This window comes from Xenophilus sp. Marseille-Q4582 (assembly GCF_916700565.1).
Taxonomy (GTDB): Bacteria; Pseudomonadota; Gammaproteobacteria; order Burkholderiales; family Burkholderiaceae_C; genus Xenophilus.
The window spans coordinates 677,590-734,243 of record NZ_CAKAKO010000002.1 but is presented as its reverse complement, the minus strand read 5'-3'; the positions used below and the strand labels follow the sequence as shown (position 1 = coordinate 734,243).

At 67.1% G+C, this 56,654-nt stretch carries 50 protein-coding genes, 5 tRNA genes and 1 pseudogene (2 of these 56 only partly in view); 19 read left to right on the top strand and 37 right to left on the bottom strand.

Annotated features, from left to right (window positions below; all coding sequences use genetic code 11):
• From LG388_RS08565 to LG388_RS08555, 3 genes are all read left to right on the top strand, one after another.
• A protein-coding gene (locus LG388_RS08565) for a Tn3-like element IS1071 family transposase (RefSeq protein WP_225782432.1) crosses the window boundary here: on the top strand, positions 1–1,636 show its 3' portion. It extends 1,280 nt beyond the left edge of the window; 1,636 of the gene's 2,916 nt are visible here — the last part of the coding sequence; its start codon lies beyond the left edge, outside the window; the stop codon is at positions 1,634–1,636.
• A 151-nt stretch (positions 1,637–1,787) separates the two neighbouring features.
• Positions 1,788–2,084, top strand: a complete 297-nt coding sequence (locus tag LG388_RS08560) for a diguanylate cyclase domain-containing protein (protein ID WP_225782431.1) — start codon at positions 1,788–1,790, stop codon at positions 2,082–2,084.
• Positions 2,085–2,186: 102 nt separating this feature from the next.
• Complete coding sequence (locus LG388_RS08555) at positions 2,187–3,833, top strand: acyl-CoA synthetase (protein WP_225782430.1); 1,647 nt, start codon at positions 2,187–2,189, stop codon at positions 3,831–3,833.
• Between the two features lie 166 nt (positions 3,834–3,999).
• Here the strand turns inward: LG388_RS08555 and LG388_RS08550 are convergent, their stop codons facing one another.
• Complete coding sequence (locus LG388_RS08550; protein WP_225782429.1) at positions 4,000–4,893, bottom strand: AraC family transcriptional regulator; 894 nt, start codon at positions 4,891–4,893, stop codon at positions 4,000–4,002.
• A gap of 151 nt (positions 4,894–5,044) precedes the next feature.
• On the opposite strand from LG388_RS08550, the gene LG388_RS08545 reads away from it, so the two are divergent.
• The 5 genes from LG388_RS08545 to LG388_RS08525 all read left to right on the top strand — a co-directional run bounded on the left by LG388_RS08545 (position 5,045) and on the right by LG388_RS08525 (position 11,638).
• Positions 5,045–5,590 carry a carboxymuconolactone decarboxylase family protein gene (locus LG388_RS08545; RefSeq protein ID WP_225782761.1) on the top strand — a complete coding sequence of 182 codons (546 nt, stop codon included), beginning with the start codon at positions 5,045–5,047 and terminating at the stop codon, positions 5,588–5,590.
• Positions 5,591–5,809: 219 nt separating this feature from the next.
• Entirely contained in the window at positions 5,810–6,439 is a 630-nt protein-coding gene (locus LG388_RS08540; protein WP_225782428.1) for a pyridoxamine 5'-phosphate oxidase family protein, read from the top strand.
• A gap of 176 nt (positions 6,440–6,615) precedes the next feature.
• Entirely contained in the window at positions 6,616–7,371 is a 756-nt protein-coding gene (locus LG388_RS08535) for a sulfite exporter TauE/SafE family protein (protein WP_225782427.1), read from the top strand.
• An 86-nt stretch (positions 7,372–7,457) separates the two neighbouring features.
• Positions 7,458–8,624 carry a cache domain-containing protein gene (locus LG388_RS08530; protein ID WP_225782426.1) on the top strand — a complete coding sequence of 389 codons (1,167 nt, stop codon included), beginning with the start codon at positions 7,458–7,460 and terminating at the stop codon, positions 8,622–8,624.
• Positions 8,625–8,722: 98 nt separating this feature from the next.
• Positions 8,723–11,638, top strand: a complete 2,916-nt coding sequence (locus tag LG388_RS08525) for a Tn3-like element IS1071 family transposase (protein ID WP_003049965.1) — start codon at positions 8,723–8,725, stop codon at positions 11,636–11,638.
• 139 nt (positions 11,639–11,777) lie between these two features.
• Here the strand turns inward: LG388_RS08525 and LG388_RS08520 are convergent.
• Positions 11,778–12,677, bottom strand: a pseudogene (locus LG388_RS08520) (IS5 family transposase); the annotation flags it as partial.
• A gap of 303 nt (positions 12,678–12,980) precedes the next feature.
• Between LG388_RS08520 and LG388_RS08515 the strand changes: the two are divergent.
• Positions 12,981–13,337, top strand: coding sequence for a hypothetical protein (locus LG388_RS08515; protein WP_225782425.1), 357 nt, complete (start codon positions 12,981–12,983; stop codon positions 13,335–13,337).
• Positions 13,338–13,511: 174 nt separating this feature from the next.
• Here LG388_RS08515 and LG388_RS08510 read toward each other — a convergent pair whose 3' ends face one another.
• The 4 genes from LG388_RS08510 to LG388_RS08495 all read right to left on the bottom strand — a co-directional run bounded on the left by LG388_RS08510 (position 13,512) and on the right by LG388_RS08495 (position 16,579).
• Positions 13,512–14,045, bottom strand: coding sequence for a GntR family transcriptional regulator (locus LG388_RS08510; protein ID WP_225782424.1), 534 nt, complete (start codon positions 14,043–14,045; stop codon positions 13,512–13,514).
• Positions 14,046–14,074: 29 nt separating this feature from the next.
• Entirely contained in the window at positions 14,075–14,224 is a 150-nt protein-coding gene (locus LG388_RS08505) for a hypothetical protein (protein ID WP_225782423.1), read from the bottom strand.
• A 729-nt stretch (positions 14,225–14,953) separates the two neighbouring features.
• Positions 14,954–16,042: an IS5 family transposase gene (locus LG388_RS08500; RefSeq protein WP_225782422.1), complete on the bottom strand. Its 1,089-nt coding sequence runs from the start codon at positions 16,040–16,042 to the stop codon at positions 14,954–14,956.
• Between the two features lie 30 nt (positions 16,043–16,072).
• Positions 16,073–16,579 (bottom strand): hypothetical protein, encoded by a 507-nt coding sequence (locus LG388_RS08495; RefSeq protein WP_225782421.1) that lies wholly within the window; start codon positions 16,577–16,579, stop codon positions 16,073–16,075.
• 44 nt (positions 16,580–16,623) lie between these two features.
• On the opposite strand from LG388_RS08495, the gene LG388_RS26790 reads away from it, so the two are divergent.
• Positions 16,624–16,971: a helix-turn-helix transcriptional regulator gene (locus LG388_RS26790; protein WP_225782420.1), complete on the top strand. Its 348-nt coding sequence runs from the start codon at positions 16,624–16,626 to the stop codon at positions 16,969–16,971.
• A gap of 413 nt (positions 16,972–17,384) precedes the next feature.
• Here LG388_RS26790 and LG388_RS08485 read toward each other — a convergent pair.
• From LG388_RS08485 to trpE, 26 genes are all read right to left on the bottom strand, one after another.
• Positions 17,385–17,460: transfer RNA gene (locus LG388_RS08485), tRNA-Phe, on the bottom strand.
• A 41-nt stretch (positions 17,461–17,501) separates the two neighbouring features.
• Positions 17,502–18,197, bottom strand: a complete 696-nt coding sequence (locus tag LG388_RS08480; RefSeq protein ID WP_225782419.1) for a response regulator — start codon at positions 18,195–18,197, stop codon at positions 17,502–17,504.
• A 65-nt stretch (positions 18,198–18,262) separates the two neighbouring features.
• Entirely contained in the window at positions 18,263–20,566 is a 2,304-nt protein-coding gene (locus LG388_RS08475) for an ATP-binding protein (protein ID WP_225782418.1), read from the bottom strand.
• A 58-nt stretch (positions 20,567–20,624) separates the two neighbouring features.
• Complete coding sequence (locus LG388_RS08470; protein ID WP_370630122.1) at positions 20,625–21,299, bottom strand: DUF4390 domain-containing protein; 675 nt, start codon at positions 21,297–21,299, stop codon at positions 20,625–20,627.
• On the bottom strand, positions 21,241–22,566 hold the full coding sequence (gene rsmB, locus LG388_RS08465) for a 16S rRNA (cytosine(967)-C(5))-methyltransferase RsmB (RefSeq protein WP_225782760.1): 1,326 nt from the start codon (positions 22,564–22,566) through the stop codon (positions 21,241–21,243). The genes LG388_RS08470 and rsmB overlap by 59 nt, the downstream gene beginning before the upstream one ends.
• Positions 22,567–22,720: 154 nt before the next feature.
• On the bottom strand, positions 22,721–23,341 hold the full coding sequence (locus tag LG388_RS08460; protein WP_225782416.1) for a LemA family protein: 621 nt from the start codon (positions 23,339–23,341) through the stop codon (positions 22,721–22,723).
• 255 nt (positions 23,342–23,596) lie between these two features.
• Positions 23,597–27,835 (bottom strand): DNA-directed RNA polymerase subunit beta', encoded by a 4,239-nt coding sequence (rpoC, locus tag LG388_RS08455; protein ID WP_225782415.1) that lies wholly within the window; start codon positions 27,833–27,835, stop codon positions 23,597–23,599.
• A 24-nt stretch (positions 27,836–27,859) separates the two neighbouring features.
• Positions 27,860–31,984: a DNA-directed RNA polymerase subunit beta gene (gene rpoB / locus LG388_RS08450; RefSeq protein ID WP_225782414.1), complete on the bottom strand. Its 4,125-nt coding sequence runs from the start codon at positions 31,982–31,984 to the stop codon at positions 27,860–27,862.
• A 265-nt stretch (positions 31,985–32,249) separates the two neighbouring features.
• On the bottom strand, positions 32,250–32,624 hold the full coding sequence (rplL, locus tag LG388_RS08445; RefSeq protein ID WP_225782413.1) for a 50S ribosomal protein L7/L12: 375 nt from the start codon (positions 32,622–32,624) through the stop codon (positions 32,250–32,252).
• 46 nt (positions 32,625–32,670) lie between these two features.
• Positions 32,671–33,198 carry a 50S ribosomal protein L10 gene (gene rplJ, locus LG388_RS08440; RefSeq protein WP_225782412.1) on the bottom strand — a complete coding sequence of 176 codons (528 nt, stop codon included), beginning with the start codon at positions 33,196–33,198 and terminating at the stop codon, positions 32,671–32,673.
• Between the two features lie 263 nt (positions 33,199–33,461).
• On the bottom strand, positions 33,462–34,160 hold the full coding sequence (rplA, locus tag LG388_RS08435; protein WP_225782411.1) for a 50S ribosomal protein L1: 699 nt from the start codon (positions 34,158–34,160) through the stop codon (positions 33,462–33,464).
• A 1-nt stretch (position 34,161) separates the two neighbouring features.
• Positions 34,162–34,593 carry a 50S ribosomal protein L11 gene (gene rplK / locus LG388_RS08430; protein WP_225782410.1) on the bottom strand — a complete coding sequence of 144 codons (432 nt, stop codon included), beginning with the start codon at positions 34,591–34,593 and terminating at the stop codon, positions 34,162–34,164.
• 135 nt (positions 34,594–34,728) lie between these two features.
• Entirely contained in the window at positions 34,729–35,313 is a 585-nt protein-coding gene (nusG, locus tag LG388_RS08425; protein WP_225782409.1) for a transcription termination/antitermination protein NusG, read from the bottom strand.
• On the bottom strand, positions 35,313–35,696 hold the full coding sequence (gene secE / locus LG388_RS08420) for a preprotein translocase subunit SecE (RefSeq protein WP_225782408.1): 384 nt from the start codon (positions 35,694–35,696) through the stop codon (positions 35,313–35,315). Before secE ends, nusG begins: the two co-directional genes overlap by 1 nt.
• Before the next feature lie 110 nt (positions 35,697–35,806).
• Positions 35,807–35,882 (bottom strand) — tRNA-Trp (locus LG388_RS08415).
• A 59-nt stretch (positions 35,883–35,941) separates the two neighbouring features.
• Complete coding sequence (gene tuf, locus LG388_RS08410) at positions 35,942–37,132, bottom strand: elongation factor Tu (protein ID WP_225782407.1); 1,191 nt, start codon at positions 37,130–37,132, stop codon at positions 35,942–35,944.
• A gap of 72 nt (positions 37,133–37,204) precedes the next feature.
• Positions 37,205–37,279 (bottom strand) — tRNA-Thr (locus LG388_RS08405).
• Between the two features lie 33 nt (positions 37,280–37,312).
• A tRNA-Gly gene (locus tag LG388_RS08400) sits at positions 37,313–37,386 on the bottom strand.
• Positions 37,387–37,449: 63 nt separating this feature from the next.
• Positions 37,450–37,535, bottom strand: a tRNA-Tyr gene (locus tag LG388_RS08395).
• Positions 37,536–37,681: 146 nt separating this feature from the next.
• Positions 37,682–38,398: a uracil-DNA glycosylase gene (locus LG388_RS08390; protein WP_225782406.1), complete on the bottom strand. Its 717-nt coding sequence runs from the start codon at positions 38,396–38,398 to the stop codon at positions 37,682–37,684.
• 11 nt (positions 38,399–38,409) lie between these two features.
• Complete coding sequence (trpC, locus tag LG388_RS08385; RefSeq protein WP_225782405.1) at positions 38,410–39,213, bottom strand: indole-3-glycerol phosphate synthase TrpC; 804 nt, start codon at positions 39,211–39,213, stop codon at positions 38,410–38,412.
• A gap of 21 nt (positions 39,214–39,234) precedes the next feature.
• Positions 39,235–40,272 carry an anthranilate phosphoribosyltransferase gene (trpD, locus tag LG388_RS08380; RefSeq protein WP_225782404.1) on the bottom strand — a complete coding sequence of 346 codons (1,038 nt, stop codon included), beginning with the start codon at positions 40,270–40,272 and terminating at the stop codon, positions 39,235–39,237.
• A 20-nt stretch (positions 40,273–40,292) separates the two neighbouring features.
• Entirely contained in the window at positions 40,293–40,973 is a 681-nt protein-coding gene (locus LG388_RS08375; RefSeq protein WP_225782403.1) for a LysE family translocator, read from the bottom strand.
• 28 nt (positions 40,974–41,001) lie between these two features.
• On the bottom strand, positions 41,002–42,063 hold the full coding sequence (gene ltaE, locus LG388_RS08370) for a low-specificity L-threonine aldolase (RefSeq protein WP_225782402.1): 1,062 nt from the start codon (positions 42,061–42,063) through the stop codon (positions 41,002–41,004).
• A 15-nt stretch (positions 42,064–42,078) separates the two neighbouring features.
• Positions 42,079–42,663 carry an aminodeoxychorismate/anthranilate synthase component II gene (locus LG388_RS08365; protein WP_225782401.1) on the bottom strand — a complete coding sequence of 195 codons (585 nt, stop codon included), beginning with the start codon at positions 42,661–42,663 and terminating at the stop codon, positions 42,079–42,081.
• Positions 42,664–42,763: 100 nt separating this feature from the next.
• Complete coding sequence (gene trpE / locus LG388_RS08360; protein ID WP_225782400.1) at positions 42,764–44,275, bottom strand: anthranilate synthase component I; 1,512 nt, start codon at positions 44,273–44,275, stop codon at positions 42,764–42,766.
• Positions 44,276–44,642: 367 nt separating this feature from the next.
• Here trpE and LG388_RS08355 point away from each other — a divergent pair, with 367 nt between their 5' ends.
• On the top strand, positions 44,643–45,242 hold the full coding sequence (locus LG388_RS08355; protein WP_225782399.1) for a chalcone isomerase family protein: 600 nt from the start codon (positions 44,643–44,645) through the stop codon (positions 45,240–45,242).
• A 109-nt stretch (positions 45,243–45,351) separates the two neighbouring features.
• On the opposite strand, the gene gph is transcribed toward LG388_RS08355, so the two are convergent.
• Together gph and LG388_RS08345 are read right to left on the bottom strand one after the other, a co-directional pair.
• The gene (gene gph / locus LG388_RS08350) at positions 45,352–46,014 is read right to left on the bottom strand and encodes a phosphoglycolate phosphatase (protein WP_225782398.1); all 663 of its coding nucleotides are present in this window, start codon (positions 46,012–46,014) and stop codon (positions 45,352–45,354) included.
• A gap of 110 nt (positions 46,015–46,124) precedes the next feature.
• Entirely contained in the window at positions 46,125–46,802 is a 678-nt protein-coding gene (locus LG388_RS08345) for a response regulator transcription factor (RefSeq protein ID WP_225782397.1), read from the bottom strand.
• 216 nt (positions 46,803–47,018) lie between these two features.
• Here LG388_RS08345 and LG388_RS08340 point away from each other — a divergent pair, with 216 nt between their 5' ends.
• Both LG388_RS08340 and LG388_RS08335 read left to right on the top strand, forming a co-directional pair.
• Positions 47,019–48,371 carry a DotU family type IV/VI secretion system protein gene (locus tag LG388_RS08340; protein WP_225782396.1) on the top strand — a complete coding sequence of 451 codons (1,353 nt, stop codon included), beginning with the start codon at positions 47,019–47,021 and terminating at the stop codon, positions 48,369–48,371.
• Positions 48,372–48,383: 12 nt separating this feature from the next.
• Positions 48,384–49,418 carry a type VI secretion system protein gene (locus LG388_RS08335; protein ID WP_225782395.1) on the top strand — a complete coding sequence of 345 codons (1,035 nt, stop codon included), beginning with the start codon at positions 48,384–48,386 and terminating at the stop codon, positions 49,416–49,418.
• 21 nt (positions 49,419–49,439) lie between these two features.
• Here the strand turns inward: LG388_RS08335 and tssJ are convergent, their stop codons facing one another.
• Positions 49,440–49,946 carry a type VI secretion system lipoprotein TssJ gene (tssJ, locus tag LG388_RS08330; RefSeq protein WP_225782394.1) on the bottom strand — a complete coding sequence of 169 codons (507 nt, stop codon included), beginning with the start codon at positions 49,944–49,946 and terminating at the stop codon, positions 49,440–49,442.
• Between the two features lie 71 nt (positions 49,947–50,017).
• On the opposite strand from tssJ, the gene tssA reads away from it, so the two are divergent.
• The 5 genes from tssA to LG388_RS08305 all read left to right on the top strand — a co-directional run bounded on the left by tssA (position 50,018) and on the right by LG388_RS08305 (position 54,343).
• On the top strand, positions 50,018–51,049 hold the full coding sequence (gene tssA / locus LG388_RS08325) for a type VI secretion system protein TssA (RefSeq protein WP_225782393.1): 1,032 nt from the start codon (positions 50,018–50,020) through the stop codon (positions 51,047–51,049).
• 48 nt (positions 51,050–51,097) lie between these two features.
• Positions 51,098–51,610, top strand: a complete 513-nt coding sequence (gene tssB / locus LG388_RS08320; protein ID WP_225782392.1) for a type VI secretion system contractile sheath small subunit — start codon at positions 51,098–51,100, stop codon at positions 51,608–51,610.
• 34 nt (positions 51,611–51,644) lie between these two features.
• On the top strand, positions 51,645–53,138 hold the full coding sequence (tssC, locus tag LG388_RS08315; RefSeq protein WP_225782391.1) for a type VI secretion system contractile sheath large subunit: 1,494 nt from the start codon (positions 51,645–51,647) through the stop codon (positions 53,136–53,138).
• A gap of 143 nt (positions 53,139–53,281) precedes the next feature.
• Positions 53,282–53,761 (top strand): type VI secretion system tube protein Hcp, encoded by a 480-nt coding sequence (locus LG388_RS08310; RefSeq protein ID WP_225782390.1) that lies wholly within the window; start codon positions 53,282–53,284, stop codon positions 53,759–53,761.
• A gap of 60 nt (positions 53,762–53,821) precedes the next feature.
• Positions 53,822–54,343 (top strand): peptidoglycan-binding protein, encoded by a 522-nt coding sequence (locus tag LG388_RS08305; protein WP_225782389.1) that lies wholly within the window; start codon positions 53,822–53,824, stop codon positions 54,341–54,343.
• A gap of 18 nt (positions 54,344–54,361) precedes the next feature.
• Here the strand turns inward: LG388_RS08305 and LG388_RS08300 are convergent, their stop codons facing one another.
• Positions 54,362–55,228, bottom strand: a complete 867-nt coding sequence (locus LG388_RS08300) for a HAMP domain-containing sensor histidine kinase (protein WP_225782388.1) — start codon at positions 55,226–55,228, stop codon at positions 54,362–54,364.
• A gap of 170 nt (positions 55,229–55,398) precedes the next feature.
• Here LG388_RS08300 and LG388_RS08295 point away from each other — a divergent pair, with 170 nt between their 5' ends.
• Complete coding sequence (locus LG388_RS08295; RefSeq protein WP_225782387.1) at positions 55,399–56,355, top strand: PfkB family carbohydrate kinase; 957 nt, start codon at positions 55,399–55,401, stop codon at positions 56,353–56,355.
• On the opposite strand, the gene LG388_RS08290 is transcribed toward LG388_RS08295, so the two are convergent.
• Positions 56,339–56,654: the 3' end of a GntR family transcriptional regulator gene (locus LG388_RS08290; protein ID WP_225782386.1), read on the bottom strand. 485 nt of this gene lie beyond the right edge of the window; 316 of the gene's 801 nt are visible here — the last part of the coding sequence; the start codon falls outside the window, past its right edge; its stop codon occupies positions 56,339–56,341. The genes LG388_RS08295 and LG388_RS08290 overlap by 17 nt on opposite strands.

Genomic DNA, 56,654 nt, shown 5'->3' with positions numbered 1-56,654 from the left:
CTGGCAGGTTTCGATCTCCAGCCCAGACCGGGAACGGGCGTTTCAGGCGTTGGAGGTGGCCACCCTGTTTGCCCTGCGCCGCGCGGTGCGCAATGGCTCGGTCTGGATTGAGCACAGCCTGAGCTTTCGGGGTCGTGCGCGCTTGTTCTTCACGGACGAGCGTTGGCAGGCAGAGTCCAAGAAACACTATGCCCGTCTATCGTTACCCAGCAAGGCTGCCACTTTCTTGAAGCCTTTGCTGGCCAGAGTAACTGCCGGTGTCGATGCGGTGGCCGCTGCAGCCCGCAGTGGCGTACTGCGCGTGGATGATGAACTCCATTTGTCGCCATTGCCCGCAGAGGACGAAGACCCAGAAGTGACCAAGCTGCGCGCGGCTTTGGATCACCGCATCGGTGAGGTTCAATTGCCGGAAGTGATTCTGGCCGTTGACGCCCAGGTGCGCTTTAGCTGGATCATGCTCGGACGTGAGCCGCGCTCTACCGACGAGCTGCTGATGGTCTATGCCGGCATCATGGCCCACGGCACCAGTCTGACTGCGGTCGAATGCGCGCGCATGATTCCGCAATTGTCTGCCACCAGCATTCGCCAGGCCATGCGCTGGGCGCGGGACGAACGGCGTCTGAGCCAGGCCTGCCAGGCTGTGCTGGAATTCATGCAGCGACACCCGATTGCCGCCACCTGGGGGCGGTCCGATTTGGCATCTTCTGACATGATGAGCATGGAGACCACCAAACGGGTGTGGCAAGCCCGGCTTGATCCTCGGCGCAACACACCTTCCATTGGAATCTACTCCCATGTAAAAGACCGGTGGGGCATCTTCCATGCGCAGCCCTTTGTGCTCAATGAGCGCCAGGCGGGCGTGGCCATTGAAGGTGTCATCCGCCAAGAAAAGCTGGAGACCAGCCAGCTTGCTGTGGATACCCATGGCTACACCGACTTTGCCATGTCACATGCCCGTTTGCTTGGTTTTGATCTTTGCCCGCGGTTGAAGGAACTCAAACAGCGCCACCTCTTTGTGCCACGCGGCACCAAAGTGCCCGCAGAAATCGCTGCGGTGTGCGAAGCCAATGTCGACGTCGCTTTGATCGAAAAGCATTGGGATAGTCTGGTGCACCTGGCAGCCTCGGTCATGAGCGGACATGCCAGTGCGGTGGCAGCTCTTGCGCGGTTCGGTTCTGCCGCCCAGGGCGATCCAATCTATGAGGCTGGCGTGCAATTGGGGCGGTTGCTGCGTACGGCGTTTTTGGCTGACTACTTTGTCAAGGACGCTTTCAGGAACGAGTTGCGCCGGGTGCTCAATCGGGGCGAGGCTGTTAACGCCCTCAAGCGCGCCATTTATACCGGCCGGATCAGCCCGGCGCAGGCCAAACGTGTCGATGAAATGCAGGCTGTGGCCGATGCGTTGAGCCTGATGGCCAACATCGTGATGGCGTGGAATACCTCACAGATGCAGGCGGTCCTGGATCGCTGGTCGAACCGCCGCCAGGTCATTCCACCGGAACTGATCGGGAAGATTGCGCCCACCAGGCTGGAGAGCATCAACTTGCGGGGTGTGTTTCGCTTCCCGGTTGACCGCTATGCTGACCAAATCCTGCCTTCGCGGCCAAATGCATCGATAACTGGCACCAATGGATGAAACCGACCACGGTTTGACGCCACGAATCGCAGATTTGAAAGTGAACAGGAAAGTCAATGAAATCAACGATCTACCAACACCACCTCCGCGCCAGTGCTAGCTTTTCGTACCGTCACTTATTGCACTGAAAACGAGGAGACCCCTGCAGGCCGTGGCCCGCACCATCGTCGGCGCTGTGCGGCAGGTGGACACCGTCGCCCGACTGGCCGGAGACGAGTTCACAGTGCTGTGCGAAAACGTGGATTCCGAAGAGGCCGCGCTGCAGATCGTGACCAAGCTGCAGCATGCGTTCGAGCCGCCGCTGGACATTGACGGCGAGCCGCTGGCCGTGCGCGCCAGCATCGGCCTGAGCCTGTTTCCCCGCGACGCGCAGGATGCGCGTACACTCATGGCAAGCGCCGACGCGGCCATGTACCGCATCAAGCAAGGCCACAAGCGCAGGTTGTGAGACTGCGCGCTGCCGCGAACCTTGCCCATGCGCCGGCCCGTGTTGCTTTCGTGTCAGCCTGCGGCGCTAGGCTGTGTGTCGTTCACCTTCTTGCACTGACCCATGACCTCCATCTTTGACCAGCACCTGCCCCGCAACGAAGCCAACTTTGCCGCCCTGTCGCCCCTGTCGTTCATCGAACGCACGGCCGAGGTCTACCCCGACCGCCTGGCCATCGTCCATGGCGAGCTGCGCCAGACCTGGGCCCAGACCTATGCGCGCTGCCGCCAGCTGGCCAGCGCGCTGACGAACGCGGGCATCGGCAAGAACGACACCGTGGCGGTGATGCTGCCCAACACGCCCCCGATGGTGGAGGCGCACTTTGGCGTGCCCATGGCCGGCGCCGTGCTCAACACCCTCAACACCCGGCTGGACCCCGAAGCCATCGCCTTCATGCTGGACCACGGCGAGGCCAAGGCCGTGATCGTGGACCCGGAATTCAGCGGCACCATGGCCAAGGCGCTGGCCCTGCGCACCGCCGCCACGCCCCTCCCCGTGATCGAGGTGCAGGACGCCCTCTACGGCCCCGCCGTGCAAAGCCTGGGCGGCACCGACTACGACGCCTTTGTGGCCAGCGGCGACGCGGCCTTTGCCTGGAGCCTGCCCGCTGACGAGTGGGATGCGATTGCGCTCAACTACACATCCGGCACCACCGGCAACCCCAAGGGCGTGGTCTACCACCACCGGGGCGCCGCCACCAACGCCATCAGCAACGTGCTGGAGTGGGACATGCCCAAGCACGCGGTGTACCTGTGGACCTTGCCGATGTTCCACTGCAACGGCTGGTGCTTTCCGTGGACCATTGCAGCGCGTGCGGGCGTCAACGTGTGCCTGCGCCGCGTGGACGCGCAGGCCATCTTCGACGCCATCCGCCATCACGGCGTCACGCACTACTGCGGCGCGCCCATCGTGCATGGGCTGCTGGTGAACGCTCCCGAGGCCATGAAGGCGGGCGTGCCCGCAGGCGTCAAGGCCATGGTGGCAGGCGCTGCGCCACCGGCCTCAATGATCGAGGGCATGGAAAAGATGGGGTTCGATTTGACCCATGTGTACGGCCTGACCGAGGTGTACGGCCCCGCCACTGTCTGTGCCAAACACGAGGCCTGGGATGCGCTCGACATCGGCGAGCGCGCCCGCCTCAACGCTCGCCAGGGCGTGCGCTACCACCTGGAGCGCGACGTGCGCGTGCTGGACCCCGAGACGATGAAACCCGTGCCGCAAGACGGCGAAACCATGGGCGAGATCATGTTCAAGGGCAACATCGCCATGAAGGGCTACCTCAAGAACCCCAAAGCCACTGACGAAGCCTTTGCGGGCGGCTGGTTCCACAGCGGCGACCTTGCGGTGCAGTACCCCGACGGCTACATCAAGATCAAGGACCGCAGCAAGGACATCATCATCTCGGGTGGCGAGAACATCTCGTCCATCGAGGTGGAAGACGTGCTCTACCGCCACCCCGATGTGCTGGCCGCCGCCGTGGTGGCCAAGCCCGACCCCAAGTGGGGCGAGACGCCCTGCGCGTTTGTGGAGCTGAAGGCCGGTGCGCAGACCACGCCCGAAGACATCGTGGCGCACTGCAAGAAGCACTTGGCGGGCTTCAAGGTGCCGCGCGCCGTGGTGTTTGGCGAGCTGCCCAAGACCAGCACCGGCAAGATCCAGAAGTTCGAGCTGCGCAAGCAGGCCGGGTCGGCAGCGGCCATCAACGTCTGAGAGGCGCGAGGCTCCTTTCAGGAAGAGACCGCGTGCAGTGGGTTATCAAAATGCTATTTAATTGATAGCTGGTAGCGCATATTCCACTAGCGCATCCACCGCTTTTGGTTTGAAAACCAGTGCCAGGGGCTCCTGGGCGACCCGGCGGCGCTGCCAGGGCTGCGTGTCAACGTCCTTCGTCCACCGCCTCGCGCCAGTCCCGCGCTGACATCCCCAGCTTTTGCGCAAACACGCGCGACAGCGCTGAGGGGTTGGCATAGCCCAGTTCGTGGGCGATGGACTTGAGCGACCGGCCCGCGCGCAGGTGGGCCTGCGCCAGTGTCAGCCGCCAGTGCGCCAGGTAGTCGGCGGGGGTGTCCCCCACCACGGCCTTGAAGCGGGCGGCAAACGCGCTGCGCGACATGGCCGCCTGCTGGGCCATCTGCGCCAGGCTCCACGGCTCGCCGGGCGCCTCGTGCAGGGCCGTGAGGGTGCGCGAGAGTTGCGGGTCGGCCAGGCCCGTCAGCAGGCCCGGCGGCATCTGCGCCTGCTGCGGGTGGTCCAGCAGCCAGCGCAGCAACTGCAGCAGCACTACTTCAAACAGCCGGTCGGCCAGCACGCGGTGGCCGCAGCGCAGGCGGTCGGTTTCGACAAACAGCAAGTCCAGCGACTGCTGCAGCCCGTCCACCGCGCCCAGCGGCAGCACCACCAGCGGGGGCAGGGCGCGGGCCAGCGGGTGGCTGGCGCCGCCGTCAAAGTCCAGTGCGGCGCAGGTGAAGTCTGAGCCCTCGGTGGGCGCGTTGTGAAAGAAGTGCTCCAGCGGCCGGGCATAGAACAACAGGCTGGGCTCGCACACCTGAAGCCGTTCGGGCGGGCCCGCCTGGGGCTGGTGCGTCACCACCATCTCGCCCCGGCGCAGCACATGCAAAAAGCCCCGGCCCGGCGCCGCCGCAAAGTGCGTCACACCACACAGCGGCCCGTTGTGGAACAGGTGCGCCCGCACCCGAAACCGCTCCAGCAGCGGCGACAACCGGTCGAGCGGGGTGGAGGCCTGCGCAGGTGTGGTGATGGGTGTTGGCATGGTTTTGGATGATTTGGTATGAATTTTGGATTTTATGTGCCAAATGGTACGAGCTGACACTGGAAACTGCAGGGGTGCCGAGAACAGGCACAAGTTCTCAATCACCTTCATGACCTTCAAGGAACACACCATGTCCGCTACTTCTTCCTCCATCGCCCGCGTCCCCCTCGTTGACCGTACCGCCGCCACCGGCACTGTGCGCGCCGTGCTCGACCAGGTCCACGGTGCCTTTGGCGCCACGCCCAACATGTTCCGCGCCGTGGCCAATTCGCCCGCCGCGCTGCAAAGCATGTGGGGCGCGTTTGGTGCGCTGGGCGGGGGCGTGATCGGCGCCGCCCTGGGTGAGCAGATCGCCGTGGCCGTGGCCAACCGCAATGCCTGCGACTACTGCCTGGCCGCCCACACGGCCCTCGGCCGCAAGGCGGGCGTGAGTGGCGAGGCCCTGGCCGCCGCGCAGACGGGCGAATCGGCCGACCCGCGCACTGCCGCCGTGCTGCGCTTTGTGCTGCAACTGGTCAACGAACGTGGCCAGGTTGATGCGGCCGATGTGCAGGCTCTGCGCGACCAGGGCGTGAACGACGAGCAGATCGTCGAGATCGTGGCTCACGTGGCGCTCAACCTGTTCACCAACTATGTCAATGTGGCACTGGGCGTGCCGGTGGATTTCCCCGGCGTCAAGCTGCGCCCGGCTCGTTAAAGGGCGTAGCGGCGCGTGTCTGGCCCGTAGGCCGGATGCGCGCCGCTTCTGGTGCCGCTGCTCGCTCGGTCCTGCGGCGGCGCAATCGCAGTCAGTTATGCGCGACGACGATGCGTGCGTTTTCCGCACGCATCACCGGCGGCAAAGTCGTTTGTCAGCGCGGCAGGCCTGCTGCACCATGGCCGCTCCCTTGCCACCCCACCCGAAGGAAGTCGCCCCATGACCCCCGACCGCGACGCGCACGCCATCGACACCCTGCCACGCCTGGAGGCCCTGCTGGGCCCGCTGAGCGATGCCTCCGTCCACAAAGAGCTGCCGTATGTGCACCCTGCCTACCGCGCCATGATCGCGGCGTCGCCCTTTGCCGTGCTGGCCACCACCGGCCCCGGCGGGCTGGATGCCTCGCCGCGCGGCGACCCCGCCGGCTTTGTGCAACTGCTGGACGACAAGACCCTGCTGCTGCCCGAGCGCCGTGGCAATAACCGCGCCGACAGCCTGCGCAACATCGTGGCCGACCCGCGCGTGGCACTGCTGTTCCTCATCCCCGGCGTGGGCGAAACGCTGCGCGTCAACGGCCACGCCCGCATCAGCGTCGCGCCCGACCTGCTGGCGCGGTTTGTGGTCAACGGCCAGCCCCCCAAATGTGTGATCGTGGTCGATGTGCAGGCGGTGTACTTCCAGTGCGCGCGCGCCATCCAGCGCTCGCGCCTGTGGGATGCCGTGCCGCCCGGCACCCCGCGCCCCGTGCCTACCCCGGGCGCCATCCTGGCGTCCATCACGCAAGGCGCGTTTGACGGCGCCGCCTACGACCGCGAGCTGCCAGCGCGCCAGCAAGCCACGTTGTATTGAACTGGCACCGTGATCCACCGCCACAGTGCTGCCCCCGCCGCCAGCGCACACAATGGCGGTTGGGTGCGCAGGGCTTGCGCTTCATGGACTCACCGGCCGAGCACGCAGATGTGTTGAGGCTCTGTGGGGCGTGCAGTGAGCCCCCCGCGCACGTTCACACCCAGTGAGGGGGAGACATGGATTCCGTGCTGTTGATCGTGGCCCTGGGCGCAGTGGCCGCCGGGTTTGTGCAGGGCCTGTCGGGCTTTGGTTTTGGCATGGTAGCCATGTCGTTCTGGGCCTGGACGCTGGAGCCCCGCCTGGCCGCGCTGCTGGCCGTGTGCGGCGCGCTCACCGGCCAGCTGGTGGCAGCGGCCACCGTGCGCCGGGGTTTTGACCGGGTGCGCCTGCTGCCCTTTGTGCTGGGTGGTCTGGTGGGCATCCCCATCGGCGTGGCCGTGCTGCCCCGTCTGGACATGGACGCGTTCAAGGTCATCCTGGGCACGCTGCTGGTGCTGTGGTGCCCGGCGATGCTGATGGCCAAGAATCTGCCCCGCATCACCCGTGGCGGCCGCGTGGCCGACGCGCTGGTGGGCATGGCGGGCGGCGTGATGGGCGGGCTGGGCGGCTTCACCGGCGTGCTGCCCACCCTGTGGTGCACCCTGCGCGGGCTGGACAAGGACGTGCAGCGCGCCATCATCCAGAACTTCAACCTCGCCATGCTGCTGGTGACCTTCATCACCTACCTGGCCACCGGCCTGGTCACCCGCGAGGCGCTGCCGCTGCTGGCCATCGTGGTGCCCGCCATGCTGGTGCCGGTGCTGCTGGGCGCGCGGCTGTACCACGGCATCAGCGACGCACGGTTCCGGCAGATCGTGCTGGGCATGTTGACCCTGTCGGGTGTGGCGATGCTGGTGGCCAGCCTGCCCAAAGTGCTGGCGCGGCTGGGCTAGGTTCTCTCGATCAATTTGCAGGAGCGCCCGTCGGTGGCCATCCTGTTGTCGACTTGTCGCACATGCCCCGCTACATTGGGAGGGGCATGCACCAAAAAGATGACACCACGCGGCCACCGGACGCGGACGACCGTCTTGGGGCCGGGGCCTCGCGGCGCCGCTATCGCCTGGCCACGCCGCTGAGCCTGGCGATAGCGCTGGGCTGCATGGTGGCCATTGCGGGCTTCTGGCTGGTCACACTGCAGCGCGTGGCGTTCGAGCGCGAGCAGGCCGCTGCATCGGCCATGCAGTCCAACGCCAACCTGGCGATTGCCTTCGAACAGCAGGTGTTCCGCACCCTCAAGGCGGCCGAGCAGGTGGCGGCCTTTGTGCGCGAGCAATACCTGCAGCAGGGCACCGACATCGACCTGCGCGACTGGGTGGCGCGGGGGGTGATCCGCGAGCCCATGTTCACCATCATCAGTGTGGTCAACGAGCAGGGCGACATCGTCAGCAGCAGCCAGGAGACGGGCGCCGTCAACTACAGCGACCGCGCCTTTTTCAAGGCGCTGCGTGCCAGCGATCGCGATGACCTGTTTGTGAGCGAGCCTGTGCTGGGCCGTGTGTCGGGGCAGTGGCGCATACCGATGGCGCTGCGCATCGTGAGCGAGGGTGGCCGCTTTGGGGGCGTGGTGGTGATGTCGGTGGACCCCACGAACTTCACCGACTTTTACCGCCAGGCCGACCTGGGCGCCCAGGGGCTGTTGGAGCTGGCGGGGCTGGACGGCGTGGTGCGCGGCCGCAAGGCGGGGGGGCAAATCAGCTTTGGCGCTGATGCGCGGGGCCTGCCCTGGTTTCAGCAACGCGCGCAGGACCCCGAAGGCGAACTGATCGATGACACCGGCGCGGTGGACGGTGTGCCGCGCATTCTCAGCTACCGCAGCATGGCGGGCTACCCGTTGATGGTGACGGTGGGTTCGGCCTCCGACGAGGTGCTGGCGCCGGTGATGCAGCGGCGTATTGAATATCTGGCCCTGGCGGCGGGTGCCAGTGTGGCGCTGCTGTGTTTTGGCGCGTTGCTCATCGTGGTGCTGGCGCGTCAGCGGGCCGTGGCCGATGCGCTCGCGTCCAGCGAAGGGCTGTTCCGCGCCACCTTCCACCAGGCGGCCACCGGCATTGCCCACATCACGCCCGAGGGCCGCATCCTGCGCGCCAATGACAAGTTCTGGGGTCTCCTCGTTTTCAGTGCAATAAGTGACGGTACGCAAAGCTAGCACTGGCGCGGGGGTGGTCTGGGTAGACCGTTGATTTCATTGACTTTCCTGTTCGCTTTGTAAACGGGTATGGTGGCCTCCCACTTTTGAGGTTCACGATGCAGGGTTGGCACACAACGTTTTTGGGGATGCGTGGGCTCCCCCGCGATATCAGCGACTTCGAGATGAAGGCATTTTTCACCTTCGATGGTGCCGAGCGCGACGCAATCAATGCACGCCGAGGTGATTCCCACAAGCTTGGTCTGGCGCTCCATATTGGTTTCCTGCGCATGAGTGGGCGTTTGCTCGGTGCCTTTCGGGTAATTCCAGTAGCCTTGTGGCGCCACCTTGGCAACGAGCTTGGCATTGCAGCACCAGAAGTCGCCTCGCTGAGAGCCATGTATGAACGCGGGCGCACGCTATTCGATCACCAACAAGTAGCCTGCACGGTCCTTGGATTCCAGTGGATGAGCGAGCACCAGCGCCGCTCACTGGTACGTGAACTGCGCGACGAAGTGGCGCGCTGCGCCGACCGCGATCAGCTACTCGTGCGGGCGCGTCAATGGCTGTACAAGAACAAGCTGGTGATCGTGCACGAGCGGGCAATTCGGACACTGATTGCGGCGGCACTTGCCCAGCTTGAAGTTGAAACAGGCACCGCCATCGCCGCCAGCGTTGATCCAGCAACACTTGATCGCTGGCGAGCCTCAGTTTCAGAGCTGCGCCCAGATGGACAAACCCAGCAGAGTTGGCTATGGGCTGCACCGGCGAAACACTCAACCCGCCAAATCAGCGAGGTACTGGAGCGCATCGACCTGCTTTACACGCTGGACGTTCATAAGCACCTGGCAGACATCCCCGATCTCATCTTGCGCCGCTACGCGCGCCGACTTGTCTCCAGGCCGCCCTCAGCCGGAGCCAAGATCAAAGAGCCAGCGCGCACCGTGGAGGTCGCATGCTTTCTTCGGTATTGCCTGTTCACCACCACAGACCAGTTGATCCTTATGGTGCAGCGCCGGATCGCCGATCTGTGGCGTCAGGCTGCCGCCGATGTCCCCGCTACCGTCAATTGGGCCGCAATGTACAAAACGCTGCTCGGCGAACTTGTTGCCTTGAGCGCGCAAGGTGCGGTGCCAGATGCTGAGTTGCGTGCCCGTCTTGAAGCCTTGATCACCGAAACCCAGAAACGCAAACCACCGAGCAGGGCCTCCCTGGTCCGCGAGGGATTGATTGATGGAATTCGCCCCGTGCGGTCGTTGCTCGTCGCCATTGCAAAGCTGCCCTGGCAGGCCACCGGCGAGCATCCTGCCATCGAGTACCTTGCCAAGCTGCAAGCTTTATATCTCAAAGGATCCAGAAAGCTGCCAGTTGAAGTGGTGGCACCAAGTCTGGGAATGATCTGGCAGGTTTCGATCTCCAGCCCAGACCGGGAACGGGCGTTTCAGGCGTTGGAGGTGGCCACCCTGTTTGCCCTGCGCCGCGCGGTGCGCAATGGCTCGGTCTGGATTGAGCACAGCCTGAGCTTTCGGGGTCGTGCGCGCTTGTTCTTCACGGACGAGCGTTGGCAGGCAGAGTCCAAGAAACACTATGCCCGTCTATCGTTACCCAGCAAGGCTGCCACTTTCTTGAAGCCTTTGCTGGCCAGAGTAACTGCCGGTGTCGATGCGGTGGCCGCTGCAGCCCGCAGTGGCGTACTGCGCGTGGATGATGAACTCCATTTGTCGCCATTGCCCGCAGAGGACGAAGACCCAGAAGTGACCAAGCTGCGCGCGGCTTTGGATCACCGCATCGGTGAGGTTCAATTGCCGGAAGTGATTCTGGCCGTTGACGCCCAGGTGCGCTTTAGCTGGATCATGCTCGGACGTGAGCCGCGCTCTACCGACGAGCTGCTGATGGTCTATGCCGGCATCATGGCCCACGGCACCAGTCTGACTGCGGTCGAATGCGCGCGCATGATTCCGCAATTGTCTGCCACCAGCATTCGCCAGGCCATGCGCTGGGCGCGGGACGAACGGCGTCTGAGCCAGGCCTGCCAGGCTGTGCTGGAATTCATGCAGCGACACCCGATTGCCGCCACCTGGGGGCGGTCCGATTTGGCATCTTCTGACATGATGAGCATGGAGACCACCAAACGGGTGTGGCAAGCCCGGCTTGATCCTCGGCGCAACACACCTTCCATTGGAATCTACTCCCATGTAAAAGACCGGTGGGGCATCTTCCATGCGCAGCCCTTTGTGCTCAATGAGCGCCAGGCGGGCGTGGCCATTGAAGGTGTCATCCGCCAAGAAAAGCTGGAGACCAGCCAGCTTGCTGTGGATACCCATGGCTACACCGACTTTGCCATGTCACATGCCCGTTTGCTTGGTTTTGATCTTTGCCCGCGGTTGAAGGAACTCAAACAGCGCCACCTCTTTGTGCCACGCGGCACCAAAGTGCCCGCAGAAATCGCTGCGGTGTGCGAAGCCAATGTCGACGTCGCTTTGATCGAAAAGCATTGGGATAGTCTGGTGCACCTGGCAGCCTCGGTCATGAGCGGACATGCCAGTGCGGTGGCAGCTCTTGCGCGGTTCGGTTCTGCCGCCCAGGGCGATCCAATCTATGAGGCTGGCGTGCAATTGGGGCGGTTGCTGCGTACGGCGTTTTTGGCTGACTACTTTGTCAAGGACGCTTTCAGGAACGAGTTGCGCCGGGTGCTCAATCGGGGCGAGGCTGTTAACGCCCTCAAGCGCGCCATTTATACCGGCCGGATCAGCCCGGCGCAGGCCAAACGTGTCGATGAAATGCAGGCTGTGGCCGATGCGTTGAGCCTGATGGCCAACATCGTGATGGCGTGGAATACCTCACAGATGCAGGCGGTCCTGGATCGCTGGTCGAACCGCCGCCAGGTCATTCCACCGGAACTGATCGGGAAGATTGCGCCCACCAGGCTGGAGAGCATCAACTTGCGGGGTGTGTTTCGCTTCCCGGTTGACCGCTATGCTGACCAAATCCTGCCTTCGCGGCCAAATGCATCGATAACTGGCACCAATGGATGAAACCGACCACGGTTTGACGCCACGAATCGCAGATTTGAAAGTGAACAGGAAAGTCAATGAAATCAACGATCTACCAACACCACCTCCGCGCCAGTGCTAGCTTTTCGTACCGTCACTTATTGCACTGAAAACGAGGAGACCCCTCCTTCAACGTGGTAGCGATGCTGACCTTCACGCCGAACTCGTACGGTGTCCTGGCTTTGCCTTTGCTGATGCATTCGACCTCGGGCGCGTGCAGGGCGTACAGCTTGTTCTTGTCCTTCGTGCGTTGACTGAGGATGCGGCCGGTGCGCTGCAGCAGGTCTTGGACCTTGGCCTGGGCCGCTTCGGGCAGCATGTGCAGTTGGCGGGCCACCTCGCGGTGCACGCGGCCAACCCGGGTGCGCAGTGTGCGAACGGCCTTGTTCATGCGCTTGAACTGCTTGGCGTGGGCGTAGCGCCCGATCTGCGCGGCCAGCCGTGGGGCGATGCGGTTGTAGTTCTGGCGCAGTTTCAGCCCATTGCCCTCGGCCACCTTGACCAGGTGCTGGCGGCTTCGCTCCAGCAGGCGGCTGTCGGTGGGGTGAGCGATAGCCTTGGGCATCACCGTGGTGTCCACGATCACTTGCTGCACGCTGGCTTTCTTGATGACGCCACCACGCCGGGCGGCATCGATGCTGGCCGCCAGCAGCATCTCCACGCCTTCTTCCCCAACGCGCTTTCTCCAGCGCGTCAGGCTGGACGGGTCAATGGGCAGCTCGGTCTGCAGGTAGGTCTCGCCGCAGAAGAACTGCCAGTATGGGTTCTCCACCCAGGTGTTGACCACCGCCTCGTCGGAGGCATCGAAGGTGTGCTGCAGGTACAGCAGCCCGGCGACCAGGCGCGGCGCCAAGGCGGGCCGCCCGCGCCCCGAAGTGAACGACACCGCGAACGTGCGCTCGATCTCGGCCCAGTCGATCAGCGCGCCCAGCCTGACCAGCGGATGCTTCATGTTGATCTGCTCGTCCAGTCGTGGACGAAACAACTCGCCCGTTTGCGGCTGCGAAGGCTTCGGACCCATCGGACTCCCCGGAGAAATTTGCAAGAAAACAGGCACTGGCAAGACCATACCTTGCAAATCCCGCGCCCATCAACTCGAAGAACAACCAGTCAGATCAAGGGCTTGCGAGTTGTTCAGGGCGGACTCTTGATGCCGGGGCCGATCCGCTAGGCCAATCGCGGGCGGGCCTGGCCGCCCAGCGCGCATGCCCGCACCCCGACGCGCCCGGTCGGCGCCGTCTCACAACCCAGCGCCTGCAGGCGCCTCACAGTGGAACGCAACCATCTGCCCCACCCACCCATTGACCCATTCACAGGAGGCCCCATGGCCACCAGCAGCATCCTTGGCGGCGCCCCCGCGCCCGCCCAACCCTCCGGCAAGGACATCGACGCCCTCGGTCCCAGCGACAGCACCGACAGCGGCAGCGATGTGCAGGCCGACCTGAACCCTTCCGGCGGACCCGGCGAGGACTCGGAAGGCGCGCTGCCGGTGCAGCATGACAGCACCAGCGACCGCGCCGGCACCGGCGAGCGGGCCAGCGCGGACGCCGTGCCGCCCGCCACCGACGCCGACCTCCTGCCCCAGCAGACTCGTGACATGGACGGCCCCGATGCGGGCATGGTCGACCAGATGAGCCTCGACGAGGACGCCGGCGAGGAGCCGGATGCGCAGCGCCCCTGAGGACGCCCGCCCCTCCGACCGAACGGTTCCCCATGGGAAGAACCCCGCTGGCCCAGCCCGGCGGCTCGGCTTGGCTGAACGCACAGGCGATCTGACGCGCGGCGAACTTGCCGCGCTTCAAGGCGCGGCGCGCCCATTCAGGGCCTCAGGCAAGGCCTTTCCTGCACCGCCTCGTCACCGCCGACCCGCCACCAGTTTCATGCCGGGCATCAGCTCGGCCGCCAGTTCGGGCCGCTCCAGCGCGTAGTCCAGGTTCATGCGCGCGATCTCCACATGCTCCTCGCCCAGGGCCTGGGCGCGGTAGCCCTGGCCCTTCTCGATGGCCTGCACCATGGCATGGTGCGTGCGGTGCGCCTGCTGCATCCACTGCTGGCCCTCCTGCATGGACGACTGCATGGGCAGCATGGCGCTGGGTGCGGCGAAGGGCTGGCTGTCCAGCAGGTCCATGATGCGCTTGACGGCCGCATTGCCGCAGCCCTCCACCACGAGCCGGTGGAAGCGGTCGTTCATCTCCACGTAGGCGGCGTAGTCGTCCAGCTCCATGGTGGGTTTGTTGACGGCCTTGTCGCCCTCGTCCAGGCAGTCGTGCAGCTCGCGCAGCAGCTGGCGCGGCGCCCCGTCCTCGGCCAAGAGGCGCAGCGCCAGGCCCTCGATCACGCCGCGCACGCGGATCGCGTCGGCGATCTCCTGCGAGGTGAAGCGCCGCATCTGGTAGCCGCCGGCCGGCGAGGGCTCGATCAGCCCTTCGTGCTCCAGGCTGTGCGCTCCAGAATCGGACTGACCTCCGGCGAGCCAAAGATCTTCAGGTAGCGCAGGAGCCCGGTCAGGCCGCTGCGCTGCTGCCAAGGGAACTGCCGGTGGCTGATTCGATGCAGTTCCATCATCACGTTGTCCACTCCCAGTCGTCCCTTCGCGACGGCATGCGCACGGCGTGTGCCGCGTGCCGTTTGCGCTGGACTGCGCCGGAATGCGACAAGAGTGTTGCGATGGCCTCGCGTGACGATGACCGCTTCGCCGAGCGAAAAGCCTTGGTATCTTTGTGGCTGAGCGCCGCGCCAAGGAAGAGCAAAGATGAATGACCCACTGGAACGGCTGCGCCTCACCTCTGTGGGAAGTGGATTTCTTCCGCCCGAGACTTCAACTCCACTCAACACTAGGTAGCCAGAAGTCCTGGCTGCATAGGGTTCAGTTTTGAGGATCAGTCGGCTCCGTCGATTTGCCCGAGAGACTCGCGACACCTAGCTCAGTGGAGCGCGCGCTGGCCGCAGCTTTCCGCTTCTGCGCCTTCGAGTACAGCGACGCCGCAGCAGAAACGGTGAATGCAGCGCCTGCAACCGAAAACAGAACAGGTGCCGCTGTCACGATCAGTGGGGTGCTCACCACGCCCACTGACACGCCGACCGCACTCACCCCTGTGGGGGCCGCCACAACAGCGCCAACTCCAGCAATGCCCGCGACTACTCTAGCAGGCCGTTGAAAAAATGCTCATCGAACGCGCCAGGGTCGTGGATTTCGAAGAAACGGATCGCCCAAACTGGCCTGCGCAGCGATTGGAGCGGCCATTTCGGCCTGTTTGCAGGCCGTTTTGCCCGTTCCGGGCGCACGTATCCCATGGTTCACGCATGATGCGCGTCCCACCAGCCGCCCAGACTGCCCATGCGCACCAGGTTGTAGGTGGCAAAGCACAGCAGCGCCTGGCCCGCGAGCTTGGCCTGACCGATCAATTTGGTCTTGGCCAGACCACCCACTGTCTTGATCCAGCCAAAGGCCTCCTCGATGCGCTTGCGCACTTTGAGGCTGGTCTTGTAGCCCTCGTGGCGCCGGATGCGGCCATCGACCGCCGAGTGCTTGTCCTTGGCCGCCACGTGTGGCGTGACTTTGAGCTTTCGGCAGCCCTTGATGAAGGCCTGGCTGTCGTAACCTTTGTCGGCCCCGACCGTGGCCCGCTTGTTCTTGTTTCCCCGGCGTTTGAGCATCGCCAGCGCCGCCTCGCGCTCGGCGGTGCCACTGGCATGTGTGATCTCCACATCCACGATCAGCCCGTTGCGGTTCTCCATGAGGATGTGCCCCATGTGGCACAGGCGAGATTTGTCGCCCGCGCTCTTCTTGAACAGCCGGGCATCGGCATCGGGGGTGCTGGCGTGGGTGTCGTTGCAGCGCTCCTGCCCTTTGAAGTTCACCTCGGGGTTGCGTCCGGGTGGCGTGCCGCTGTCGTCGTCTTTGCGTTTGAAACTCTTGTGCGAGGCCCAGGCCTCAATCAGCGTGCCGTCCACGCTGAAGCGTTCGTCGCTGGAAAGCCGGCCCCACTGGGCGCTGAGCTTGACGCGCTCGAAGAAGGCGCGCGCCAGGTCTTCGTTGAAGAGGCGTTCGCGGTTGGCGCTGAAGGTGGAGTGGTCCCAGACCTTGTCTTCAATGTTCAGGCCCACGAACCAGCGGTACAGCAGGTTGTAGTTGACCGCCTCGACCAGCTGGCGTTCGCTGCGGATGGAGAACAGGATTTGCAGCAGCAAGGCCTTGAGCAGCATCTCCGGCGGCACCGAGGGGCGGCCACGGCGGGCGTACACCGCTTCGAACTCGCTGTTCATGCTCGACAGCAGCGCATCCACCACGGCGCGCAACTTGCGCAGCGGGTGTGCCGCTGGCACTCTTTCTTCAAGGCTGATGTAGCTAAACATCGCCCCCTGGAAGTCTTGGTTGCCTCTCATCTTTCTTGTCGCAGTTGTTCCGGGATGGCTTCAGATCGTAGCGGCCGACGCGGACGCTCGCAGGGGATTTTTCAACGGCCTGCTAGAGCCTTTGGCGACTGTGTCTACGTGATCGGCGATCTGCTCGTGATGCCGCTGAACAATATCCACGACCTCAGCGCCCTTCTGAATGATGGCCCCGGTCGCGTGCTTTACACCATCAGCGGCACGCATCGCAGCCTTGCCGGTGTACTCGACCGCATCAGCGGCGCGTTTGCTCACTTGCAACTGCTCGGTCGCCTTAACCGCGTCGTCCGTAATGCTCGACATTCGTTGAGCTAGCAGCGCTGCGCGCTCTCCTACCTTTAGGTCTTGAGTTGCAACTGCGGTGTTCCGGGCGGCGTCCACGACGTACTGACCCGCCGATGCGAGACGCTCCCTCACTTGTAGCCGCTCCGAAGCGCTCGCGGCTGCTTCGGCGATCTCGTCGATGCGCGTTCTGAGCCCTCTTCGCGCAACGGCTTCCGCCGCCTTTGCGGCAGCGTCCTTTAGGTCCATGTTGCTCTCCTCGTTGGCGTCACTTTACGTGCCGCATTGCGCCCATGCAACATCCGAGGGATGCTGCCTCTCACTCCCCAGGCGGTCGTCATCAGAATCGCACCACCACATCCCGGTCCGCAAACATCGTTGGCAAGCGCATGCGCTTACGACGAGAAGAGCTGGGTTTATCACAGGAAAAAGTGGGCGTGCGCATCGGCATCGACGAGTCGTCCAGCCGGGCCAGGATCAGCCGCTATGAGCTGGGTACGCATGAGCCGCCAGTAGAGACGGCGAGGTTGATTGCAGAGCCGCTTGGGGTGCCTCTGGCCAGCGGACACATATGCGTTAAGTGCGGTTTTTACGCCATCTGGATCGTTGTTGAACAGTTGCTCTTCCACCTTCGGGTGTAGGCGAAGACGCAAGAGCTTGACCCAGGACTGAGCAGCAGGACGACTGATGATGACTTCGCAGATGCCGCTAGCGATCTTCGAGTCGTCATCGAAAACGCCATACGCGAGTTCATTGCCGTCGATAGTCAGGTGCTCAGACGCCCATTTCAAGGTCTGCGCAACATCTGAGGGGAAAGCATCACTCGAGGCAGCAACGGCTTCCCAGTCTTCCTTGGTGGCATGGAAGGACTGCTCATCAAACGGCTTGAAGATGACCGAGTGTTGCGGTTGTGTCATGTAAGAGAGTGTAAACCGGTGTGCGACCTAATAGATAGGTAGTGGCACGGGGACGGCTCACAAGCCTCGTATTCCCATCGTGGGAATAATGTGACAAGGGCGCTGCAACTTAGATAGCTGCAGCGCCCCGTGGATACTGGTGGCCTGGGACGGAATCGAACCATCGACACGCGGATTTTCAATCCGCTGCTCTACCAACTGAGCTACCGGGCCGTATCGGCTGGTTGGGTTAGCAACATCAGCCGAGCCTCGCATTATAGGGCATTTCTGCGGCCGCGGGACAGGTCTACGCCCAATTGTTTGAGTTTTCTGTACAGGTGCGTGCGCTCCAGGCCGGTCTTCTCGGCCACGCGAGTCATGGAGCCGTTCTCCATCGCCAAGTGGTATTCGAAGTAGGCCTTCTCGAAGCCGTCGCGCGCCTCGCGCAGCGGCCGGTCGAGGTCGAAGCTCTGCGACGCTTGCGGCCCGGTTTCGATCACGGGGCTCGCCGGCGGCAGCGCGGCCAGCAGACCTGCGCTGCCGCTCGTCACGACGGGCGCGAACCCCTGCGCGGGCGGCACCACGGCGGCGGCGGCGCGGCGCGCGTCCTCGCGGGCCAGCCCCTGCTCCACCGACTTGAGCAGCTTCTGCATCGTGATCGGTTTTTCGAGGAAGGCGAAGGCGCCGATGCGCGTGGCTTCCACGGCCGTGTCGATGGTGGCGTGGCCGCTCATCATGATGACCGGCATGCCCAGCAGGTTGGCCGCAGACCATTCCTTGAGCAGCGTCACGCCGTCGGTGTCGGGCATCCAGATGTCGAGCAGCACCAGGTCGGGCCGCGCGCGCTGGCGCGCGGCCCGTGCCTCGGAGGCGTTCTCTGCCAACTCGACGTTGTGGCCTTCGTCGTTGAGGATTTCGAAGAGCAGGTCACGAATACCCAACTCATCGTCGACCACGAGGATGTTTGCCATGAATGAAGTTGAATCCTTTGTGCGGAAGAGCTTCCCGATTCACCGGTGGGTGCGCACGGGCAAGGTCACAACGCCGAAGTCCTGCCGACCTCCATGCGCGGCGTGTCGCCGCGCCGCTCCCCTGATGCGGCAAATGATAGCGAGACTTGCGCACCGGCCACAGCCCCATCGGCCATGCGATTGCTCAGTTCGATGCGCGCGCCGTGCTCGTCCGCGATCTTCTTGACCACCGCCAGGCCCAGCCCCGTGCCCTTGCTCTTGGTGGTGACGTAGGGCTCGAAAGCCCGCTTGAGAATGGACTCCGCGAAGCCCGGCCCGCTGTCCTGCACGATCAGCCGCACGCGCTGGCCCGAGTCCGACATGCGCGTGCGGATCAGCACGGGGGCCGCCGGATCCTGCAGACCCAGGCCTTCGGTGGCATCCTGGGCGTTTTGCAACAGGTTGTGAATCACCTGCCGCAACTGTTGCGCATCGCCCAGGATCGGCGGGCAGCGCTCGTCCAGTTCGCTGCGCACGGGCACCCTGGCATTCTCGGCGCCGTAGAGTTGCAGCACGTCGCTGACCAGCGCGTTGAGGTCCACGGGCTTGAGGTCGGCGGCGGGCAGCCGCGCGTAGTCGCGGAACTCGTTGACCAGGCGCTTCATGGCGTCCACCTGGTCGACGATGGTGCGCACCGATTTGTGAAGCACCGCCTCCTCAGCCGCACCGAGCTTGCCCGAGAGCTTCATTTCCAGCCGCTCGGCAGACAGCTGGATCGGCGTGAGCGGATTCTTGATCTCGTGCGCCAGGCGGCGTGCCACCTCGCCCCAGGCCTGGGCGCGCTGGGCCGAGACGATCTCGGAGATGTCGTCGAGCACGAGCAGCCGCAGGGAGCCCGGCAGCCGCGCGCCGCGCGCGACGATGCTGACGGCGTCATGCGCCACGCCACCGCCGCGCGCGTGCAGTTCGTATGCGTGCTGCCAATGGTCCGCCCCATGCTGCGCGGCATCGATCTCGAAGTCGTCGAAGCGCTGCTGCACGGCCCATGCGAACTCCGCCAGGCCCGGCACTTCGGCCAGCGGCTTGCCTTCGAAGGCGGCCACGGGCGCGCGCAGCACGCGGGTGGCGCCGGGATTGGTCGACATGATCGCGCCGCCGGCATCGAGCACCATCACGCCGGCCGTGAGGTTGTCCTGGATGGTCTGCAGGTTGGCGCGCGCGGCGTCCAGCTCCCGCAGGCTGCGCTCGACGGCCATGCGCGCGTCGGCCAGCTGCTGGGTCATGTCGGCGAAGGAGCGCGTGAGGCCGCCCAGCTCGTCGCGCCCCTGGAAGACCCGCTTGGGCCGCAAGTCGCCGGCCGCCACTTGGCGCACGCCTTCGGCCAGCACCAGCAGCGGCCGCGCGAGCTGGTTGCCGAACAGCACAGCCAGCAGGACGGCGCCGAACACCGCCAGGAACAGGCTCAGCGTGAGCGTGCCGATGTACATGCGGCGCAGGCCTTCGCGCGCCAGCGCGCGCTCCTGGTACTCGCGGTTCGCCTCCTGCACGGCCAGCGCGTTGCTCACCACACCCGTGGGCAGCGGCTGCGTGATCTGCAGGTAGCGCGGCTCGCTGCCCACCAGCTCCAGGCCCGGCCGCGGCACCTGCGCGATCGCCTTGATGCTGGCCTGCGTGCGCACCGGCGAGCCCGGCGTGCCCGCTTCCTCCAACCCTTCGACGAAGGCCATCGCCCGGTCGACGCGCACCTGCCGCAGCAGTTGCGGCGAGGGCCGCTCGGGCGTGAGTTCGAAGCGCGAGGAGCCCGCGCTGGCAATGAGCTGCCCCGTCGAGGACCACAGCATCACGTTGCTGGCGCCCAGCTGCTCCTGCACGCGGTTGAGCGCCAGGCTGGCGCTGGCCTCGGGCACCTGCGACAGCTGCACGCCTGCCGCGCGCGCCTTGGCCGCCAGATCGTCGGACAGCGAATCGAGCGTGGCCCGGCCCAGGTTCAGGCCGGCGTCGAGCGCGCCTTCCACCTTGACGTCGAACCAGCTTTCGATGGAGCGCGAGACGAACTGGTAGGACACCGTGTAGACCAGGATGCCCGGCACCACGCCCACCAGCGCGAAGATGGCGGCCAGCTTGACCAGCAGCCGGCTGCCGAACTTGCCCTGGCGCAGGCGCCGCCACAGCCGCAGCGCGACCCAGCCGATGACCAGCATCAGCAGCACCGCCACCACCACGTTGACGGTGAAGAGCCGCGCGTAGTTGCGCTCGTAGAGCGCGCGGTTGTTGGTGGCCTGCGCGAGCAGGAAGATCAGCACCAGGCCGATGCCCGCCATGGCCGCGGCGCCCACGCCCACGGCCCAGCGCACACCGCGCGAGCGATGGGGCGCCAGGTTTTCGCTCACGGCCGGCCCCCGGCCCGGCGGCCTGGGGCGCGGCCGGCGGCGGGCGATGCGACGGCGCTCAAGGCACGGTCTCCACGTTGAGCTTTTCCGAGCGCTCGACGGCCAGGTTCCAGTCCGACTGTCCCATCAGCCCGATCTGGAAGGGCCGCGGCAGTTGCGAGGTGTCGAGCCGGAAGCGGAACACCACGGGCAGCACGCGCTCCTCGCCGATGTCGCGCACCTCGCCCAGGCGCAGCCGCCCGATGCGGCCCACCGCTTGCAGCGCCTCTTCGAGCGAGTCGAAGTTCTGGTTCAGCGTCACGCCCGAGATCGCGCTCGTGATGGGCACGGGCGAGATGTTCAGCCGCCAGCGGCGCGTGAGCGGCTGGTAGGCCAGGCGCATGTGGCGCACCACATGGGCCACGCGCTGGTCCAGCCAGTACCAGCGCTGGCGGATGATTTCGGCCTCGGCCACGAAATGCAGCGCGATGCCCTTGTCGAGCACGTCCTGCACCGGCGCGGGCAGCGCCAGGCGCAGGGCGGCGCTCAGGTAGAGCTCGTCGCCCGTGCGCTCCAGCCGCAGCTGGGCCAGCTCGGCGCCCTGCGCCCAGGCCACGGGCGGCGCGGCCGCCAGCAGGCAGGCGCCCAGGCCGAGCGCGCCCCCCAGCAGGCGGCGCCGGGCCAGGCCCTCGCGCTCAGCGGGCCGACTTTTGCAGCAGGGCGTAGAAGAAGCCGTCGTGCTCACCCAAGGCATTGTCCGGGACGCCGCGCGCAGCACTGCGGCCCTGGGGCAGCAAATGGCCGGGCGAGGGCAGCAATTGAACGTCGTTGTTGCGCGCAAGAAACGCCTCGATCTGCAAGGCGCCCTCCTCGCGGAACACGGAGCAGGTGCAGTACAGCAGCCGCCCGCCCGGGCGCACCGTGGGCCACAGCGCGGCCAGCAGCATGGCCTGTTGCAGGGCCAGCTGCTGCACGTCGCTTTCGCGGCGCAGCCAGCGCACGTCGGGATGGCGGCGCACGATGCCCGAGGCCGTGCAGGGCGCATCGAGCAGCACGCCGTCGAAGGGCTGGCCGTCCCACCAGTCCTGCGTGCGGCCCGCATCGGCCACGCGCACCTCGGCCGCGAGGCCCAGGCGCCCGAGCGTGTCGTCGATGCGCCGCGCACGGCCGGCATCCACCTCCAGCGCCAGCACCTGCGCCGGGCCCTGCACCTGCTCGAGCAGGTGGGCGGTCTTGCCGCCGGGCGCCGCGCAGGCGTCGAGCAGGCGCAGCGGCGCGCCCGGCCGCGCCGGCTGGAGGCCGTCGAGCAGCAGCGGCGCCGCCAGCTGGGCCGCGGCGTCCTGCACCGAGAACTCGCCCTCCTCGAAGCCGGGCAGCTTGTGCACCGGCCGCGCCTGGGCCAGTTGCAAGCCGGTGTGGGCCACCCGGCGCGCCTCGATGCCCTGGGCGGCCAGCGCGGGCAGGTAGCGGTCGACGCTGGTGCGGCGCGCGTTGATGCGCAAGGTCAGCGGGGCGGCGCCGTTGTCGGCTTCCAGCACGCGCTGCCAGGCCTTGGGATGGTCGTGGCGCAGGCGCTCGATCCACCAGCGCGGATGGTTCCATTGCGCCACCGGCTCGTGCGCCGTGGCGGCCAGCAGTTCCTCGCGCTCGCGCAGGAACCGGCGCAGGCAGGCATTGATGAAGCTGGCCTGGGCCCGCGTGGTGGCCTGCCGCTTGGCGGCCTCCACGGTCTGGTCGACCAGCGTGAAGGGCTCATAGGGCGAGCGCGCCGGGTCCCAGCCCAGCGCCAGGGCCGCGCACAGCAGCGCGTCGGCCGCAGGGGGCGGCGTGCGCTTGGCCAGGCGGCGCCGCAGCGCCTCGCCCCGGCCCCACCAGCGCAGAGCATGAAAGACCAGGGCTTGCACGCCGGGCCGCAGGCCGGCCTCCACGCGTTCGAGGGCGGCGGTGGCCGAACTGCCGCTGCGCACGGCCGCCAGCACGCTGGCGGACTGCTGAAGCTGCAGCCACAGGGGCGGCGCCAGGGGAGAGGAAGGGGGCGGATGACCGCCGATAACTGAAGCGTCTGACAAGATGCAGAAATGGTAAAGGCTGGCCCGTGACAGGCCGCCGAAGGGCGTGCGGCCCGCAGGGCCAGCCGCGCGCGCAAGAAACAGGCCGGGCGCGGGCGCCGCCGGTTCAGCGCAGCGGCGCCGCCGCGCGCCAGCGGAACACCCAGGCCAGCAGCACGGCCGGAAACTGCGTGATCGCCGTGTTGTACTGCGCCACCGCCTGGTTGAACTGGGCCCGTGCGATCTCGATCAGCGCCGTGGGTTCCGGCCAGCCCAGGGGCGCCGGCTCGGCCACCGGATCCGGCGCATGCCCCGCAGGCTGCAAAGGCGCCGGGCGCGACAGCGTGCCGTCGGCCGCGAAGGCGATCACCGACTCGGGATGCAGGCGCGCCCAGGCGTCCAGCATCACGTGCAAGGCCGTGCCCAGTGCGGCCATGGCGGGCGGGTCGAGCGGATGCTGGCGCGTGCCACCAAGCACTGCCAGCAGCTGCGCGTTGGCCGCCTGCAGCGACGTCAGGTCCGCGGCGGACCCGCGGCCTTCATCGCCGCTCGACGCTTGCCCCTGCTCTTGCTGCGCGACCTGGGCCTGCACATAATCGATCTGCCGCACGACTAGCGCGTCCAGCGCGCCATAGGACTGCACGGCCGCCGAGCGCAACCGCACCAGACGGTTGTGCGCGCCGACGAACCAGAACAGCAACACGGCCGCCGCGCCCCAGAGCAGCAGCGATTCGATCCAGGTTTTCATCCCTCGTCTCTTTCAGTGCGCACCGCGCCGGCCGCGCCGCGCGGAAGCCGCAGCGTACAGGAGCCGAGGCCGCTCCCGCGCGCACCGCACGGATCGCCCCGCTTCACGCGCCCGCCTTCGCCCCCGCAGCCCCTCCTGGCGCACAAGGGCACCGATCAAGAAAAACGCCCTCCCCCGGCAAACCGGTGGGAGGGCGTGCGGGCCGGTCATGGGCGGCGTCGCTCGGCCGGCGTCAGCGAAGACACCGGCCGGCGATCACTGCGCCGCGTCCGTGCCTTCGCTGGACGCGGTGGCATCGGCCGCGGTGGCCGCGTCTTCCGTGGCCGCGAGCTCGGCGGCTTCGGCTTCGGCGATCGCGCGGCGCTCGGCCTCGTCCATCGCGTCCTTGGCCTTGCGTGCCTGGTGATAGGCCAGGCCCGTGCCCGCGGGGATCAGGCGACCCACGATCACGTTTTCCTTCAGGCCGCGCAGCTCGTCGCGCTTGCCCATGATGGCGGCCTCGGTCAGCACGCGCGTGGTTTCCTGGAAGGAAGCCGCGGAGATGAACGAGTCCGTGGACAGCGAGGCCTTGGTGATGCCCAGCAGCAGGTTGGTGTACGTGGCCGGCAGCTTGTCCTCGGCGCGCAGGCGGTCGTTCGTGTCGAGCATTTCGGAACGTTCGACCTGCTCGCCCTGGATGTAGCCCGAATCGCCGGGGTTCTCGACCACGACGCGGCGCAGCATCTGGCGAACGATCACCTCGATGTGCTTGTCGTTGATCTTCACGCCCTGCAGACGGTACACGTCCTGCACTTCGTCCACGATGTAGCGCGCCAGTTCTTCCGAGCCCAGCAGGCGCAGGATGTCCTGCGGATCGGCCGGGCCGTCGACCACGGATTCGCCCTTGTTCACCACCTGGCCTTCGTGCACCAGGATGTTCTTTTCCTTCGGCACGAGTTCTTCCCAGACCTTGCCCTCAGGGTCGGTGATCTGCAGGCGGATCTTGCCCTTCGTTTCCTTGCCGAAGGACACGGTGCCGGTCATTTCTGCCAGCAGGCCCTTGTCCTTGGGCGAACGCGCCTCGAACAGCTCGGCCACGCGCGGCAGACCGCCGGTGATGTCGCGGGTCTTCTGGCCTTCGACCGGAATGCGCGCCAGCACTTCGCCGGGGCCCACGTCCTGGCCGTCGCGCACCTGGATCAGCGAGCCGATCTGGAAGCCGATGGTCACCGAGTGGTCGGTGCCAGGGATCTTCACTTCCGCGCCGGAGGCGTCGACCAGCTTGACCTGCGGACGCACGACCTTGGCCGCGCCGCGGCGCTTTGGATCGATCACCACCAGCGTGGACAGGCCGGTCACTTCGTCGACCTGCTTGGCCACCGTCAGGCCTTCCTCGACGTTCTCGAACTTCACGGTACCGGCGTACTCGGTGATGATCGGGCGCGTCAGCGGGTCCCAGTTGGCCAGGATGGTGCCGGCCTTCACGGGCTGGTCGGCCTTCACGGTCAGCGTGGCGCCGTACGGCACCTTGTGGCGCTCGCGCTCGCGGCCGTGCTCGTCATGGATGACGATCTCGCCCGAACGCGCGATCACCACGAGTTCGCCCTTGCTGTTGGTCACGTAGCGCATCGTGGCGTTGAAGCCGATCACGCCGTTGGACTTGGCTTCCACGCTCGAGGCGACGGCCGCACGCGAGGCCGCGCCACCGATGTGGAAGGTGCGCATCGTCAGCTGCGTGCCGGGTTCGCCGATGGACTGGGCGGCGATCACGCCGACCGCCTCGCCCACGTTCACCAAGCCACCGCGGCCCAGGTCGCGGCCGTAGCACTTGGCGCACAGGCCGAAGCGCGTGCCGCAGGTCAGGGCCGTGCGCACCTTCACTTCGTCGACGCCCGCCGTTTCCAGCTGCTCGATCGTGTCTTCGTCCAGCATGGTGCCGGCTTCCACGACCACCGAACGGTTCTCGGGATGCAGCACGTCCTCGGCCGCGGTGCGGCCCAGGATGCGGTCGCGCAGCGATTCGATGACTTCACCGCCTTCGACGATGGCACGCATGTACGTGCCGTCCGCGGTGCCGCAGTCGTTCTCGGTCACGACCAGGTCCTGCGTCACGTCCACCAGGCGGCGCGTCAGGTAACCCGAGTTCGCCGTCTTCAGTGCCGTGTCGGCCAGGCCCTTGCGGGCGCCGTGGGTGGAGATGAAGTACTCCAGCACGTTCAGGCCTTCGCGGAAGTTGGCCGTGATGGGCGTCTCGATGATCGAACCGTCCGGCTTGGCCATCAGGCCGCGCATGCCGGCCACCTGGCGGATCTGCGCCGCGGAACCGCGGGCGCCCGAGTCGGCCATCATGTAGATGGAATTGAAGGACTCCTGGTCCACTTCCTTGCCGTGGCGGTCGATGACCTTCTGCTTCGAGAGCTGGGCCATCATCACCTTGGACACGGCGTCACCCGCGCGGCCCCAGATGTCCACCACCTTGTTGTAGCGCTCGCCCGAGGTCACCAGGCCCGAGACGTACTGCTGCTCGATCTCCTTCACTTCCTTGGAAGCGTCGTCGATGATCTTCTGCTTCTCCGGCGGCACCAGCATGTCGTCGATGGCGATCGAAATGCCGGCCTTGGTCGCCAGGCGGAAGCCGTTCTGCAGCAGCTTGTCGGCGAAGACCACGGTCTCCTTCAGGCCGCACTTGCGGAAGGAGGCATTGATCAGCTTGCTGATCTCCTTCTTCTTGAGCGCCTTGTTCATGTTGGAGAAGGCCAGGCCCTTGGGCAGGATCTCCGACAGCAGCGCGCGGCCCACGGTGGTGTCGACGAGCGAGGTGGAAGGCTCCCACTCGTTCGTCTCCTTGTTCTTGTTCCACTCGGTGATGCGCACGGCGATCTTGCTGGTGAGCTCGACCACGCCGGCGTCCAGCGCGCGCTGGACTTCGCCGATGTCGGCGAACACCAGGCCTTCGCCCTTGCCGTTGATGCGGTCACGGGTGGTGTAGTACAGGCCCAGCACCACGTCCTGCGAGGGCACGATGGACGGCTCACCCGAAGCCGGGAACAGCACGTTGTTGGAGGCCAGCATCAGCGTGCGGGCTTCCATCTGCGCCTCCACCGACAGCGGCACGTGCACGGCCATCTGGTCGCCGTCGAAGTCGGCGTTGAACGCCGCGCAAACGAGCGGGTGCAGCTGGATGGCCTTGCCTTCGATCAGGATGGGTTCGAAGGCCTGGATGCCCAGACGGTGCAGCGTGGGCGCGCGGTTCAGAAGAACCGGGTGCTCCTTGATGACCTCTTCCAGGATGTCCCACACGACGGGCGTGCCGGATTCCACTTCCTTCTTCGCCGCCTTGATGGTGGTGGCGATGCCCATGGCTTCCAGGCGCGAGAAGATGAAGGGCTTGAACAGCTCCAGGGCCATCAGCTTCGGCAGGCCGCACTGGTGCAGCTTGAGCGTCGGGCCCACGGTGATCACGGAACGGCCCGAGTAGTCGACGCGCTTGCCCAGCAGGTTCTGGCGGAAGCGGCCGCTCTTGCCCTTGATCATGTCGGCCAGCGACTTCAGCGCGCGCTTGTTGGCGCCCGTCATGGCCTTGCCGCGGCGGCCGTTGTCCAGCAGCGAGTCGACCGCTTCCTGCAGCATGCGCTTTTCGTTGCGCGCGATGATTTCCGGGGCCTTGAGCTCCAGCAGGCGGCGCAGGCGCGAGTTGCGGTTGATGACGCGGCGGTACAGGTCGTTCAGGTCGGAGGTCGCGAAGCGGCCGCCGTCCAGCGGCACCAGCGGACGCAGGTCCGGCGGCAGCACGGGCAGCACGTTCAGCACCATCCACTCGGGCTTGATGCCCGACTTGCGGAAGGCTTCCAGCACCTTCAGGCGCTTGGAGTTCTTCTTGACCTTGACTTCGGAGCCGGTCAGGTCGCCGCGCAGGCGTTCGATCTCGGTGTCGAGCTCGATGCCTTCCAGCAGGTCCTTGATGCCCTCGGCACCCATCTTGGCGACGAACTCGTCGCCGTATTCCTTGCGCTTCGCGTCGTAGTCGTCCTCGGTCATGATGCTGAACTTCTTCAGCGGGGTCATGCCGGGGTCGGTCACGACGTAGGCTTCGAAGTACAGCACGCGCTCGATGTCGCGCAGCGTCATGTCGAGCACCAGGCCCAGGCGCGACGGCAGCGACTTCAGGAACCAGATGTGGGCGCAGGGCGCGGCCAGGTCGATGTGGCCCATGCGCTCGCGGCGCACCTTGGTCTGCGTGACTTCGACGCCGCACTTCTCGCAGATCACGCCGCGGTGCTTCAGGCGCTTGTACTTGCCGCACAGGCACTCGTAGTCCTTGATGGGCCCGAAGATCTTGGCGCAGAACAGGCCGTCGCGCTCGGGCTTGAAGGTGCGGTAGTTGATGGTCTCGGGCTTCTTCACCTCGCCGAAGGACCACGAACGGATCTTCTCGGGCGAGGCCATGCCGATCTTGATGGCATCGAAATGCTCATCCGGCGTGAATTGCTTGAACAGGTCGAGTAGCGACTTCATAAGACTCTTTCCTCTTCTTCCTGATTAGGAACGCTCGAGCTCGATGTCGAGGCCCAGCGATCGGATTTCCTTGACCAGCACGTTGAAGGATTCCGGCATGCCGGCCTCGATCGCGTGTTCGCCCTTGACGATGTTTTCGTACACCTTGGTGCGGCCCTGCACGTCGTCGGACTTGACGGTGAGCATTTCCTGCAGCACGTAGGAAGCGCCGTAGGCTTCCAGCGCCCACACTTCCATTTCCCCGAAACGCTGGCCGCCGAACTGCGCCTTGCCGCCCAGCGGCTGCTGCGTGACCAGCGAGTACGGGCCGGTGGAGCGCGCGTGCATCTTGTCGTCCACCAGGTGATGCAGCTTCAGGAAGTGCATGTAGCCCACGGTGGTCGGACGGTCGAAGGGCTCGCCCGTTCGTCCGTCGATCAGCCAGGCCTGGGTGCGCGTCTCGGTCAGGCCCTTGGCCTTGGCGATGTCGTCCGGGAAGGCCAGCTTCAGCATCGCGCGGATTTCCTCTTCCGAGGCCCCGTCGAACACCGGCGTGGCGAACGGCACACCGCTTTGCAGGTTCTGCGCCATCTCCAGCACTTCGGTGTCGCTCAGCTCATCCAGCTTTTCCTTGCGGCCGGTGCTGTTGTAGAACTGCTCCAGGAACTGGCGCAGCTCGGCCACCTTGGCCTCGGCCTGCAGCAGGTCGCCGATGCGCTGGCCAATACCCTTGGCGGCCCAGCCCAGGTGCACTTCCAGCACCTGGCCCACGTTCATGCGCGAAGGCACGCCCAGCGGGTTCAAGCAGATGTCGCACGGCGTGCCGTCGGCCATGTGGGGCATGTCCTCGACCGGAACGATCTTGGACACCACGCCCTTGTTGCCGTGGCGGCCGGCCATCTTGTCGCCGGGCTGCAGGCGGCGCTTGACGGCCAGGTAGACCTTGACCATCTTGAGCACGCCCGCGGGCAGCTCGTCGCCCTGCGTGAGTTTCTTGCGCTTTTCTTCGAAGGCCAGGTCGAAGCTGTGGCGCTGCTGCTCGATCGAGTTCTTGATCGATTCGAGCTGGGCCGCCACGTCCTCGTCCGCCGGACGGATGTCGAACCAGTGGAACTTCTCCACCGACGACAGGTAGGCCTTGTCGATCTTGCTGCCCTTGGCCAGCTTGTTCGGGCCGCCGTTGGCGACCTTGCCGGTCAGCAGCTTCTCGATGCGGTCGAAGGCGTCGGCCTCGACGATGCGCAGCTGGTCGTTCAGGTCGAGGCGGAAGCGCTTGAGCTCGTCGTCGATGATCTGCTGGGCGCGCTTGTCGCGCTGGATGCCCTCGCGCGTGAAGACCTGCACGTCGATCACGGTGCCGGACGAACCCTGGTCCACACGCAGCGAGGTGTCCTTCACGTCCGAAGCCTTCTCGCCGAAGATCGCGCGCAGCAGCTTTTCTTCCGGCGTCAGCGTGGTCTCGCCCTTCGGCGTGACCTTGCCCACCAGCGTGTCGCCGGGCTGCACTTCGGCGCCGACGTAGATGATGCCGGACTCGTCCAGGCGATTGAGCTGCTGCTCGGCCAGGTTGGGGATGTCGCGCGTGATTTCCTCGGCGCCCAGCTTGGTGTCACGCGCCATCACCACCAGCTCCTCGATGTGGATCGAGGTGTAGCGGTCGTCGGCCACCACGCGTTCGGAGATCAGGATCGAGTCTTCGAAGTTGTAGCCGTTCCAGGGCATGAAGCCGATCAGCATGTTCTGGCCGATGGCGATCTCGCCCAGGTCGGTCGAGGCGCCGTCGGCGATCACGTCGCCCTTGGCGATCTTGTCGCCACGCTTGACGATCGGACGCTGGTGGATGTTCGTGTTCTGGTTCGAGCGCTGGTACTTGATGAGGTTGTAGATGTCCACACCCACCTCGCCGGCCTGCGCCTCGGCGTCGTTCACGCGCACCACCACGCGGGTGGCATCGACGTAATCGACCACGCCGCCGCGGCTGGCCGTGACCACCGTGCCCGAGTCCACCGCCGCCACACGCTCGATGCCGGTGCCGACGAAGGGCTTTTCCGGGCGCAGCACGGGCACGGCCTGGCGCGACATGTTGGCGCCCATCAGCGCGCGGTTCGCGTCGTCGTGCTCCAGGAAGGGCACGAGCGAAGCAGCGACCGACACGATCTGCGCGGGCGACACGTCCATGTACTGGACGCGCTCGGCGCTGACCAGGATGGATTCGCCGGCCTCGCGGGCCGACACCAGGTCGCCGGTCAGGTTGCCGTCCTTGTCGAGCTGGGCGTTGGCCTGCGCGATGACGTACTTGCCCTCCTCGATGGCCGACAGGTAGTCGATCTCGTTGGTCACCTTGCCATCGACCACGCGGCGGTACGGCGTCTCGATGAAGCCGTACTCGTTCAGGCGGGCGTACAGGGCCAGCGAGTTGATCAGGCCGATGTTCGGGCCTTCCGGCGTTTCGATCGGGCAGACGCGGCCGTAGTGCGTGACGTGCACGTCGCGCACTTCGAAGCCGGCGCGTTCGCGCGTCAGGCCGCCCGGGCCCAGGGCCGAGACGCGGCGCTTGTGCGTGATCTCGGCCAGCGGGTTGGTCTGGTCCATGAACTGCGACAGCTGCGAGGCGCCGAAGAACTCCTTCAGCGCAGCCGAGATCGGCTTGCTGTTGATCAGGTCGTGCGGCATCAGCGGCTCTTGCTCGGCCTGGCCCAGGCGCTCCTTCACGGCCTTCTCGATGCGTGCCAGGCCGGTGCGGTACTGGTTCTCGGCCAGCTCGCCCACGCAGCGCACGCGGCGGTTGCCCAGGTGGTCGATGTCGTCGACTTCGCCGCGGCCGTTGCGCAGATCCACCAGGATCTTCACGACCGCCAGGATGTCCTCGTTGCTCAGCACCATCGGGCCGGTCGCTTCGTCGCGGCCGATCTTGGCGTTGAACTTCATGCGGCCCACGCGCGACAGGTCGTACGTGTCCGGGTTGTAGAACAGGCGCTGGAACAGGGCCTGCACGGCGTCTTCCGTCGGCGGCTCGCCGGGGCGCATCATGCGGTAGATGGCCACGCGCGCAGCGAACTCGTCAGCCGTCTCGTCGATGCGCAGGGTCTGGCTGATGTACGCGCCCTGGTCCAGCTCGTTCGTGTAGATGCACTGGATCTCCTGCACGCCGGCGGCGCGCAGCTTCTTGAGCAGCGCCTCGGTCAGCTCGTCGTTGGCCTTGGCCAGCACCTCGCCCGTGTCGGGGTCGATGATGTTGCGGGCCAGCACGCGGCCGATCAGGAAGTCCTCCGGCACGCTGACGTGGGTGGTCTCGGACTGCTCCAGCTCGCGCGTGTGGCGCGCGGTGATGCGCTTGTCCTTGGCGACGATGACCTTGCCCGACTTGTCGGTGATGTCGAAGCGCGCGACTTCGCCCCGCAGCCGCTCGGCCACGAATTCCATCTGCGCCCCGCTGTCCATCAGGCGGAAGTTGTCGTTGACGAAGAAGTTCGCCAGGATCGATTCCGGGTTCAGGCCGATGGCCTTGAGCAGGATCGTGACCGGCATCTTGCGTCGGCGGTCGACGCGGAAGTACAGGATGTCCTTCGGGTCGAACTCGAAGTCCAACCAGGAGCCGCGGTAGGGAATGACGCGGGCGGAGAACAGCAGCTTGCCCGAGCTGTGCGTCTTGCCCTTGTCATGCTCGAAGAACACGCCCGGCGAACGGTGCAGCTGCGAGACGATCACGCGCTCCGTGCCGTTGACGATGAAAGACCCCTTGTCGGTCATCAGGGGCACTTCGCCCATGTAGACCTCCTGCTCCTTCACTTCCTTGACCACCTTGGACTGCGAGGTCGACGATTCGCGGTCGTAGATGATCAGCTGCACCTTGGCGCGCACGGCCGAAGCGAAGGTCAGGCCCCGCGTCTGGCATTCGCGCACGTCGAAGGCCGGCTTCGACAGGTTGTACTCCAGGAACTTCATCTCCACGTAGCCGTTGTGGGAGACGATGGGGAAGGCGGCATTGAAGGCGGCCTGCAGGCCTTCGTTGGCACGTTTCTGGGGCGCCACGCCGGCTTGCAGGAAAGCGGTGTAGGCGTCCTTCTGCATCTGCAGCAGGTAGGGAATTTCGACGACGCTGTCGCGGTTGCCGAAGCTTTTGCGGATGCGCTTGCGTTCGGTGTAACTGTAGGTCGATGCTTGGGCCATGAGAGCTCCGGGGCTTGAGATCATCAGCGACTAGGGTCAGCAACGCGAAGGCGTTCCTGCTTGGCGGCTGGCCACTACCAGCCGATGGCGGACGGCGATGCATTGCACATCGCCCGAACCAAGGGATCTTCTGCAGTCGGGGTCAGAAGACACTCAGAAACCGCTGCCGGCGGCATGATCGCCCGGGCGGCTTTTGGGTGCGCTCTGAAAGCGGCAAAGGCTGGAAGGCCCTTGCGGGCACTTCCAGCCTCGGCGAAGCGCTGAATTACTTCAGTTCCACCTTGGCGCCGGCTTCTTCCAGCTTCTTCTTGGCGGCTTCGGCGTCGGCCTTCGGCAGGCCTTCCTTGACGGCCTTCGGAGCGGCTTCCACCAGGTCCTTGGCTTCCTTCAGGCCCAGGCCCGTGATTTCGCGCACGGCCTTGATGACCGAGACCTTGTTCGCGCCGGCATCGGCCAGCACGACGTTGAATTCGGTCTTCTCTTCAGCAGCCGGAGCGGCAGCGCCGCCGCCGGCAGCGGGAGCAGCCATGGCGGCTGCGCTCACGCCGAACTTCTCTTCGATGGCCTTGACCAGGTCGTTGAGTTCGAGGACGGTCATGCTGTCCAGCGCCGTCAGGAATGCGTCTTTATCGAATGCCATTTTGATTTCCTAGATAACTGTTGGTTCTTGCCGCGTGATCGATGGATCAGGCTGCGGCAGCTTCGGCTGCAGGCTCTTGTGCAGCACCTTCGCCCTTCTTGGCGGCCAGCGCGCCCAGCACCACGGCCGTGCGCGAGATCGGGGACATCAGCAGGCCGCACAGTTGGGCCAGCAGGACTTCCTTCGAAGGGATGTTCGCCAGTTGCTTCACGCCGTCGGCATCCAGGGCCTTGCCACCGAAGGCGCCGCCGCGGATGACCAGCTTGTCGTTGGTCTTCGCGAAATCGGCCACCACCTTGGCGGCGGCCACAGCGTCTTCGGAGAAGCCGTAGATCAGCGGGCCGGTCATCTGGTCGCCGACGACCTCGAACGCGCTGCCAGCCACCGCGCGGCGGGCCAGGGTGTTCTTCAGAACACTCAGGCTCACGCCTTGGGCGCGGGCGTTGTTGCGCAGACGGGTCATGTCAGCCACCGTGATGCCACGGTATTCCGCCATCACGAGCGTTTGAGCTTTAGCGGCGAGGCCGGTCACTTCGGAAATGACCGCTTCTTTCTCACTGCGATTCAGACTCAAGGTCTACTCCTTTTCAATGCTGCCCGGACCACAAGCCCAGGCAGCGCCTTCATGCAGCGACCAACTGTTGCGGAACTCGCATTCCTTGCAGCGGGATCGCCATCTGCGCTGGCCGGCGCACCGCCCTTGCGGGCTGGCGCCGATTAAGGAGGGATGGCTCCCTCCACCAGCGGTCTTGGATGGCCCGGCGCGACTTGCGCCGCTCCGGCCCACCACATTCGCCCGCTGGCCCCTAAAGGCCGGCGAGCCAATCACTTTCTGGCTCAGCCCTGCGCGATGGTCTGCGTGTCCACGCGGACACCCACACCCATCGTCGAGGACACGGCCACCTTGCGCAGGTACACGCCCTTGCTCGAGGCCGGCTTGGCCTTGTTCAGCGCGTCAATCAGCGCAGCCAGGTTGCCCTGCAGCTTGTCGGCGTCGAAGGAACGGCGGCCGATCGTGCCGTGGATGATGCCGGCCTTGTCGACACGGAACTGCACCTGGCCAGCCTTGGCGTTCTTCACGGCCTGGGCGACGTCGGGCGTCACGGTGCCGACCTTGGGGTTCGGCATCAGGCCGCGCGGGCCCAGGATCTGGCCCAGCGTACCGACCACGCGCATGGCGTCCGGTGCGGCGATGACCACGTCGAAGGGCATGTCGCCGGCCTTGACCTGGGCGGCCAGGTCGTCCATGCCGACGATGTCGGCGCCTGCGGCCTTGGCTTCTTCAGCCTTGGCGCCCTGGGCGAACACGGCCACGCGCTTGGTCTTGCCGGTGCCGTTGGGCAGCACGACGGCGCCACGCACGACCTGGTCCGACTTCTTGGCGTCCACGCCCAGCTGCACGGCCACGTCGATGGACTCGTCGAACTTGGCGGTCGCGGCTTCCTTCACCAGAGCCAGCGCTTCACCCAGGGGGTACAGCTTGGTGGTGTCGACCTTGCCCTGCAGGGCCTTGGCTTTCTTCGTCAGCTTGGCCATTTCACACGCCCTCCACATTCACGCCCATCGAACGGGCAGAGCCGGCGATGGTGCGCACGGCAGCATCCAGATCCGCGGCCGTGAGGTCGGGCATCTTGGTCTTGGCGATCTCTTCGAGCTGGGCGCGCGAGATCTTGCCGACCTTGTCGGTGTGCGGACGGGCCGAGCCCTTGTCCAGCTTGATGGCCTTCTTGATCAGGGTGGTCGCCGGCGGCGTCTTGATCACGAAGGTGAAGCTCTTGTCCGCGAAGGCGGTGATCACCACCGGCAGCGGCAGACCGGGCTCGACGCCCTGGGTCTGGGCGTTGAACGCCTTGCAGAACTCCATGATGTTCAGGCCGCGCTGACCCAGCGCGGGACCGATCGGTGGCGAGGGGTTGGCCTTGCCAGCCGGCACTTGCAGCTTGATGAAGCCGACGATCTTCTTCGCCATGCTTTTCTCCTTGCGGGTATTGACGCCACGGCTTCAGGCCGCGGCTCCCCGGGGTTGACGACTCACAGTGACAGCACGCAGCCGAGTCGGGAAGCTGCGCCTCGTTGTGCCGGCACGCGAGGCCGGCACGCAATATCAGGTTTTCTCGACCTCGGAGAAGGCGAGCTCCACCGGGGTGGCGCGGCCGAAGATCATGACCGAGACGCGCACCTTGCTCTTCTCGTAGTTCACTTCTTCCACGGCACCGTTGAAGTCCGTGAACGGGCCTTCCTTGACGCGCACGATCTCGCCCACCATGAACTCGACCTTGTGGCGAGGCTTGTCGGTGCCCTGCTGCATCTGGCTGACGATGTCCTCGACCTCCTTCTGGGAGATCGGCGCGGGGCGATTCTTGGCGCCGCCCACGAAACCCGTCACCTTGCTCGTGTGCTTCACGAGGTGCCAGCTTTCATCGTCCATCACCATTTCCACCAGCACATAGCCGGGGAACAGGCGGCGCTCGGTGGTGCGCTTCTGGCCGTTCTTGACGTCCACCACTTCCTCGCTCGGCACCAGGATGCGACCGAACTTGGACTGCATGCCAGCGCGGTTGATGCGCTCGGTGATGTTGCGCTCCACGGCCTTTTCCATGCCCGAATAGGCATGCACCACGTACCAGCGCAGGTCCGGGTTGGCGGGCGGCTCAAGGACCGACGAGGAGGTATCCACAGTGTCGTTCATCACTTTCTCCAGCCCAGCAGGATGTCGTAGAACACCCATTCGATCGTCTTGTCCGTCACCCACAGGAAGATGGCCATCACCACCACGAAGGCGAAGACATAGGCCGTCATCTGCAGCGACTCCTTGCGGGTCGGCCAGACGACTTTCTTGACTTCGCGCCAGGCGTCGCGGCCGAAGCCCCAGAGACGGCGGCCACCCTCGGACACGGCGAACACACCCACCGCCGCAGCCAGGCCCACGAGCAGCACGCCCCACTGCACCCAGGCCCCTTGGCTGCCCAGCGCATAGAAGGCTGCCACGGCAGCCACGGCCAGCGCGACAGCACCGGCCAGCTTGGCCTTGTCGGCACCCGTGCTGACTGTTTCGACTTGAGATGTAGCCATCTTCGGCTGTATTCCTGCGGCCTTTGCGACCAGGTTCAAGGCGCCCTCACAGACGCCGAAGCCCGCCGGATCAGGGCGGGCTTGCTTTCGATGCCTTCACCACCTTCCGGTGGCAGGGGCAGTAGGAATCGAACCTACAACCTTCGGTTTTGGAGACCGACGCTCTGCCAATTGAGCTATACCCCTACGGCTTCATCGATCCGTGCAGCCGGGCGCGCACAGCACCCTGCCGCACCACAAGCCACTTATTCGATGATCTTGGCCACCACGCCCGCACCCACGGTGCGGCCGCCTTCGCGGATGGCGAAGCGCAGGCCCTCTTCCATGGCGATCGGCGCGATCAGCTTGACGGTGATCGACACGTTGTCACCCGGCATGACCATTTCCTTGTCCTTGGGCAGCTCGATGGCGCCCGTGACGTCGGTCGTGCGGAAGTAGAACTGCGGACGGTAGTTGTTGAAGAAAGGCGTGTGGCGGCCGCCTTCGTCCTTGCTCAGCACGTACACCTCGGCGGTGAAGTGCGTGTGCGGCTTGATCGAGGCGGGCTTGGCCAGCACCTGGCCGCGCTCGACTTCCTCGCGCTTGGTGCCGCGCAGCAGCAGACCCACGTTGTCGCCGGCCTGGCCCTGGTCCAGCAGCTTGCGGAACATTTCCACGCCGGTGACGGTGGTCTTTTGCAGGTCACGGATGCCGACGATTTCGATTTCCTCGCCGACCTTGATGACGCCGCGCTCGATACGGCCGGTCACCACGGTGCCGCGGCCCGAGATCGAGAACACGTCTTCCACGGGCATCAGGAAGGCACCGTCCACGGCACGCTCGGGCGTGGGGATGTAGGTGTCCAGCGCGTCGGCCAGCTTCATGATGGCTTCTTCGCCCAGCTTGCCCTTGTCGCCTTCCAGGGCCAGCTTGGCCGAGCCGTGGATGATGGGGGTGTCGTCGCCGGGGAAGTCGTACTTGTCCAGCAGTTCGCGCACTTCCATTTCGACCAGCTCGAGCAGCTCGGCGTCGTCGACCATGTCGCACTTGTTCAGGAACACGATGATGTAGGGCACGCCCACCTGGCGCGCCAGCAGGATGTGCTCACGGGTCTGGGGCATCGGGCCGTCGGCGGCCGAGCACACCAGGATGGCGCCGTCCATCTGGGCAGCGCCGGTGATCATGTTCTTGACGTAGTCGGCGTGGCCGGGGCAGTCCACGTGGGCGTAGTGACGGTTCTGCGTCTCGTACTCGACGTGGGCGGTGTTGATGGTGATGCCGCGCGCCTTTTCTTCGGGTGCCGCGTCGATTTCGTCGTACTTCTTGGCTTCGCCGCCGAACTTGGCCGACAGCACCGTGGCGATCGCCGCCGTCAGCGTCGTCTTGCCATGGTCCACGTGACCGATCGTGCCCACGTTCACGTGCGGCTTGGTGCGCTCGAACTTACCTTTTGCCATTTTCGACTCCGAAAAATAACGAGATCACATGACTCGGGGGCATGCGACCCATGCCGCACACCCCGAAATTTTTGGTGCCCTTGGCGGGAATCGGACCCGCGACCTCTCCCTTACCAAGGGAGTGCTCTACCACTGAGCCACAAGGGCGACACACAAAACCAAACACCGATCAGGCACCCGTGGAGCGGGAGACGGGAATCGAACCCGCGTCATCAGCTTGGAAGGCTGGGGTTCTACCATTGAACTACTCCCGCATCGTGACGCTTTCCGCATCATTTGCGCTCGCAGCCCAGGCACCTGAACGTCTCTGGATTCGCTGGTGGAGAGGGCTGGATTCGAACCAGCGTACTCGTAAGAGGGCAGATTTACAGTCTGCTGCCATTAACCACTCGGCCACCTCTCCGGCGAACCTCAGACTATAGCACGGTTGAGTGACAACGTCGATTTCCGTGCAAATAATTTCTGTCGCCTGGCGAAGCGGGGGCGAATCGGGCCACCGCCCGAACGTCGCGCCCGCCAGCGCGCACCCCAAAGAGGCGCTCCCGGCGATCAACGCGCATTGTCGTCGATGCCGCGCTGGCTGTCACGCCATTCCCGGGCCTGGCCGAAATGGCCGCAGCCGATGAAAGGCAGGGGCGGGCGCAGCGCCGACAACGGGGAGGGATGGTTGGCCATGAGAAGCTTGTGGCGCCGGGCGTCGATGAAGCCGCGCTTGCTTTGAGCATGCGAGCCCCACAGCATGAAAACCACCGGCCGCGGCCCCTCGGCCACGTGGCGGATGACGGCATCGGTCAGCACTTCCCAGCCCCGGCCGGCATGGCTCGCGGGCTGGCCCTCCTCCACCGTCAGGCAGGTGTTGAGCAGCAGGACGCCGTTGCGCGCCCACTTGACCAGGCTGCCGCCGGGCTCGGGGAAGCGCGGGGGCGGCGTGCCCAGGTCCCGCTCCAGCTCCTTGAAGATGTTGCGCAGCGAGGGCGGCAGCGCCACGCCGGGCGCCACCGAGAAGGCCAGCCCTTCGGCCTGGCCGCGGCCGTGGTACGGGTCCTGGCCCAGGATCACCACGCGCACGGCCTCCGGGGGCGTCAGCTCCAGCGCGCGCAGCGGCCGGGGCGGAAAGATCACCGCTCCCTCGCTCAGCCGCCGATGCAGGAATTCAACCAGCGAGAGCCCTTGCGGGCTGCCGAAGAAGCCATCGACCAGCGGCTGCCACCCTGGGGCCACGGGCCAGTCCGCCGGATCCGCGCTCTGCAGTTGGGTCGCGTCCATGCGCGCCGCTCTCAGCCGAAGAGCGCCGCCAGGGCTTCGCCCGGCTCGGGTGCGCGCATGAAGCTTTCGCCGACCAGGAAGGCCTGCACGCCCGCCTCGCGCAGCGTCTTCACGTCCTCTCGCGTGGCGATGCCCGATTCGGTCACGAGCAGGCGCTCGGCCGGCACCTGCGCCTTCAGTGCCAGCGTGGCCTGGATGGAGACCTCGAAAGTGCGCAGGTTGCGGTTGTTCACGCCGATCAGCGGCGTGCGCAGCTTCAGCGCGCGCTCCATCTCGGCGGCGTCATGCACCTCCACGAGCACGGCCATGCCCAGGCCGTGCGCGATGGCCTCGAAGTCCCTCATCTGCGCATCGTCCAGGCAGGCGGCGATGAGAAGGATGCAGTCGGCCCCGATGGCACGCGACTCGTAGATCTGCCACGCGTCGACCATGAAGTCCTTGCGCAGCACCGGCAGGCCGCACGAGGCGCGCGCCTGCTTGAGGTAGTCGATGCTGCCCTGGAAGAACTGCCTGTCCGTCAGCACCGAGAGGCAGGCCGCCGAGGTCCTGCCGTCGCCTTCGGCATAGCTTTGCGCAATGTCGGCGGGCACGAACTCGCCGGGCCGGATCACGCCCTTGCTGGGGCTGGCCTTCTTCACTTCGGCAATGACCGCGGCCTGCCCCTGCGCCACCTTGGCGCGCAGCGCGCCTTCGAAGTCCCGCGTGAGCACGCGGCTTTCGGCATCGCGGCGCACCGCTTCCAGCGGCAGGCGCTTGCGCGCAGCCGCCAACTCTTCGTGCTTGACGGCAATGATCTGGTTCAGGATGTCTGACATGGGCGCATTCTCCGCGAGCGCTCAGGCGGCCGCAGCCAGGGACTGCGTGGTCTGCACGAACTGCGTGAGCCGCGCGCGCGCCGCGCCCGATGCCAGCGCCGCGCGGGCCTGGTCGATGCCTTCGGCGATGCCGGGCGCGACGTCGGCCGCATACAGGGCCGCGCCGGCATTGAGCAGCACGATGTCGCGCGCCGCCCCGGTCACCGTGCCGTCGAGCACGCCCACCAGCAGCGCGCGCGACTGTTCGGGGGTTTCCACGCGCAGCGCGCGGCTGCTCGCCATGGGCAGGCCGAAGTCCTCCGGATGGATCTCGTACTCGCGCACCTGGCCGTCGCGCAGCTCGCCCACCAGGGTCGCTGCGCCGAGCGAGATCTCGTCCATGCCGTCCTTGCCGTACACCACCAGCGCATGCCGCGCGCCCAGGCGCTGCAGCGCGCGCACCTGGATGCCCACCAGGTCGGCGTGGAACACGCCCATCAGCGTGTTCGGCGCACCGGCCGGATTGGTGAGCGGGCCCAGGATGTTGAACAGCGTCTTGATGCCCAGCTCGCGCCGCACCGGCGCCATGTTCTTCATGGCCGGATGGTGGTTGGGCGCGAACATGAAGCCGATGCCCACCTGCTCGATGCAGGCGGCGATCTGCGGCGGCTTCAGGTCGATCTGCACGCCCAGCGCCTCCAGCACATCGGCGCTGCCGGACTTGCTGCTCACGCTGCGCCCGCCATGCTTGGCCGTGCGCGCGCCCGCCGCGGCCGCCACGAACATGGCGCAGGTCGAGATGTTGAAGGTGTGCGAGCCATCGCCGCCCGTGCCCACGATGTCGATCAGGTGCGTGCTGTCCTGCACGGCCACGGGCGTGGCGTGCTCGCGCATCACCTGCGCGGCGGCCGTGATCTCGCCGATGGTTTCCTTCTTCACGCGCAGACCCGTGACGATGGCCGCGGTCATCACGGGCGAGCATTCGCCGCGCATGATCAGCCGCATCAGATGCAGCATCTCGTCGTGGAAGATCTCGCGGTGCTCGATGGTGCGCTGCAGCGCCTCTTGGGGGGTGATCATGGGAAGGACTCCGGAATATGTCAGCGGCCCGTGGGCGCCTCGGTGAGCGCCAGCTTGAGGCCGAAAGCGATGATCAGCAGGCCGGCCGCGCGCTCGATCCACAGCAGGCCGCGGCCCGCAGACTGCGCGGACCCGGCCGAAGCACGCATGCGCCGTGCCATGCCGGCAGCCGCCCAGGCCCAGCCGGCACTCACCAGCAGGGCATTCACGTTGAACAGCAACCCCAGCGCGAGAAAGACCCAGGCCGGGTGCGCCGTGCCCGGCGCAATGAACTGCGGCAAGAAAGCCAGGAAGAACAGGGCGACCTTCGGGTTCAGCACGTTGGTGAGGAAGCCGCGGCGGAAAACGGTGCGCAACGGCAGGCCCTGCGCGGGCGGCCCGCCCGCGGGCGCGAAGGCATCGGCGTTCAGCGTGCCGCGTGACCGCAGCATGCCCCAGCCCATCCACAGCAGGTACGCCGCCCCGACCCACTTGAGCACCGTGAAGGCGGTGGCCGAAGCGGCGATCAGCGCGCTGACGCCCCATGCCGCCGCGAGCGTATGCACCATGCAGCCCGCCGCGATGCCCAGGCCCGCGACCACCCCGGCGCGCACGCCCTGCCTCAAGGCGTTGCTGACCACGTAGAACACATCCACGCCGGGCGTGAGGTTGAGCAGCAAGCCCGCGGCAATGAAGGCCAGCAGTTGAGGGGTGTCCGGCATGGAAGGCCTCGCGAGCGCAGCGGAAGGATCAGCCCGCGAAGAAAGCGCGGATGGCCGCCACGGCCCGCGCCACGCCAGCCGCATCCACGTCCAGGTGGGTGACGAAGCGCAGCCGGTACAGGCCCGTGGCCAGGATGCCTTGCGACTGCAGGTGCGCCAGCAGCTGCGCGCCGCGGTCGACCGCATCGCCCTGCAGATCCACGAAGACGATGTTGCTCTGCGGCGCTTCCACGCTCAGCCCGGGGATGCCTGCCAGCCCTTCGGCCAGTTGGCGCGCCAGCGCGTGGTCCTCGCGCAGGCGCCGCACGTGGTGGTCCAGCGCATGCGAAGCGGCGGCGGCCAGCAAGCCGGCCTGGCGCATGCCGCCGCCGGCCATCTTGCGGATGCGGTGGGCGCGGGCGATGAAGTCGCGCGAGCCGCACAGCGCCGAGCCCACGGGCGCGCCCAGGCCCTTGCTGAAGCACACCGACACGCTGTCGAAGCACTGCGCGATGCGCCGCGCCTCGGCGTACACGTCCGTGCCCAGCGCCTCGGCCTGCGCGGTGGCGGCGTTGAACAGGCGCGCGCCATCCAGGTGGCGCTGCAGGCCCTTGTCGGCCGCGAGTTGCGTGGCGGCCTGCAGATAGTCGAAAGGCAGCCGCTTGCCGCCCAGCGTGTTCTCCAGTGCCAGCAGGCGCGTGCGCGCGAAATGCGCGTCGTCGGGCTTGATCTCGGCCGCGATGCGCGCGAGCGGCAGGCTGCCGTCCTGCGCATGCTCGATGGGCTGCGGCTGCACGCTGCCCAGCACCGCCGCGCCGCCGCCTTCCCAGCGGTAGCAGTGCTGCTGCTGGCCCACGATGTACTCGTCGCCGCGGCCGCAGTGCGCGAGGATGGCGCACAGGTTGCTCTGCGTGCCGGTGGGCACGAACAGCGCGGCCTCGAAGCCCAGCAGGCCGGCGATCTTCTCCTGCAGCGCGTTGACCGAAGGGTCGCCGCCGAACACGTCGTCGCCCAGCGGCGCGGCCATCATGGCGGCGCGCATGGCTTCGGTGGGCTGCGTGACGGTGTCGCTGCGCAGGTCGATGAAGGGGGATTTCGGGCCTGTGCGCATCACGCGTCCGCTCGTTCAGTTCAGGAAGTTCTGCAGCATGGCATGGCCATGCTCGGTGAGGATGGATTCGGGGTGGAACTGCACCCCTTCGATACGCACCTCGTGGGCGAAGCCGGTGTGCCGCACGCCCATGATCTCGCCATCGTCGGTCCAGGCCGTGACGGCCAGCTCCTTCGGGCTGCTCGCGCGCTCGATGGCCAGCGAGTGATAGCGGTTGACGGTGAAGCGCTCCGGCAGGCCCGCGAACACGCCCTCTCGCGTGGTCGTGATCTCGCTCACCTTGCCGTGCATGAGCTGCTGCGCGCGCACGATGCGTGCGCCGAAGGCCGCGCCGATGCTCTGGTGCCCCAGGCACACGCCCAGGATGGGCAGCTTGCCGGCAAAGGCCTGGATGGCCGGCACCGACACGCCTGCCTCGGCCGGCGAGCAGGGGCCGGGCGAGATCACCAGCCGCGTGACCCCGGCGGCGATGCGCTCGCCGATGCCGGCCAAGTCCACCTCGTCGTTGCGAAGCACCTGCACGTCGGCGCCCAGCTCGCCCAGGTACTGGACGATGTTGAAGGTGAAACTGTCGTAGTTGTCGATCATCAAGACCTTCATACGGCCCCCACGCTCGTCATTTCATGGATTTCGCTGCCCCCCAAGGAGGCGCCGCCTGGCTTGGCGCGGCGCGGCGCTGCTGCGGCGTTGGTCATCGCGCTCACTCCAGTCCTTCCTCGACGAGTTCGCTGGCGCGCAGCAGCGCGCGCGCCTTGGCTTCGGTTTCCTTCCATTCCAGTTCGGGCACCGAATCGGCCACCACGCCGGCCGCGGCCTGCACGTGCAGGGTCTGGTCCTTGATCACGCCAGTGCGGATGGCGATCGCCACGTCCATGTCGCCCGCGTAGCTGATGTAGCCGCAGGCGCCGCCGTACAGGCCGCGCTTGGTCGGCTCCAGCTTGTCGATGAGTTCCATGGCATGCACCTTGGGCGCGCCCGTCAGCGTGCCGGCCGGGAAGGTGGCGCGCAGCACGTCCATGTTGGTCATGCCGTCCTTGAGGATGCCCTCGACGTTGCTGACGATGTGCATCACGTGGCTGTAGCGTTCCACGGCAAAGGCCTCGGTCACCTTGACGCTGCCAATCTTGGCAATGCGGCCGATGTCGTTGCGCGCCAGGTCGATCAGCATCACGTGTTCGGCGCGTTCCTTGGGGTCGTTCACGAGCTCGACCTCGGCCGCCTTGTCCTGCTCGATCGACGCGCCGCGCGGCCGCGTGCCGGCCAGCGGGCGGATCGTGACCTTCTGCTCGCCGGCTTCGGTGACCTCCTGGCGCACCAGGATCTCGGGCGAGGCGCCCACGACATGGTGGTCGCCCATGTCGTAGTAGTACATGTAGGGGCTGGGGTTCAGCGAGCGCAGCGCGCGGTACAGCGACAGCGGCGACTCGGTGTAGCGCTTGCTGATGCGCTGGCCGACCTGCACCTGCATGAAATCGCCCGCCGCGATGAGCTCCTTGGCCTCTTCCACGGCTTTGAGGTACGCCGCCTTGGCGAAGGGCCGCTCGGCCGCATGCGCCTGTGTCGGCTTCACTTGCGGGGCGCTGACCGAGTAGCGCAGCTTGTCCTTCAACTCGCGCAGCCGGCGCTTACCGTGGGCATAGGCCTCGGGCTGCTTGGGGTCGGCGTAGACGATCAGGTAGAGCTTGCCCGACAGGTTGTCGATGACGGCCAGTTCCTCGCATTGCAGCAGCAGGATGTCGGGGCAGCCCAGCTGGTCGGGCGGGCAGCTGTGCTCGAGCTTCTTCTCCATGTAGCGCACCGCGTCGTAGCCGAAGTAGCCGGCCAGGCCGCCACAAAAGCGCGGCAGCCCCGGGCGCAGCGCGACCTTGAAGCGCTTCTGGTAGGCCTCGATGAAGTCCAGCGGATTGCCTGCGGCGGTCTCGACCACCTGCCCGTCGGTCACCACCTCGGTGCGCGCGTCGGCGCCGAAGCCGCTGGCGCGCAGCATCGTGCGCGCCGGCAGGCCGATGAAGCTGTAGCGGCCGAAGCGCTCGCCGCCGACCACGGATTCGAGCAGGAAGCTCAGCTGGCCACCGCCCTGCGGCCCATGGGAATGGGCGAGCTTCAGGTACAGCGACAGCGGGGTTTCGAGGTCCGCGAAGGCCTCGACGATCAGGGGGATGCGGTTGTAGCCCTGCGCGGACAGACTCTTGAATTCGAGCTCAGTGATCACGGGATCTCCATGGGCAGGTGCCAGAAGAGTGCGGCACCTGCGTTCATCATCATTCACGGAAGTCGGCCCGCCGCCTTGGAGGGTGGCCACGGACCCCGGGCGCACGGCGGGCGCCGTGCAATCAAGCAGCAGTCGACGCAGGCTTGCGCCAGGGCCAGGCTCCCCGGCTCCCTTGACCTGTCTGGTTGACGTGATGAACGAACATGGAAGCGCGAGTGTAGCCCAGCCACCGCGGCGCCTGCCATCGCGGATCTGCGGGCTTCCACCCACTGACAGCGCCGGCGCCAGCGGCAGAATGCGCGGCCACAGCCACAAGACGCACCGCAGTGCGCCGCCAGGGAGCCTTGGCTGCAGCGGGAAATTGCACATGCTTGCGCGATTCGGCCGTTTCAACGTCCTCGGCGCTGCCATCGCCCTGGCGGCGCTCTCCTCTGCCCTGGCGGCCGCCCCGGTCGACGTGGGCGGCATCGTCTACCCGGACCCGTTGCCCCTGGGTGGCGAAACCCTGCGCCTCAACGGCGCAGGGGTGCGCTACAAGGCGGTGTTCAAGGTGTACGCGGCCGGGCTCTACCTGCCCGCCAGGGCGAGCAGCGCCGACGAAGCGCTGGCCCAGCCCGGCCCCAAGCGCATCGCGATCACGATGCTGCGCGACATCGACGCCAACGAGCTGGGCAAGCTGTTCACCCGCGGGGTGGAGGAGAACTCCACGCGCGCCGAGTTCGGCCAGCTCGTGCCCGGGCTGCTGCGCATGGGCCAGATATTCGCCGACCAGAAGCAGCTCAAGGCTGGCGACGCCTTCCATGTCGACTGGATCCCCGGCACGGGCGCGCAGGTGGTGGTGCGTGGCACGCCGCAGGGCGAACCCATCCGCGAGCCCGCGTTCTTCACGGCCCTGCTGCGCATCTGGCTGGGCCCCGTGCCGGCCGACGCCCGGCTCAAGGAAGCGCTGCTGGGCAAGGCCCCCTGAGCACGCCCGCCGGCCAGGGCGTGCACGCCGCCGGCACAGGCATCGAACGTCCCGCACGCGCCCCGGGGGCCAGCCGGACCGGGCCGAGCGCCGAAGGCGCCAGGCGGATTCAGCCGCGCAATTCGCTCAGCGCGTCGATGAAGCCGTCGGCATCCACGGCATGCACCGGCTCGCCATGGTTGTAGCCATAGCTCACCAGCACCACCGGGCACCCGGCCGCCCGGGCGGCGCGCGCGTCGTTGCTGGAGTCGCCGATCATCAACGTACGCGCGGGCTCGGTGCCGAGCGCTTCGCAGGTCTTGAGCAGGGGCAGCGGATCGGGCTTCTTGCGCGCGAAGTCATCGCCGCCGAAGACCCGCTCGAAGTACCGGTCCAGCGACTTGGCGGCCAGCAGCGGCCGGGCGAAGTCGCGCGGCTTGTTCGTCAGGCAGGCCAGGCGTAGGCCGGCGGCGCGCAGGCCCTCCAGCCCCTGCGCCACGCCGTCGTAGACGCGCGAATGCCGGCCGTTGACGCGCAGGTAATGGTGCTGGTAGCGCGCCCAGGCCCGCTCGTACAGCGCGTCCTGCGCGGGCGCACCCACATGGGCCAGCACGCTGCGGATCAGGTGCTCCGAGCCCTTGCCCACCATCGCGGACACGGCCGAGGCCTGCACGGGCGGCAATTGCAGGTCGTGGAGCATGCCGCCCAGCGCCGCGACGAAATCGCCGAGCGTGTCGACCATCGTGCCATCGAGGTCCACGATGGCGGCATCGAAGCGGGACAGGGCGGGCAAGGGAAGGCGGGCGGCGGTGTTCACGCTCGCATTGTCGCCCTCCCCCGCAGACGCGCCGCGTCCGCACGGCAGGCGCGCCCCGGGCGCGCGGCGCCGCGCGGCCCGCCGGCTCAGGCCTCGGTGAGCGACTGGGCCGCCACCACGGCCTCGGTGCGGTTGCGCACGTTGAGGGCGCGGAAGATGGCCGCCAGGTGGATCTTCACCGTGCCTTCACTGATGCCCAGGCTGCGGCCGATCAGCTTGTTGGGCTTGCCCTGCGACAGCAGCTGCAGCACTTCCACCTGGCGCTCCGTCAGCACCTTGCGCAGGTGCTCCAGCGTGGGCGCGCCCGCGGGCCCGCGTGCAGCGGCCGGCGCCTCGGCGGCGCCCGCAGGCGCGGCGCCGCCCGTCAGCGACAGGCCCGACAGCAGCATCGGCGGCACGTACGCCCCGCCCGCCAGCACCAGCCGCACGGCGGACAGCATCACGTCGGGCGAATAGGCCTTGGGAATGAAGCCCAGCACGCCGCGGTCCAGCACGGCGCGCATGATCGCCGGGTCTTCGTAGCCCGACAGCACGATCACCGGCACGGCCGGGTGCCGCCGGCGCAGTTCGTCGATGTGCGAATGGCCTTCGGCGCCGGGGATGTTCAGGTCGATCAGGGCCAGGTCGATGTCGTCGGCGGCACAGGCCCGCAGCTCATCCACGCTCATGGCGAGGACGAACTCGATGTCGCTCTGCAGTTCGGAAAGCTTGGCCTTCACCGCCTCGATGACGAGGCGATGGTCATCGGCGATCAGGATTTTCATGGCTGGATGGGCGTGTCAACGCGCACTCGGGAGTGCCCATGAAGATAGCCGCGAACCGCCCCCGCGGCAAGGCGCGGGGCCCGCCCGAACGGCATAGCCCCCACGCGGTATGGCCCCCCATGCCGCCCCGCCCCAAGAATGCGCCGGACCGAACGCAACCCCGACCCTGCGCCCCGAACGGCAGCGCGGGTGCGGCGGCACCGAGAGAGCCGGCCTGTGACTGCTGCCCCCCGCCTGTTCAGCTTCTACGCCGCCGCCATCGGCTTCGGCCTGGCCATCGACGCGCAGGATCCGGCCCACCCGCTCGAATCCACCGGCGCCGAGGCGCAGCAGCGCATGCGGCGCCTGGTCGAGCGCGCCAACGCCGCCGCCCGCGCGCAGGGCAAGCCGGGGCGCGAGGTCGACTCGGCGGCCTTTGCCGTGGTCGCCTGGTTCGACGAGGTGGCGGCGCGCCGCAAGGACTGGGTGGACGCCATCGCGCCGCTTCAGCTGCTGTGGTTCAACTCCACCAACGCGGCCACCGAGTTCTTCCACCACCTGGCCGCCCTGCGGCCCGAACAGGGCGAGCTGCGCGAGCTCTACTGGTACCTGCTGGCCATCGGCTTCAAGGGCCAGTACTACTTCGAGGGCGAAGGCGGCACGGGCGAGCTGGCCAAGCTGCGCGCCATGCATGCCGCGCAGCTGCCCCAGCCGCCGCTCGACCTCCACGCGCCGGTGCAGCGCCTGTGCCCGCAGCCGTACGCACAGCCCATGCCGGCCGGCCGGCTGCGCGGCGCGGCGCGCCCGCCCCGGCCCGCGCGCCGGTGGCCGTTCCTGCTGGCCCTGGCGCTGATCCTGTTGCCGCCGGCCGCCTGGCTCTGGCACAAGGCCGCGCCGCAACCCCCGGCGCCCACCGAACTGGCCGCCCGCGTGGCGCAGCAGCTGCAGCGGCACGCCTGCGCCGCCCTGAACGCCGAGCAGGGGCGCGATGGCGTGCTGCACGTCTCGGGCTTCGTGCCGCGGGAGGAGGACATCGCGCTCGTCCATCAGGAGGTCGCGGCCCTGGCGGGCACCACCCCGACCCGGGTTCAGTTGCAGCAGCGGCCCTGGCCCTATTGCGAGGTGGTGGACATCCTGCAAGCCCACCAGCGGCGCAACGCGCAGGCCCGGAATCCCTTGGCGCTCCACGTGCCGGCGGCGCGCGGCGGCAGCCTGCGCGAAGGCGACGGGGTCAGCCTTCAGGTGCGGGCCCCGGCTGCCGAAGGCGTGCTGTGGGTGGACTACTACACCGCGGACGGCGCCGTGCTGCATCTGCGCGCGCAAGGGCAGCGCCGCGTGTCCTTCGGACCTGGCCAGTCCTTCGTCTTCGGCGAAGACCTGCCGTCGAGCTGGCTCGTGAGTCCGCCCTTCGGCACCGTGCTGGTCACGGCAGTGGCCGTGCCGGCGCATGCGCCGCTCGCCGCCGGCACCGAGCCGCCCCCGTTCGAGCTGGCCTCGGCCTACCTGCTGCGGCTGCGCGAGACGCTGGCCGCCGCCGGTGCGGCTGCGCCGCTGGCCGCACTGCTCTTCTTGCAGACCCGGGAGCGCTGAAGCATGGGGCTGATGGAACTCATGGCCCTCGGCGCGATGGCGCTGGGCCTCGGACTGCTGGCCTGGCTCCTGAGGCAGCCGGGCACCTTCGACGGACTGTCGCGCTGGCAGCTGTGGCGCGGACGGCTGCTGGCGGCGCGGCGCGAGGGCCATGCCGCGCCCCCGACCCGGCTGCGGGCCCTGCGTGCGGCCTTGCCGTCGGAGACGGACCATGCGCCCCTGTGGCCGCTGGCGAAGCCAGCGCCCCTGCGCGCACCGCCGCGCTTGCTGTTCGTGGGCGACGCCGCAGCGGGTTTGCCGGCGCTGCTGGCGGCGGTGGTGCCCGAAGGCCCCGCCCAGCAGGCCCTGCCGGGCGAGGAACCCTTCTGGCGCTGGTGGTCGCTGCCGACGCTCACCGCCATCGAACTGTGCCCGCCGCCCCCGCCCGAGGAGCCGCCCCAGGACTTGCTCTGGCTGCACGCCCTGCGCACGCTGGCGCAGACCCAGCCCGAGCGGCCCCTGGATGGCTGGGTGCTGTGCATCAGCACGGCGCTTCTGCGCGCCGATGCCAAGGTGGCCGAGCCGGTGATGCAGCTGCTGGCCCGCCGCCTTCACGAAAGCGCGGCGTTGCTGGAGCAGCCACTGCCGGTGCACGTGCTGCTGACGGGCCTGCAGGACCTGCCCGGCTATGCCACGGTGCACGACGCGCTGCCCGGGCCCTGGCGCGCGCAGGCGCTGGGCTGGTGCGCCCCTGCCTTTTTTGCGGCACCGGGCTGGCAGGAGGCGACGGCCACCTGGCAAGCCGCGCTCCATGGCCTGCGGCTGAGCCTCCTGGCGCAGGAGCGCCCGGCGCGCGAGCGGCACGACATCCATCGCTTCGTGGACCTGCTGCTGGGCTTGGGCCCCGGCCTCGACCGGCTGCAGCGCAGCCTGAGGCTGGACCGGGACGCGCGCACGCCGCTGCGGGGCCTGTACCTGACCGCCGCCGCGCCGCAGCCGGCCTTCGTGCAGGACCTGTTCGACCGCTTCCTGCCCCACCCGGCCGGGCGCGGCGCCGACGCCGCGTGAACCCGCCCGGGGTTGCTGCGGCTATTTCACGGCGTCGATGCGGATCTGGCGCGCGCCGAAGGCCACCTGCCAGTTCACCGGCTGGCCGGGCTGCACGGGCCGCACCTCGCGCCAACGCGCGCGCTCCAGGTCGCGGTAGGCGGCGAGGAAGGCCAGGGCCTTGGCGTCGGCCGGCAGCGTGAACTTCAACGCCCGGCTGTCGCCCGGGCGCAGCAGCGCTTCCTCGCGGTGCACGAGCTCGCCACCCAGCGTGGCCTGATCCTTCTCGAACAGGGCGAAGAAATCCGCTGCGTCGAAGGGTGCCGAAGTCTTCAGCGCATAGACCCTGACCGCCAGCGGCGAGGCCCGCCCGCGCGCATCGGGGTTCATGTCGGCTGCGCCGACCAGGCTGAGCGAAACCGGCGTGACCACTGGCTTGGGCGCGCCCGCGCAGCCCGCCAGGCCCCAGGCACCGAGGAGCGTGGCGCCCGTCCAGCCCAGCCATTCACGGCGGCCATAGGACAAACGGTCTGTACCCAACTCGCGCATGCTATTTCCTTCGTTGCATTGATCGGTCCAGGGGCATCTTCGATTATCCGCAGCGAACCTGCACTGGCAACATGCTCACACCCGAACTCGTCGAGATCCTGCGCGCGCCCATCAGCGAGGCATCGCCGTGCGGCGACGACCTGGAGTACGACGCGGCCTTCATCGCGCTGGAGGCCGCCGCCCAGGGCAAGCCCGAGCAGCAGTTCGGCGACACGGTGATCCCCGCCGTCGAGCCCGAATGGCCGCAAGTCTCGGAACAGGCCCAGGCGCTGCTGCGCCGCTCCAAGGACGTGCGGCCCGCGGTGCTGCTGCTGCGCGCGGCCACGCGCCTGCAGGGGCTGGAAGGCTTCGCGATGGGGATGCAGCTGCTGGCCGGGCTCATCGACATCTACTGGGACGGCCTGCACCCTGCGCTCGACGCCGACGACGACAACGACCCGACCATGCGCCTGAATGCCCTGGCGCCGCTCAACGACGAACGGCTGCTGGTGCGCGACCTGTACGACGTGCGCATCGGCGCGGCCCGCAGCGTGGGCCCGCTGCGCGTGCGCGACGTGGCGGTGGCGCGCAACGCCCTGGCGGCCACCGAGAACAGCTATTCGACGGCGCAGGTCGATGGCGCGCTGCTGGAGATCGCCGCCGAGCATCCCGAAGTGCCGGCCCGCATGCAGGCCGTCGGCCCGGCCGTGGCGCAACTGCAGCACCTGCTGAGCGAGCGCAGCGGCCGCAGCGATGCGGTCGACTTCTCACGCCTGCGTGGCATTGGCCAGGTCCTGCAGCAGGCCGCGCGTGCGCTGGCCGGCGAATCCGCCGCCGCGGATGCCGAGCCCGGCGCGGGCGCTTCCCCGGACGGGGGCGCGCCATCCGCCGCGGCCCAGCCCCTGGCCGTGCGGGGCGACATCCAGACCCGCCAGGAGGCGATCCAGATGCTCGACCGCGTGATCGCCTACCTGGAGCGCGCCGAGCCCGGCAACCCCGCGCCGCTGCTCATCGGCCGCGCCAAGAAGCTCATCGGCGTGAGCTTCCTGGACATCATCGCCAACCTGGCTCCCGATGCGATCAGCACGATCGAGAACGTCACCGGGGCACGTGCCGGCGAATAGCGCCGCCGCCCCGCCCTTCATTTCCATCCCATCCGCAAGGAGCCGTCCATGTCCAAGAGCAGCCAGAAGTTCATCGCCCGCAACCGGGCCCCGCGTGTGCAGATCGAGTACGACGTCGAGTTGTACGGGGCCGAGAAGAAGGTGCAGCTGCCTTTCGTGATGGGCGTACTGGCCGACCTTTCGGGCAAGCCAGCCGACCCGCTGGCGCCGGTGGCGGACCGCAAGTTCCTGGAGTTCGACGTCGACAACTTCGATGCCCGCATGAAGGCCATGAAGCCGCGTGCGGCCTTCGCCGTGGAGAACTCTCTCACCGGCGAGGGCGATCTGAAGGTGGAGCTGACCTTCGAGAGCATGGACGACTTCTCGCCTGCTGCCGTGGCGCGCAAGGTCGATGCGCTGAACAAGCTGCTGGAGGCCCGCACGCAGCTGTCGAACCTCGTGACCTACATGGACGGCAAGGGCGGGGCCGAGGAACTGCTGGCCAAGGTGCTGGAAGACCCGGCGCTGCTGCAGTCGCTGGCCAGCGCCAGGAAACCCGAAGAGGACGGCCCCGCCGCCTGAGCGGCCCCGCATTCGAATCAAGGAGAAGACCATCATGGCTGACGCACTCCAGCAGAGCGCCTTCAAGAACGTCGAGTACGCGGGCGGGGATTTCGCCTCGCTGCTGCAAAAAGAGTTCAAGCCCCGCACCGACGAGGCCAAGAGCGCCGTCGAAGCCGCCGTGCTCACGCTCGCGCAGCAGGCGCTGGGCCAGACGCAGCTCATCGGCAAGGACGTGACCAAGTCCATCCAGGCCATGATCGCGGCCATCGACGCCAAACTCACCGAGCAGATCAACAAGATCATCCACCACCCCGACTACCAGAAGCTCGAGAGTGCGTGGCGCGGCCTGCACTACATGGTGAACAACACCGAAACGGACGAGAACCTGAAGATCCGGGTGATGGACATCTCCAAGCAGGAGCTGGCCAAGAGCCTCAAGAAGTTCAAGGGCGCGGCCTGGGACCAGAGCCCGATCTTCAAGAAGGTCTACGAGCAGGAGTACGGCCAGTTCGGTGGCGAACCCTTCGGCGCCATCGTGGGCGACTACCACTTCGACCAGAGCCCGCCCGACGTGGAGTTGCTGGGCGAGATGGCCAAGATCGCCGCCGCCGCGCACGCCCCCTTCATCACCGGCGCCAGCCCCAGCCTGATGCAGATGGACAGCTGGCAGGAACTGGCCAACCCGCGCGACCTCACGAAGATCTTCCAGACACCCGAGTACGCGGCCTGGCGCTCGCTGCGCGAGTCGGATGACTCCAAGTACCTGGGCCTGTGCATGCCGCGCTTCCTCGCGCGCACGCCCTACGGCGCCCACACGAACCCGATCGAGGAGTTCGACTTCGAGGAAGACACCGCCGGCGCCGACCACGGCAAGTACGCCTGGGCCAACGCGGCCTATGCGATGGCCACCAACATCAACCGGTCGTACAAGCTCTACGGCTGGGGCTCGCGCATCCGCGGCATCGAATCGGGCGGCGCGGTGGAGAACCTGCCGCTGCACACCTTCCCCAGCGACGACGGCGGCGTGGACCAGAAGTGCCCCACCGAGATCGCCATCAGTGACCGCCGCGAGGCCGAGCTCTCCAAGGCCGGGCTGCTGTCGCTGATCCACCGCAAGAACTCCGACTTCGCGGCCTTCATCGGCGCCCAGTCGCTGCACAAGCCCGCCGAGTACGACGACCCGGACGCCACCGCCAATGCCAACCTGGCGGCGCGCCTGCCCTACCTGTTCGCCTGCAACCGCTTCGCGCACTACCTCAAGTGCATCGTGCGCGACAAGATCGGCTCCTTCAAGGAACGGGAGGACATGCAGCGCTGGCTCAACAAATGGATCATGAACTACGTGGACGGCGACCCGGCCAACTCGTCGGAGATCACCAAGGCGCAAAAGCCCCTGGCGGCGGCCGAAGTGGTCGTGGAAGAAGTCGAGGGCAACCCCGGCTACTACACGTCCAAGTTCTTCCTGCGTCCGCATTACCAGCTCGAGGGACTGACGGTGTCCTTGCGCCTGGTGTCCAAGCTGCCTTCGGCCAAGGGCGCCGGCTGAAGGCCGGACCTGTGTCGAACGGCCTATGGCCCTGCCCCGGGGCCGCGGCTTTCGAAAAAGCGCTTCCCCATTCGTTCTGAAGGCAGAGCGATTTCATCAACCCGCCCTTTCGCAAACAGGGCATCTCTGCAGGAGTTCACAACATGTCCTCTGATTTCCACATCAAGATCGACGGCATCGAAGGCGAAGCCAAGCACAAGGACCACAAGGGCGAGATCGAAATGCTGTCCTGGTCGTGGGATGTGGTGCAGCCCTCCGGCGCCGCCAGCGGCGGCGGCTCGGGCAAGGGCAAGGCCGTGCCGGGCGCCTTCACCTTCACCCACCGCTACGACAAGGCCTCGCCCGTGCTGGCCAGCAACAGCGTCAAGGGCAAGCACCTGCCCAAGGCGGTGATCACCGCCCGCAAGGCGGGCGAGGGCCAGCAGACCTACCTGACCATCACGCTCAAGGAGGTGCTCATCACCAGCGTGCAGAACGGCGGCTCCCAGGGAGGCGAGGTGATCGAGACCGTCGGTGCCAGCTACAAGGACATCGAGTTCGCCTACAAGGCCCAGGACGACAAGGGTGCCACCGGCGCCGACGTCAAGTTCGGCTGGGATGTGGCCAGTACCGAAGTTCGTTGATGCCTCCGCCGCTGCGACAGCACTGCCGCGGCGGCACGGCTCGCAGCACCGGAGACGCACATGGCGCACATCCTCGAGAGCAGGGACCACCTGGACCGGCCTCTGCGCCGCTACAACATCGACGGCGTGGTCGGCAACAACAGCCGCGCCCAGAACCTCAGGACCGACGTTCTGCTGGTGCAGGCGCTGTTCAAGATCTTCTACGAAGAGCATCAAGGCCGGTCCACCTGGCTGTCCCGCCCGTTCGAGCCGCCGGCGCTCGCCACCCAGCGCGGCATCGCCGTGGACGGCTACCACGGGCCGGTGACCCAGTCGCTGATCGACTCCTTCCTGGACCAGCTCATCAAGTACGAGGGCGAGGCGATCCTCAACGACCGCGGGCTGGACCCCATGTCGCAAAGAAGCGGCGGGCTGGTGATCCACGGCAAGCGCGTCTACAACGTGGCGATGGTGCACCTCAACAACTACTGGTCCGACCCCGGGCCGGAAACGCCGCAGCCGAGCAAGCTGGAAAACCGCCAGGACCTGCCGATGGAGCTGCGGGCGGCGCTGGTGACCGTCAAGCGGGTCCGGTCTGCCTGACAAGCCCTGCGGGAAGCACTACCGGTCGGCTGACGCTGGCTGGCAGTGCAGCGCCACGGTGCTGCCGCTCCCGGGGCGGGAGCGCACGCTGATGCGCGCGCCCTGCAGCCGGGCCAGGCGCAGCACCGTTCCCAGGCCCAGGCCGATGCCCTGACCGGGACGGCATGCGCCGTCCGGATCGAGGCCGTCGATGGCCTCCAGAATCTGGGCTTGCTGCGCATGCGCCATGCCACATCCGCTGTCGCGCACTTCGATGCGCAGGCCGGCCCCATCGCGCCGCACCCCCACCAACACCCCACCCCGCACCGTGTGCCGCAGTGCATTGCTGACCAGGTTGTTCAGGATGCGCGTGAGCATCACGGCATCGCCCTGGACGCTGCGCGCGCAAGGCCGCACCACAAGGCGCAGGCCCTGCGCCCGGGCGACCCCCGCAAAGGTGTGCCGCAGTTCACCCAGCACCGGCGCCAGCGGCACAGGCCCCATGGGCCGCGCCTCGTGCGCGGTGTCCAGCGGCGCCAGGTCCAGCATGCCAGCGCACAGCCGGTCCAGCGAAGCCACCGACTGGCGCAGGTGCGCCACGCGCCGCTGCTGCTCGCGGGACTGCGCCCCCTCCGAGAGCGCCTCCGAGAACAGCATCAGCGCCTGCAGCGGCTGGCGCAGATCATGCACCGCGGCCGCGAACAGCCGCACATGGCGGTCGCGCTCGTCACGCAGACGTCGGTTCTCATCTTCCAGGGACTGGCGCGACAGCCGCGGCTGGGCCGCGACGCCTGTGCGCGGAGGCAGGCCGCTGGACTCCGGCGCGGCAGGCCACGCGCGAGCGGGCACCGGCAAATCGCCCCCGCGCAGGCCGGCGGCGCGAAACAGTTGCTGCAGCACGTTCATGGACAGATGGCGAATCGGATCAGGACTTTTTTGGACTTTCTTTGGACTGATTTTGCCCCAGTTCCCGGCGCACGTGCGCGAAAGCGTTCCCGCCCGCCTCTATGCTCCCGCCTGCGCGCCTGCAGCCTGCCCGGCCAGGCGGCGTTCCTCCGATCCCGCTCCGTCGCCTCATGTCTGTGTCTTCTCGCCGCCTGACTGTCCTCGGCAGCTTCATGCAGGCCTCCTGCTGGGAAATGACCCGCCTGCCGCAGGCCAGCGAAAGCCTGGATGCCACGGGGTTCTGGACCGCCCTGGCGGGCAAGGGGCTGGCGGTGGCGGCCGGCTGCCACCGCCTGGGCGCCGAGGTGGACCTGCTGCTGGCCGTGGGACAGGACGCGGCGGGCGACGCCGTCCTCGCATGGCTGGCCGGGGAACGGTTGTCGACCAGGTATGTGCGGCGGCACGCAGGCCCTTCGGGACAAGGCGCAGGCTGGCTCACGCCTGACGGACTCAATGCCATCGCGACCTTCCAGGGCGCCAATGCGCACCTCGACGCGCAACAGGTGGCGCAGGCGGCCCCGGCCCTGGAGGCGGCCCGTCTGGTCTATGCGCAGTTCGAGACGCCGCCGGACGCCGCGTTGGCCGCTTTCACGCTCGCGCAAAGGGCCGGCGCCTGCACGGTACTCAACCCCTCGCCCTGGACGCCGCCGGACAGGCGGCTGCTGGCGCAGACCCAGATCCTGCTGGTCAATGCGCTGGAGATGCAGCGGTTGCTGCCGCAGGCCGCGCTGTCCGCGGCCACCCCCTTGCCCGAATGGGTGCGGGCGCTCGAGCCCTGCTGGCAGTCCTGGCCCGGCGGCGCACAACGGCGGCTGGTGGTGACGCTCGGCGCGCAAGGCAGCCTGGCCTTCGCCCCCGACGGCCGGGCCCACCATGCACCTGCGCTGCCCGTGCGGGCCGTGGACAGCATCGGCGCGGGCGACGCCTTTGCCGCGGGCTTGTGCACGGCATGGATCGAAGGGCTGCCGTTGCCCCAGGCACTGCGGCGCGGCAACGCCTGTGGCGCCTTCGCCGTCAGCCGGCGCGGCATTCTCGAAGGGCTGCCCACGGCGGGCGAAGTGGACGCCCTGCTCAGGTCTGCAGCCTGAGCCGGTAGCGGTACGCATCGCCGCGGAAGCACCCCTGCGCATATTCCACCGGTCGATCGTCGGCCGTGTAGCTCAACCGCTTGAGCAGCAGGCACGGCTGCGGCTGGGCGAAGCCGAAGGCCGCTGTCTCCTCGGGCGAGCTGACCACGGCCTCGATGCTCTGATCGGCCCAGGTGAGGTGCAGGCCGCAATGCTCGCGCAGATAGGCGTAGGCCGAGCCGTCCCCCGGCCACTGCGCCAGCGCAGGCGCTGCACGCAGGTCGTACCAGGCGGTCTCGCGTGACATCGGCGAGCCATCC

Excerpts from the sequence above, each read along its gene's own strand:
- LG388_RS08555 (WP_225782430.1), top strand. The coding sequence starts at position 2,187 with ATGACCTCCATCTTTGACCAGCACCTGCCCCGCAACGAAGCCAACTTT.
- LG388_RS08550 (WP_225782429.1), bottom strand. The coding sequence starts at position 4,893 with ATGCCAACACCCATCACCACACCTGCGCAGGCCTCCACCCCGCTCGAC.
- LG388_RS08540 (WP_225782428.1), top strand. The coding sequence starts at position 5,810 with ATGACCCCCGACCGCGACGCGCACGCCATCGACACCCTGCCACGCCTG.
- LG388_RS08535 (WP_225782427.1), top strand. The coding sequence starts at position 6,616 with ATGGATTCCGTGCTGTTGATCGTGGCCCTGGGCGCAGTGGCCGCCGGG.
- LG388_RS08530 (WP_225782426.1), top strand. The coding sequence starts at position 7,458 with ATGCACCAAAAAGATGACACCACGCGGCCACCGGACGCGGACGACCGT.
- LG388_RS08525 (WP_003049965.1), top strand. The coding sequence starts at position 8,723 with ATGCAGGGTTGGCACACAACGTTTTTGGGGATGCGTGGGCTCCCCCGC.
- LG388_RS08515 (WP_225782425.1), top strand. The coding sequence starts at position 12,981 with ATGGCCACCAGCAGCATCCTTGGCGGCGCCCCCGCGCCCGCCCAACCC.
- LG388_RS08510 (WP_225782424.1), bottom strand. The coding sequence starts at position 14,045 with ATGCGGCGCTTCACCTCGCAGGAGATCGCCGACGCGATCCGCGTGCGC.
- LG388_RS08500 (WP_225782422.1), bottom strand. The coding sequence starts at position 16,042 with ATGAGAGGCAACCAAGACTTCCAGGGGGCGATGTTTAGCTACATCAGC.
- LG388_RS08495 (WP_225782421.1), bottom strand. The coding sequence starts at position 16,579 with ATGGACCTAAAGGACGCTGCCGCAAAGGCGGCGGAAGCCGTTGCGCGA.
- LG388_RS26790 (WP_225782420.1), top strand. The coding sequence starts at position 16,624 with ATGCAACATCCGAGGGATGCTGCCTCTCACTCCCCAGGCGGTCGTCAT.
- LG388_RS08480 (WP_225782419.1), bottom strand. The coding sequence starts at position 18,197 with ATGGCAAACATCCTCGTGGTCGACGATGAGTTGGGTATTCGTGACCTG.
- LG388_RS08470 (WP_370630122.1), bottom strand. The coding sequence starts at position 21,299 with ATGCCTTGGGTGAGCACGACGGCTTCTTCTACGCCCTGCTGCAAAAGT.
- LG388_RS08460 (WP_225782416.1), bottom strand. The coding sequence starts at position 23,341 with ATGAAAACCTGGATCGAATCGCTGCTGCTCTGGGGCGCGGCGGCCGTG.
- rpoC (WP_225782415.1), bottom strand. The coding sequence starts at position 27,835 with ATGAAGTCGCTACTCGACCTGTTCAAGCAATTCACGCCGGATGAGCAT.
- rpoB (WP_225782414.1), bottom strand. The coding sequence starts at position 31,984 with ATGGCCCAAGCATCGACCTACAGTTACACCGAACGCAAGCGCATCCGC.
- rplL (WP_225782413.1), bottom strand. The coding sequence starts at position 32,624 with ATGGCATTCGATAAAGACGCATTCCTGACGGCGCTGGACAGCATGACC.
- rplA (WP_225782411.1), bottom strand. The coding sequence starts at position 34,160 with ATGGCCAAGCTGACGAAGAAAGCCAAGGCCCTGCAGGGCAAGGTCGAC.
- rplK (WP_225782410.1), bottom strand. The coding sequence starts at position 34,593 with ATGGCGAAGAAGATCGTCGGCTTCATCAAGCTGCAAGTGCCGGCTGGC.
- nusG (WP_225782409.1), bottom strand. The coding sequence starts at position 35,313 with ATGAACGACACTGTGGATACCTCCTCGTCGGTCCTTGAGCCGCCCGCC.
- secE (WP_225782408.1), bottom strand. The coding sequence starts at position 35,696 with ATGGCTACATCTCAAGTCGAAACAGTCAGCACGGGTGCCGACAAGGCC.
- tuf (WP_225782407.1), bottom strand. The coding sequence starts at position 37,132 with ATGGCAAAAGGTAAGTTCGAGCGCACCAAGCCGCACGTGAACGTGGGC.
- LG388_RS08390 (WP_225782406.1), bottom strand. The coding sequence starts at position 38,398 with ATGGACGCGACCCAACTGCAGAGCGCGGATCCGGCGGACTGGCCCGTG.
- trpC (WP_225782405.1), bottom strand. The coding sequence starts at position 39,213 with ATGTCAGACATCCTGAACCAGATCATTGCCGTCAAGCACGAAGAGTTG.
- trpD (WP_225782404.1), bottom strand. The coding sequence starts at position 40,272 with ATGATCACCCCCCAAGAGGCGCTGCAGCGCACCATCGAGCACCGCGAG.
- LG388_RS08375 (WP_225782403.1), bottom strand. The coding sequence starts at position 40,973 with ATGCCGGACACCCCTCAACTGCTGGCCTTCATTGCCGCGGGCTTGCTG.
- ltaE (WP_225782402.1), bottom strand. The coding sequence starts at position 42,063 with ATGCGCACAGGCCCGAAATCCCCCTTCATCGACCTGCGCAGCGACACC.
- LG388_RS08365 (WP_225782401.1), bottom strand. The coding sequence starts at position 42,663 with ATGAAGGTCTTGATGATCGACAACTACGACAGTTTCACCTTCAACATC.
- LG388_RS08355 (WP_225782399.1), top strand. The coding sequence starts at position 44,643 with ATGCTTGCGCGATTCGGCCGTTTCAACGTCCTCGGCGCTGCCATCGCC.
- LG388_RS08345 (WP_225782397.1), bottom strand. The coding sequence starts at position 46,802 with ATGAAAATCCTGATCGCCGATGACCATCGCCTCGTCATCGAGGCGGTG.
- LG388_RS08335 (WP_225782395.1), top strand. The coding sequence starts at position 48,384 with ATGGAACTCATGGCCCTCGGCGCGATGGCGCTGGGCCTCGGACTGCTG.
- tssJ (WP_225782394.1), bottom strand. The coding sequence starts at position 49,946 with ATGCGCGAGTTGGGTACAGACCGTTTGTCCTATGGCCGCCGTGAATGG.
- tssA (WP_225782393.1), top strand. The coding sequence starts at position 50,018 with ATGCTCACACCCGAACTCGTCGAGATCCTGCGCGCGCCCATCAGCGAG.
- tssB (WP_225782392.1), top strand. The coding sequence starts at position 51,098 with ATGTCCAAGAGCAGCCAGAAGTTCATCGCCCGCAACCGGGCCCCGCGT.
- tssC (WP_225782391.1), top strand. The coding sequence starts at position 51,645 with ATGGCTGACGCACTCCAGCAGAGCGCCTTCAAGAACGTCGAGTACGCG.
- LG388_RS08310 (WP_225782390.1), top strand. The coding sequence starts at position 53,282 with ATGTCCTCTGATTTCCACATCAAGATCGACGGCATCGAAGGCGAAGCC.
- LG388_RS08305 (WP_225782389.1), top strand. The coding sequence starts at position 53,822 with ATGGCGCACATCCTCGAGAGCAGGGACCACCTGGACCGGCCTCTGCGC.
- LG388_RS08300 (WP_225782388.1), bottom strand. The coding sequence starts at position 55,228 with ATGAACGTGCTGCAGCAACTGTTTCGCGCCGCCGGCCTGCGCGGGGGC.
- LG388_RS08295 (WP_225782387.1), top strand. The coding sequence starts at position 55,399 with ATGTCTGTGTCTTCTCGCCGCCTGACTGTCCTCGGCAGCTTCATGCAG.